Annotated in this window: 44 protein-coding genes, 1 rRNA gene and 1 other annotated feature (1 of these 46 running past the window's edge); of the genes, 2 read left to right on the top strand and 43 right to left on the bottom strand. The window is 31.9% G+C overall.

Annotation, left to right across the window (positions count from 1 at the left end; genetic code table 11):
• The 10 genes from FYJ71_RS00220 to FYJ71_RS00175 form a co-directional block, all read right to left on the bottom strand.
• Positions 1–754: the 5' portion of a hypothetical protein gene (locus FYJ71_RS00220; RefSeq protein WP_154536849.1), read on the bottom strand. It extends 80 nt beyond the left edge of the window; the window shows 754 of its 834 coding nt (coding positions 1–754); the start codon lies at positions 752–754; the stop codon falls past the left edge of the window.
• Positions 748–1,446, bottom strand: coding sequence for an ABC transporter ATP-binding protein (locus FYJ71_RS00215; protein WP_154536848.1), 699 nt, complete (start codon positions 1,444–1,446; stop codon positions 748–750). Before FYJ71_RS00215 ends, FYJ71_RS00220 begins: the two co-directional genes overlap by 7 nt.
• Before the next feature lie 4 nt (positions 1,447–1,450).
• The gene (locus tag FYJ71_RS00210) at positions 1,451–1,810 is read right to left on the bottom strand and encodes a GntR family transcriptional regulator (protein WP_154536847.1); all 360 of its coding nucleotides are present in this window, start codon (positions 1,808–1,810) and stop codon (positions 1,451–1,453) included.
• Between the two features lie 275 nt (positions 1,811–2,085).
• Entirely contained in the window at positions 2,086–3,417 is a 1,332-nt protein-coding gene (locus FYJ71_RS00205; protein WP_154536846.1) for an erythromycin esterase family protein, read from the bottom strand.
• A 119-nt stretch (positions 3,418–3,536) separates the two neighbouring features.
• Positions 3,537–5,540: an FtsX-like permease family protein gene (locus tag FYJ71_RS00200; protein ID WP_154536845.1), complete on the bottom strand. Its 2,004-nt coding sequence runs from the start codon at positions 5,538–5,540 to the stop codon at positions 3,537–3,539.
• A 1-nt stretch (position 5,541) separates the two neighbouring features.
• A complete protein-coding gene (locus FYJ71_RS00195) occupies positions 5,542–6,294 on the bottom strand; it encodes an ABC transporter ATP-binding protein (protein ID WP_154536844.1) in 753 nt (250 codons plus the stop codon).
• A gap of 162 nt (positions 6,295–6,456) precedes the next feature.
• Positions 6,457–7,419: a sensor histidine kinase gene (locus FYJ71_RS00190; protein WP_207707201.1), complete on the bottom strand. Its 963-nt coding sequence runs from the start codon at positions 7,417–7,419 to the stop codon at positions 6,457–6,459.
• Positions 7,379–8,068 carry a response regulator transcription factor gene (locus tag FYJ71_RS00185; protein WP_154536843.1) on the bottom strand — a complete coding sequence of 230 codons (690 nt, stop codon included), beginning with the start codon at positions 8,066–8,068 and terminating at the stop codon, positions 7,379–7,381. Before FYJ71_RS00185 ends, FYJ71_RS00190 begins: the two co-directional genes overlap by 41 nt.
• Before the next feature lie 80 nt (positions 8,069–8,148).
• A complete protein-coding gene (locus FYJ71_RS00180; protein WP_154536842.1) occupies positions 8,149–9,513 on the bottom strand; it encodes a PH domain-containing protein in 1,365 nt (454 codons plus the stop codon).
• Position 9,514: 1 nt separating this feature from the next.
• The gene (locus FYJ71_RS00175; RefSeq protein WP_154536841.1) at positions 9,515–9,865 is read right to left on the bottom strand and encodes a GntR family transcriptional regulator; all 351 of its coding nucleotides are present in this window, start codon (positions 9,863–9,865) and stop codon (positions 9,515–9,517) included.
• A gap of 671 nt (positions 9,866–10,536) precedes the next feature.
• Between FYJ71_RS00175 and FYJ71_RS10030 the strand changes: the two genes are divergently transcribed.
• On the top strand, positions 10,537–10,662 hold the full coding sequence (locus FYJ71_RS10030) for a hypothetical protein (protein ID WP_268878328.1): 126 nt from the start codon (positions 10,537–10,539) through the stop codon (positions 10,660–10,662).
• A gap of 8 nt (positions 10,663–10,670) precedes the next feature.
• Complete coding sequence (locus FYJ71_RS00170; protein WP_154536840.1) at positions 10,671–10,877, top strand: helix-turn-helix domain-containing protein; 207 nt, start codon at positions 10,671–10,673, stop codon at positions 10,875–10,877.
• Between the two features lie 77 nt (positions 10,878–10,954).
• Here the strand turns inward: FYJ71_RS00170 and FYJ71_RS00165 are convergent, their stop codons facing one another.
• The 33 genes from FYJ71_RS00165 to rrf all read right to left on the bottom strand — a co-directional run.
• The gene (locus tag FYJ71_RS00165) at positions 10,955–11,683 is read right to left on the bottom strand and encodes a YoaK family protein (protein WP_328597729.1); all 729 of its coding nucleotides are present in this window, start codon (positions 11,681–11,683) and stop codon (positions 10,955–10,957) included.
• Between the two features lie 289 nt (positions 11,684–11,972).
• Positions 11,973–13,178 (bottom strand): cation:proton antiporter, encoded by a 1,206-nt coding sequence (locus tag FYJ71_RS00160; RefSeq protein ID WP_154536839.1) that lies wholly within the window; start codon positions 13,176–13,178, stop codon positions 11,973–11,975.
• A 231-nt stretch (positions 13,179–13,409) separates the two neighbouring features.
• Positions 13,410–15,554 carry a hypothetical protein gene (locus tag FYJ71_RS00155; protein WP_154536838.1) on the bottom strand — a complete coding sequence of 715 codons (2,145 nt, stop codon included), beginning with the start codon at positions 15,552–15,554 and terminating at the stop codon, positions 13,410–13,412.
• A gap of 11 nt (positions 15,555–15,565) precedes the next feature.
• The gene (locus FYJ71_RS00150; RefSeq protein ID WP_195836862.1) at positions 15,566–17,530 is read right to left on the bottom strand and encodes a cell wall-binding repeat-containing protein; all 1,965 of its coding nucleotides are present in this window, start codon (positions 17,528–17,530) and stop codon (positions 15,566–15,568) included.
• A gap of 315 nt (positions 17,531–17,845) precedes the next feature.
• Positions 17,846–19,210 carry a cell wall-binding repeat-containing protein gene (locus FYJ71_RS00145; RefSeq protein WP_154536836.1) on the bottom strand — a complete coding sequence of 455 codons (1,365 nt, stop codon included), beginning with the start codon at positions 19,208–19,210 and terminating at the stop codon, positions 17,846–17,848.
• A gap of 252 nt (positions 19,211–19,462) precedes the next feature.
• Positions 19,463–20,269, bottom strand: coding sequence for a pyrroline-5-carboxylate reductase (gene proC, locus FYJ71_RS00140; RefSeq protein WP_334296319.1), 807 nt, complete (start codon positions 20,267–20,269; stop codon positions 19,463–19,465).
• Between the two features lie 248 nt (positions 20,270–20,517).
• Positions 20,518–22,887, bottom strand: coding sequence for a trans-4-hydroxy-L-proline dehydratase (hypD, locus tag FYJ71_RS00135; protein ID WP_154536834.1), 2,370 nt, complete (start codon positions 22,885–22,887; stop codon positions 20,518–20,520).
• 4 nt (positions 22,888–22,891) lie between these two features.
• The gene (locus FYJ71_RS00130; RefSeq protein WP_195836861.1) at positions 22,892–23,803 is read right to left on the bottom strand and encodes a trans-4-hydroxy-L-proline dehydratase activase; all 912 of its coding nucleotides are present in this window, start codon (positions 23,801–23,803) and stop codon (positions 22,892–22,894) included.
• A gap of 191 nt (positions 23,804–23,994) precedes the next feature.
• Entirely contained in the window at positions 23,995–25,023 is a 1,029-nt protein-coding gene (locus FYJ71_RS00125) for a class C sortase (RefSeq protein ID WP_321131056.1), read from the bottom strand.
• 72 nt (positions 25,024–25,095) lie between these two features.
• Positions 25,096–25,764 carry a SpaA isopeptide-forming pilin-related protein gene (locus tag FYJ71_RS00120; RefSeq protein ID WP_154536832.1) on the bottom strand — a complete coding sequence of 223 codons (669 nt, stop codon included), beginning with the start codon at positions 25,762–25,764 and terminating at the stop codon, positions 25,096–25,098.
• 282 nt (positions 25,765–26,046) lie between these two features.
• Entirely contained in the window at positions 26,047–27,540 is a 1,494-nt protein-coding gene (locus FYJ71_RS00115) for a SpaH/EbpB family LPXTG-anchored major pilin (protein ID WP_154536831.1), read from the bottom strand.
• Positions 27,541–27,640: 100 nt separating this feature from the next.
• The gene (locus FYJ71_RS00110) at positions 27,641–30,196 is read right to left on the bottom strand and encodes a SpaA isopeptide-forming pilin-related protein (RefSeq protein ID WP_154536830.1); all 2,556 of its coding nucleotides are present in this window, start codon (positions 30,194–30,196) and stop codon (positions 27,641–27,643) included.
• 271 nt (positions 30,197–30,467) lie between these two features.
• On the bottom strand, positions 30,468–32,888 hold the full coding sequence (locus FYJ71_RS00105) for a helix-turn-helix transcriptional regulator (protein WP_154536829.1): 2,421 nt from the start codon (positions 32,886–32,888) through the stop codon (positions 30,468–30,470).
• Positions 32,889–33,149: 261 nt separating this feature from the next.
• The gene (locus FYJ71_RS00100; RefSeq protein WP_195836860.1) at positions 33,150–34,043 is read right to left on the bottom strand and encodes a class C sortase; all 894 of its coding nucleotides are present in this window, start codon (positions 34,041–34,043) and stop codon (positions 33,150–33,152) included.
• Between the two features lie 39 nt (positions 34,044–34,082).
• Positions 34,083–34,961: a class C sortase gene (locus tag FYJ71_RS00095; protein WP_154536827.1), complete on the bottom strand. Its 879-nt coding sequence runs from the start codon at positions 34,959–34,961 to the stop codon at positions 34,083–34,085.
• Positions 34,962–35,000: 39 nt separating this feature from the next.
• Complete coding sequence (locus tag FYJ71_RS00090; RefSeq protein ID WP_235899028.1) at positions 35,001–35,924, bottom strand: class C sortase; 924 nt, start codon at positions 35,922–35,924, stop codon at positions 35,001–35,003.
• 84 nt (positions 35,925–36,008) lie between these two features.
• A complete protein-coding gene (locus FYJ71_RS00085; RefSeq protein WP_154536826.1) occupies positions 36,009–36,941 on the bottom strand; it encodes a Cna B-type domain-containing protein in 933 nt (310 codons plus the stop codon).
• A gap of 137 nt (positions 36,942–37,078) precedes the next feature.
• A complete protein-coding gene (locus FYJ71_RS00080; protein WP_154536825.1) occupies positions 37,079–38,557 on the bottom strand; it encodes a SpaH/EbpB family LPXTG-anchored major pilin in 1,479 nt (492 codons plus the stop codon).
• A gap of 262 nt (positions 38,558–38,819) precedes the next feature.
• On the bottom strand, positions 38,820–41,354 hold the full coding sequence (locus tag FYJ71_RS00075) for an Ig-like domain-containing protein (protein WP_195836859.1): 2,535 nt from the start codon (positions 41,352–41,354) through the stop codon (positions 38,820–38,822).
• A 337-nt stretch (positions 41,355–41,691) separates the two neighbouring features.
• A complete protein-coding gene (locus FYJ71_RS00070) occupies positions 41,692–44,103 on the bottom strand; it encodes a helix-turn-helix domain-containing protein (protein WP_154536823.1) in 2,412 nt (803 codons plus the stop codon).
• 695 nt (positions 44,104–44,798) lie between these two features.
• Entirely contained in the window at positions 44,799–45,569 is a 771-nt protein-coding gene (locus FYJ71_RS00065) for a TatD family hydrolase (protein WP_154536822.1), read from the bottom strand.
• On the bottom strand, positions 45,569–47,509 hold the full coding sequence (metG, locus tag FYJ71_RS00060; RefSeq protein ID WP_154536821.1) for a methionine--tRNA ligase: 1,941 nt from the start codon (positions 47,507–47,509) through the stop codon (positions 45,569–45,571). The genes FYJ71_RS00065 and metG overlap by 1 nt, the downstream gene beginning before the upstream one ends.
• A gap of 42 nt (positions 47,510–47,551) precedes the next feature.
• Positions 47,552–47,786, bottom strand: a binding site (T-box leader).
• A gap of 56 nt (positions 47,787–47,842) precedes the next feature.
• Complete coding sequence (locus tag FYJ71_RS00055; protein WP_195836889.1) at positions 47,843–48,271, bottom strand: Lrp/AsnC family transcriptional regulator; 429 nt, start codon at positions 48,269–48,271, stop codon at positions 47,843–47,845.
• Between the two features lie 55 nt (positions 48,272–48,326).
• Positions 48,327–49,763 carry a nicotinate phosphoribosyltransferase gene (locus tag FYJ71_RS00050; protein WP_154536819.1) on the bottom strand — a complete coding sequence of 479 codons (1,437 nt, stop codon included), beginning with the start codon at positions 49,761–49,763 and terminating at the stop codon, positions 48,327–48,329.
• Positions 49,764–50,225: 462 nt separating this feature from the next.
• Positions 50,226–50,921, bottom strand: a complete 696-nt coding sequence (locus tag FYJ71_RS00045; RefSeq protein ID WP_331467977.1) for an LrgB family protein — start codon at positions 50,919–50,921, stop codon at positions 50,226–50,228.
• A gap of 11 nt (positions 50,922–50,932) precedes the next feature.
• Positions 50,933–51,271, bottom strand: a complete 339-nt coding sequence (locus tag FYJ71_RS00040; RefSeq protein WP_154536818.1) for a CidA/LrgA family protein — start codon at positions 51,269–51,271, stop codon at positions 50,933–50,935.
• 172 nt (positions 51,272–51,443) lie between these two features.
• Complete coding sequence (rsmI, locus tag FYJ71_RS00035) at positions 51,444–52,283, bottom strand: 16S rRNA (cytidine(1402)-2'-O)-methyltransferase (protein WP_154536817.1); 840 nt, start codon at positions 52,281–52,283, stop codon at positions 51,444–51,446.
• Positions 52,284–52,295: 12 nt separating this feature from the next.
• A complete protein-coding gene (locus FYJ71_RS00030; protein WP_154536816.1) occupies positions 52,296–53,045 on the bottom strand; it encodes a tRNA1(Val) (adenine(37)-N6)-methyltransferase in 750 nt (249 codons plus the stop codon).
• Positions 53,046–53,053: 8 nt separating this feature from the next.
• Positions 53,054–53,941, bottom strand: coding sequence for a PSP1 domain-containing protein (locus tag FYJ71_RS00025; RefSeq protein WP_154536815.1), 888 nt, complete (start codon positions 53,939–53,941; stop codon positions 53,054–53,056).
• A complete protein-coding gene (locus FYJ71_RS00020; protein ID WP_154536814.1) occupies positions 53,941–54,879 on the bottom strand; it encodes a DNA polymerase III subunit in 939 nt (312 codons plus the stop codon). Before FYJ71_RS00020 ends, FYJ71_RS00025 begins: the two co-directional genes overlap by 1 nt.
• Before the next feature lie 164 nt (positions 54,880–55,043).
• Positions 55,044–55,733, bottom strand: coding sequence for a dTMP kinase (locus FYJ71_RS00015; protein WP_154536813.1), 690 nt, complete (start codon positions 55,731–55,733; stop codon positions 55,044–55,046).
• A gap of 170 nt (positions 55,734–55,903) precedes the next feature.
• Positions 55,904–57,445 carry an aminotransferase class I/II-fold pyridoxal phosphate-dependent enzyme gene (locus FYJ71_RS00010; protein ID WP_154536812.1) on the bottom strand — a complete coding sequence of 514 codons (1,542 nt, stop codon included), beginning with the start codon at positions 57,443–57,445 and terminating at the stop codon, positions 55,904–55,906.
• Positions 57,446–57,557: 112 nt separating this feature from the next.
• A 5S ribosomal RNA gene (rrf, locus tag FYJ71_RS00005) occupies positions 57,558–57,671 on the bottom strand; the annotation flags it as partial.

Here is a 57,671-nt window from a genome sequence, read left to right as displayed (position 1 = left end):
TCGATTCAACTGATAGTTTGTTTAAGAAAGTAGTCATTGTTTGTATGTTATTCTCAATAGTAGGATTTACATATTCTGCAGTTGAATTCATTCCCAAAATAATTTGATCGAATCTACTGCTGCTAAATATACCAGCAATAATGCTTATTATTACATATGACAATATTCCAACCAAATACTTATGACTTACAAACGCCTTTAAATGACCTATTGAAACACAAAGGAATATCAATAAAGGTGATGATATCATACCTATTATAAGCGAAATCATAAAGAAAACTATGGCTAATATTAAATCAGAAGTAATAAATGGATATGCCTGTTCCAAGCCATCCCAAAACGATTTAATTCCTTCTGGAGGAAGAGAAGAATACATTGCCACGCATACCATTCCAATCGAAACCACCATTACAATAAGAGAAAATATTCCAAATAAAAACATAACTACTGTCTTTGAGATTATTATCTCATGAGTTTTTACTGGTAATGTGTTTGTCAAATAGCCTTCATCACCAAATACACCTTGTGCAAATCGCTTTGCCGAAACGTATATTTCAATAATTGATAGTGCGATGATAACTCCTAAAGTAAGAGCAATCATTATTCCAACTACAACCTCATTCACCTCTACATAATTTAAATTTGCATATACCAATAATGAGTTGATAAAAAACACTAATATCATTGCAATAAATATTGGCACGAAATACCTAGAAGTGGCTTTAAATTCGTATTTTATTAATTTCCCTAGCATTTAAATACCTCCCTAAATAAAGCATCTACAGAAACACCCTTTTCATTTCTAATTGAATCTGTATCTTGATGTAAAACTATCTTTCCTTCGTTAATAAAAGCAACCTCATCACAAATACCTTCTATATCACTTATCAAATGAGTTACAATCATAAGCGTTGCTCCTTCAGGAAAACTATTCAAAATAGTTCTTATTATATAGCTTCTAGCTGCTGGGTCTACACCTGCAATAGGCTCATCCAAAATATAAAGCTTTGCATTTCTTGACATCACTAGAACTAACTGAACTTTTTCCTTTGAACCCTTTGATAGCGTCTTGATTTTACTATCCAGAGATATATCTAAGTCTTCAAACAATTTTTTCGCCTTTTCAACATCGAAATCATCGTAAAAATCTGAAAACATATCGATCATGTCTTTTACTTTCATCCAGTCATTTATATATGTTCTTTCAGGAAGATACGATACAACCTTTTTTGTTTCTACACTCGGCTCAAAACCTGCAATTTCAATTGTTCCATCGTCTGCCTTCAACAATCCATTTATCAATTTTATCAAAGTGGATTTACCACTTGCATTCGGTCCCAACAGACCTACAATTTTCCCTTCATCCAGCTCCAAATCAAGTCCTTTTAAGACTTCATTGGATCCATATGACTTGTATACATTTTTTACTTTTAGTAACTTTGTCATCGTCTTAAACCTCCAATAATTTTTTTATAGAATTGTATATTTCTTCCTTTGTGTATCCCTCTGAGTATAGTCTTTGTAAAATTTCTTTGATTTCACTATCTATGTGTTCATCACGCACAGATTTTATCAAGTTTTCGTCCTCTGTTACAAATTTTCCAACAGCTCTCTTTGAAACAATCAACCCAGTTCCTTCCAAATCCGCTAATGCTCGTTGTACTGTATTTGGATTAACTTGGTATGTATCTGCCAATGCCCTAACAGAATCCAACTTTTCTCCTGGTCTCAGATTACCAGACAATATTCTACTATTAATCCTATCTATCAACTGAATATAGATGGGAATATTATTGTCAAAAGCCTGCATAAAATCCCTCCTTTAAAAAATATTATATTTATGTTTGCACCTAAATCAACTTTAACCATATCATTGTATTAATTGATTAATACAATGATACAATAGATTTAAAAAAACGTCAATACTTTTTTTAAAAAAATTTTTATCGAACTCACGATGATTGCATATCTCAATATAAAAGTGATGATTTTCAATATCTTGAGTTGATCACAAAAACAAAATATCCACCAAGATAATATTTACCTTTGGCGGATATTCGGTGCTTTTAACAATATAAAATTTATTTAATTAATTATTTTTATTGGGGTTGCCTCATATACAAATATCATGGCACGATATTTTTTTGTGGGAGTTTGTTTTATCCTATTTGATATAGGGAGAAATTCCATCAGAAAAGAATATCCCTCACCCAAGCTTCCCATTCTCATATCCGAGTTTACCACCTCATAGAGTTCTCCAGAGTCTTTATTAATATCAGAAAAATCAAGATAGTATGTACCAGCAAATCGCTTTGCTTGTGCTGCGAGAGGATCTGCTGAACAGAACTTATAGTTACCTCGCTCTTCACTTATTCCAATATTATTTATGTTGCATTCTGTTTTGAAATAGTCAGTTCCTATTGCGAAATATTTGTCCTTATAAATATCGTACAAATGTTCTCCCATAGACTTATACATTTTTTCATTTAATCCGATGTGCCCGTTATGTCCAGAGATCATAATAGTGGAATTTCCTCTTTTTTCCTCATACTTCTGTATCCATTGTACATTCTCACTCATACACTTATCTCTCATATTATTCATAGACATATAATCTGTGCTATCTTTTCTATAGTATTCAATGCTATTTAGTATACATTCTATGGCTCTTAATATTACCTCAGAGTCTATTGGATATTTTTCAATGGCTTTATTCTGAGATGGCACATTGTTTTCAGCTTTTTTCGATAATCCGTTTAATTCCTCTTTTAATTCTTTCAAACACTCTTCAGCTTCAACAACCCTTTTATCAGTCATCTTAACCTTCGTGTTGTACAAAATTTTCAACTTATCATCTACTTTTTTATAGTTACCTATACCGTTATCCTTGCAATAATCTACAATATATTTTACATTTGCTTCTGGCTGTTGCATATCAAATCCATAAAACGATATTTTTTCATTATCATTGACTTTTGAATTATAATCTTTCATCCATTTTATTAGATTTTCCATATTCTCTGTATGATAAATTTTAAATGACAGGTTCTTTATTATATCTTTCGGATTTCCTACCCCATTATGTATGTAGTAATTGATCATCAAGCCTTCTCCAAAATCAGTCTCAAGCGCAAATGCTCGCACCTTATTTTTCTCAACTAACAGCTTCAACACATCCAGCTTCATATTTTGAAACTCCGCATTTCCATGTGTAGCCTCTCCCAATGCAACGACTTTTGTTCCATTTGGTATATCAATATCGTTAATATTCTTGGCATAATTCTCCATTTTTTCAATTTTCTTTTCAGCCATAACTTGTGGAGCATATATCCAAATTGCATCACCTATACCTACCACCAATATGCACAAAACAAGCACTATTGAAATTACTTTTACTATTTTTTTTATAAGCTTCATTTTACTACCTCTCCTCACATTTTACGACTTAAAGTTGTTGCTGGTTTGCTACTATTACTAGCATAATGATTTGCTAGTATATTGTTTTATTGGTACACTGTTTTACTAACTCACTATTTTTACTGACTTACTATCTTATAGTATACATTTGAGGTTATCTTATAGATAACGAAATACACCACTGCAAATACAAGTATTACTATCCCAATCTTCACTCCAAAATCATAGTAATTTCTAACACCAAACAAGCCTAATAACTGATAAACAATTTTCGAAGCAACTAATGAGTGAACAAATGAAACTATCAATGGTAAAAAGAACATCCATACAATCTGTGATGAAGAAGTTTCATGTATCAATTCATCTGGCAAGCCCACTTTTTTCATAATTTGATAGTTGTGTCTATCTTCAAAGCCCTCAGAGATTTGCTTATAGTATGTAATCAAAATTGTACCTATCAAGAAAATTGACGCAATGACAATACCCAAAAATAGAAAACCACCATCTAACTCATATATATTTTTCTTTAGCGCTCTTCTCGTGCTTAAATCTATATCATCTGAAGTTAGCTTTCTCAATCTACTTTCATAATCATTTTTTTTATTCGACACATTCCACCCAGAGCTTACAAATATAGTGGACGGTCTGAATTTTGACAAATCTTTGTTTTCTCTTTCTTGATAATATTGAGAAAACTTGATCAGATCATCTAGATTTGGCACTATAACCATATAAGCTTCAATTGCCAAATTCTTCGGAACAATGTCATCAATAATTTTTATCTTAAACCTTCTGCCTAAAAATTTTATGTTTGTGTCCTTAAGCATTGCCTTTGAGTTCGATGTAAGTAATATTTCGCCATCATTTAGCTTAGTATTTTTGCCATAAATACTGTTGTACGAATCCAATGTCATCGCAAGCAAATAGCATCTTATGATTGATTTTTCTGAGTTATTATCACCTTTTCCCATAATATTTGGAAAGACAACTTCATCATCGTGCTTTTCAACATACGTAAACATAGAATACTTAGAATAATATTTACTTATCTGCTCGTCACCTTTTAGAGATCTATTAGCAGCCTTTTCCAGCCTTACCCTTTCTTGTTCAATTTTCTTTACATCCGAGCCCAAGTATTCTTGACTAGTTATCTCATAATCCCTACTCATACTACTCTCAATTGTATTTTCCAATCCACCATATATTGCTGTAGTTGCTGATGTCGTGATAATGACTCCTGCACACAAAACCGATATGCTTGCCAAACCGACAGCATTTGCTTTCATTCTATAAAGCATTCCTGATATAGATATAAAATTCTTATCCTTGTAATATCTGTCCTTATTCTTCTTTAGCATCTTCAATACAATGATAGAGAAAGACATAAATAGAAAATAAGTACCAAATATTACCAAAATAGCTGCCACAAAAAACAAGCCCAAGCTTTTTAGCATCCCATCAGTTACAAATGCCATAATATAACCTGCTCCCAACAGGATAAAGCCTATAATAGCGATAATGATTTTTGACTTCGGCTCACCCTCACCTTTATACTGCTTAGAAATCAATTCCATCGGGGAAGTGCCTTTTATATTTATCACACTGACAACAAACACAGTCATGAATATAAACACAATAAATATGCCGGTAATACCACACGCAACAACAGAAAATGGATAATCCGATATTTTTGCACTCACATCACCTATCACCTTATTTAAAAGCAAGAAAATAAGCTTTCCGAATATATATCCACCTACAATGCTCAAAGCAGTTATTATAGCAAAGCTTATCGACTGCTCTAAAAATATAATTCGCCTAATATGTCTTTTTTCTAATCCCAATATTCCATACAGTGCAAACTCTTTGTTTCTCCTTTTTATTAGAAATCTATTTGCATATACCACAAATATATATGTAAACAATCCTACTATCACAACACCAATGTTTATGACAACTGGAAGAGATTGATGCCTAGTTTGAACAAATTCATTCTGCAAGAGAGAACTCATTATAAAAAATAAGGACAACATAGCACCACTCGAAAGTATAAATGGAATGAGAATAATCTTGTTCGCTCTTATGTTTTTTAATGCAAATTTTATTGCCACTTTTGTATTCATACTACACACCTCTCTTGCTCAAAACAGCTTGTGCGTTATTTATTTTTTCCATAAAAGACTGACTTGTTTCATCGCCTCTGTATATTTCATGATAAACTAGCCCATCTTTAATAAATAAAACTCTGCTTGCAAATGATGCTGCTCTTAATGAATGTGTAACCATCAATATCGTCTGCCCAGATTTATTTATCTTTGAGAATAAGTTTAATATCATTTCTGAAGATGAGGAATCCAGCGCACCTGTAGGCTCATCTGCCAAAATCAAGCTTGGATCAGTAATAATTGCCCTTGCTATTGCAACTCTTTGCTTCTGTCCACCAGAAACTTCATATGGGTATTTGTCCAGTATTTTTTCTATACCCAGTAAAGGTGCTATTTTTTCCAATCTTTTATTCATTTCCTTGTATCTAAAATCTGATAATACCAATGGTAGAAAAATATTATCTCTGTTATTAAAAGTATCCAACAAATTAAAATCCTGAAAAACAAAACCTAACTCATTTCTTCTAAAAGTCGCTATTTCTTTTTCTTTTAATGAACTAACCTTTCGCTTTCCTATAATAACATCTCCCTCAGACGCCTTATCAAGTGTAGCCAAAATATTCAAAAGAGTTGTTTTTCCGCTGCCAGATTCACCCATTATGGCTATAAACTCTCCCTTTTCCACCGAAAAATTCACGTCACTCAATACCTCTGTTTTTAATCCCTTTGTAGAATATACTTTTTTGATATTTTTAACATCCAAAATCATCATACTATAAATTCCCTCCTTGTATTATTTTTTATTTACTCTGATTTATATTCTACTTGATATCTAATATTTTAGCATTTATCTAAAATTACAAAAAGCACTACATATCTTACATTTTTGTAAGATATGTAGTGCCTCAGATTAGAACTATTAAAAGAATATGCTTTAAAATACGTTCTTACCCTTAATAAAAAAACTACTCCCTTTTCCGACAGTTGATTCAACTTCAATCGCAACCTCTAGCTTATCAGCAATTTGTTTCGCTAAAAACAGACCTATACCACTAGATTTTTGATTTGTTCTACCATTAAACCCAGAATATCCGCTATCGAATATCTTCGGTAAATCTTTGCTACTTATACCAATACCAGTGTCATATATTTCCAGAACAAAGCTTTCATCGCAATGCTGTAGCTTTAACCCAACTTTTCCATTTCTGGTATACTTGACAGCATTAGAAATTATCTGTTCAACTAATATGCCAAACCACTTTGCATCCGTAGTTATCATAAAATCAATAGGCTCGTATTCCAAACTGATTTTATTACTTATAAAAAGTATTGAATATTTTCTTAGTATCGGTTTTATTATACTGTCAATCGATACTCCGCAAATATCCATATCACGCTCAAACTCAGAAATTTTCAAGTAATTTAGTGCCATATTAGTATAATCGTCAATATAAAACAGCTGCTTCAATAACTCCCTATTATCGACTTTGTCACTGTCAAGTATTAGCTTAGTAGCAGTTATCGGAGTTTTTATTTGATGTATCCACATCATAAAGTACTCCCTCATCTCTCTTCTACTTACATTGTATTCATATTTCAAAGACCTATTTTCACTCCTCAAATCCTCAACGATCGCTTCTATACGCTTGGTTTTTTTGTACTTAAAAAATAGAACGAAAAGATAAATACAGTAGATGAAAGCAGAAATCTGCGCTGCTAGTATGTATATAGACATATCCAGTCTGTTTAGATAGAAAACTATCCAAAATACTAATAGTATCATGACAAATAACAGTATACTATCTATTTTTTCTCTAAAAAATCCATTGATATTTTTCATCATTACCACCATAAAATTATTTGTACCACTCGCTATTTTTTTCAAGATAGTAACCATACCCTTTTTTCGTCATCACCAATCCATCTAATCCAATGCTAGATAGCTTTTTTCTCAATCTCGTCACGTTTACAGCCAGAGTATTGTCATCTATAAAGCTATCACCTTGCCAACATCTATCCATTATTTTTTCTCTTGATACTACTCCGCCCTGCTCTTTAAAAAGTGATTCCAAGATCATCATCTCAGTTTTTGTAAGGTCCACATTCATTCCCGAAAAATCCACTTTTGTTTCAGACAAAATGAGTTGAATTTTCCCAAATGACAGGTAGTCGATATCGTTTATAAAGTTATAGCTTCTTCTTAACATCGCTTGAATTTTGGCAATAGTTACATCTAAATTTATTGGCTTTGTTATATAGTCATCTCCACCGAATTGCATAGCCATGACTATGTCCATATTTTCATTTTTAGATGATATAAATATTATTGGAACCTTCGATATCTTTCTTATTTCCTGACACCAATAATATCCATTAAAAAATGGTAAAACAATATCTAGCAAAACTAATTGTGGCTTTTCTGCCTGAAATTCGGCAACTACGTTATCCATATTTTCTAAGCAATATACTTCATATCCCCATTTTTCAAGCTCAGTTTTCAGTGACGATTTTATTATTTCATCGTCTTCAACAATCATTATCTTCATATAAACACCAACTCCGTTTCATCATATTAGAAAGCTATACTCCTCGCCTATGTCTTTATCAAATTAATATTTTAAATAATTTAATCATTTATTTTATATTTCCTCGTTAAATTCTTATATAAAGATTCAGTTTCTTTCAATGTCTTCTCGTTAAAATATATATTTTTTCCTTTTTTCTGCTTTATTTCAATTAACTTATTTGTATCATTATACAAATAAAACCTAACTTTTCCAACATTTCTTATATTGAAGGTTCCATAGCTTTGATAATCCAATGATACACCATTTGTTTTGATTATTCTGCCATCAGGTAATTCATTTAGTATCTTCATAGATTCAATATTTGAGAACTCAACCTCATCCTTATATAAACCAGCACTTATTACGATATTATTTGTGTTAATTGTATACTTATATTCAGTAGCTCCAAAGCTAAATAAAATAAATGGTATTGCCAATATAATAATATACGTCAATGACAATATTGCTCTTCCTTTTGGATTAGCCCTATTTATTATCAAATTTCCAGAAAAAACAGGATCAGACACAAATATCCTCTTGTCATTTGAATTATTATATCCCAGTATATCATAATATTCGTCATCATCGACAAAATAATCATCTTCATCCACAAACTGTTGTTCAAAATCATCCATTTTTTTGAACAAATAAACCATGTAAAGAATAAATATTATTGATGGAATAATTATACCCATAAATGGAATGTAGCTAAATTCATCCTTTGATGCAACAAATACTACAAATGTCAATAGCACCGAATACATACAAGAGAAATAAAATATTTTTTCTTGTATACTTACAACTCTTTTTTGGTTAAAGTATCTGTTCTTATCTGGATCAGAGCTAATTATTTTTATTGGCAATCTATCAATAACAAATGACATCGCTATCGTTGAAATCAATACCAAAAAGCATATGCTAACAATTATTCCATCCACCTTTCCATAAACCATGCCAGCTATAAAAGAGCCAAGTATCAGAACCAATAATGGTATCAACCACTGTTTTTTCCCAAATCTCATTTTATTAATATCATTGGATATTGTTACATCAATATATTTTCTAGTACTTGTCCTCAGTTTCTTTTCACTCTTTAGCTTTCTCATCTTTTTCATATAGCTATTTAGAAGAAATGCTGTAAAGATATAGTAGAAATAAATTAATAAGATAAATGAATTAAGTACCCATATATCTCCTAATAAAAAGAATATCAATGCAGCTATCGAAATACCATATGTAAATATACTGAAACTACGTCTACCCTTCTTTATCAAACGTTGAATTTCATCATCGTCGATATTCCCTGAAGGTATCGTAGTCAACATTATCTTGCCTGATTTGTATACAAAAAACTTTCTATATACAAAATACGATAACAACACACAGAATATATAAGTTAGATATAAAATTATTTTAATTGACATTTTAGATCCCCCTCTCAATCAAACCCAAAATACTCTCTTTGTCCAATCCCCTCGCTTTTGCTTCTGTTATTACAGTTTTTAAATCCTGAAAAATGTTTCCAATTATTTCCTCATCACATTTTACTGATACTATGGCTCCTATACGTCTGTCAATCTCTATAAATTTTTCCTGCTTAAGAATCGTATATGCCTTATTTACAGTCATTGGATTCACCTCAAAATCCTTTGCAAATTGTCTTATTGATGGCAATTCATCACCATTTTTCAATCTCCCAGAAGCGATTTCCCCAACTATTCCATTCCTTATCTGAGAATAGATAGGAACGTCCGACAGACTATCAATATAAAACATCCAACTCACCTCCATTTTTTGTAAAATACTACATGAATATTAATATATTTTATTGTACAAACCATTTGTATTATAAAAACTATCTGTATTAATAATTATAATACAGATATATCAATATTACAATATATATTTCAAAAATTTATGAAAACATTATCTCAGAAATATTTTTTAATGTTTATCATTAATTTTTTAATCTTAATTATAAAATTTTTATTGTTATTCTATTTATTTCTTAGTATAATATTAATATAATATTCTTTAAATAAAAAAAAACATAGGAGGACAATATGAACAATAATGATTTTTATGTAAACACTCAAAACAAGCGCAAAAAAAGTTTTGCAAGTAAAAATAGGATATTGATATTTATAACTTTATTTTTCACTCTGCCGCTATCTTTTTTTAGCATTCCTGATATCATTATCAGCGCTTACTCAAAGATTATTTATGGTAATTTCTATTTTAATGATGAAAGTTCAAAAAATATAATTATGAATTCATTCTGTTTAACTCTATTCATAATTTCAATCGTTTGTATCACAATATTGATAAGAAAAAAGCCTTTTTCGAAAATTATCTGTAATTCTATAAATCTTATAGGCATTATTTGGATAATTACGTCAATCATATTACCTAGAACTAATGATTTTAGTCCTATAGGATTTTATTTTATGAAAAAAGGAGACTTCGTATTTGCTGATGGTTTTGTACTAATTTCGGGTATTATCGTTTTTCTAATAGGAAAAATTTTGTACTCAGGCTTTGAGCTTCAAAGTGAATCAGAGGAAGTACTATAGGTGATGAAATGGCGATAATTTTAAGATTAGATAGAATTATGGCAGATAGAAAGATGTCATTGAATGAGCTGTCCGAAAAGGTTGGCATTTCAAACGTAAATCTGTCAAACCTAAAAACCGGAAAAGTTAAAGCAATTAGATTTTCAACACTAAATTCAATATGCAACGTTTTGGACTGCCAACCTGGTGATATTATTGAGCATATAAAGGATTAAATAAATTTCTTCATTTTTAAGATCTTGGGATGATAATGCAAGCAACGAATATATAAAAGCTACTATGGAATAGGATATCAATTAGTTTTGGTATTTCTAAACATTATTACAAATACCATCAGCATCAAAGTAGCATCTATCCATATAGATTTAATCCCTATAACATTTGACATCAAGGCTCCAAGTGCTGCTCCGACACAGAAAGTAAAGATCACAAAAAAATAATAGATACTCTTATTTCTATCCTTTAAATCGTGTACTCCTTTCTTTCGATTATTGTAGTACTTGGCAAGCCATTCGGTTGCACTTCTCATATTGCCAGTGCACATTGTCGTTGCAATAGGAATATTCATAAATTTTCTAAAACTCTCTACCTGCATTGCACAAGCTAAAGATATTGTTATATTTGCCCAATGATCCATACTTTTCGGCATCAATCCTACTAAAAATAGCATAATTATTTCAGCCAATATTATTATTTGTCTCCAATGAATATATATGTTTCCCCTATGCTTGTTTTTAATAATATCTGTAACGAAAATACCAATCATAAACGCAATAATTGGAAGCAAATATTTGAAAGCAGCATAAAAATTCAAATTTGCCAAGCTTTGGCTAAGCAACACAAGGTTGCCGGTCTGAGCGTTTGCAAATACATTTCCTCTAATATTATATGAATACGCATCTCTAAAACCTCCACCTAAAGCCAGCAATACTGCCACAATTGTCGACTCCGACATCTGCTCATGTAATATTAACTTTTTTATATCAAGATTTTTTATTATTTCATTAATCAAAACAATCACCTCAAAAATATTATATACCTCTCTTCATCTTTTATCAAATAAATCATGTCAAAAACTATATAATCCTTCAACAGTCTTTCAAAACTATAAAAATGGCTTTAACGCTATAAGAAAACTCTTTAAGCGATATGAAAAAGGCTTTAACACTATAAGAAAACTCTTTAAGCGATATGAAAAAGGCTTAACACTATAAAAAACACTTTAAACAATATATAAAAAAAGGCTTGCAACGCTGATTAAAATTGCAATACAGCGTGCCTGCCTTTCCTATATTTTATTAAATTATTCTCTATTCTATCGTCATCGGTTTCAAGCTCACATCTTTATCTTCTTTTATTTTCGGCATCGATATTTTCAAAAGAATTGGTGTAAGTATTGTGGTTATTACTACCATCAACACTATTGGAGAAAACATATTGTTATCAATAAAGCCTAGCTTATGCCCCTTTTGAGCGACAATCAACGCCACTTCTCCTCTTGACACCATTCCAATCCCAATATTTAACGAATCCTTTGTCGAATACTTACAAAGCTTTGCACCTATGCCAGCTCCTACAATCTTGGTAAAAATTGCCACAAAAAGAATTATTACCGAGAAAACAATCATTGAAGTTGAAAACGAATCAAGCTTTGTCTTTAAACCAACACTCGCAAAAAATATTGGTGAGAAAAATAGATAAGACAGAACGTTCATCTTTTTTACAATTTCATTTCTTATGCTGAACTTACTAAATATCATACCGATAAGATATGCTCCAGTAATATCAGCTATACCAACATATTTTTCCGAGATATACGCAACTATCAAAACAAGTGCAAATACGTACACTGTTATCTGTCTTCTATCTGTCTTTAAATCAAGCATTCTTGCTCCGGCGGTAATAATCAAGCCAAATACCAGCATAATCACAAAGTATAGCACTATCTTTATAAGAACGACACTAATACTTATACTAGAATCTCTAAAACTCGTTATAACAGTCAAAATAATTATACCTATTACATCATCAACAATTGCTGCACCAAGAATTGCATTGCCGACCTTTCCAGTTAAATGTCCAAGTTCTCTCAGAGCCTCTACTGTAATACTAACAGATGTAGCCGTTAATATTACACCAATAAATATCGCTTTAAGAACACTTTGACTATCACCAGGATTAATATTAAAATACCAAAAATAAGACAAAAATCCTCCTACTAGAGGAATCACTACACCAAATATAGCGATTACCAAATAGGATACACCCTTTTTCTTTAACTGGTTTAAATCCGTGTCAAGCCCCGCCATAAACATCAGAATGATTACACCCAGCTCAGCGACCTCATCTAAAAATGCCGTATCCTGAACAACACCAAAAACTGCTGGTCCTATAACCACTCCAGCTATCAAAGCACCTACTACCTGAGGTAGTTTTATTTTCTCGGTTAGACCACCAAATATTTTCGTCGACAGCAAAATAATTGCTATACTGACTAAATATTTATAATCCAACATAACTACACCTCCTCTGTCTTATATTAAATCAAGAAATAATATATTATATTTCCCACTATTAAATTATAACACAAAGAAATTTTTTTGTCTTTTTTGATTTTAAAACTAATTTTAAAACTCTGTAGTTTACAAATTATTAAAAATAAGTAACACTAATAGCAAAAGTTACTCTCATTAATTGTATGACAAATAACCTTGTCATCAAAATCAAATGATATAAGACTTGAGAGGTTAATCAGCTACTGTAAAATATACAATAGCATCACTAGCTCCATCGAAATGGAAAACAGCAGTATAGTCTCCAGACTCTTTAATCATACCTTGATTTATAGATAGCATTCCCAAAGATTTATAATATTTGTATCCATTTTTATCAACTGATAAAACATACTTATCATCCTTGATTATATCAACACTAACGATATCTGGCGTGTTAAAGGTAAGTATATCAAATTTAGCTTCCTCATTTACATTCATCTGCATATCAGAATAACCTTCCGATCTAAATCTGACATCTATTTTTTTATTGTTTGAAGGTATAGGCTCAGAATTTCCTTCGTTTGAATTTTGGAAAATTTTCATAGCATATATAGGCGCACCAAGCTTTCCATCAAAAAAATACTTTACAACATAATAACCATTTTGCGTAAGCTTAACATTAGAGTCATTGTAATAGTCTGAAAAAGATTTGTAAATCTTATTATTAACTTTATTGTTTTGAACATATGTAAGATATCTATCCCATACGACTCGCTTACGTGTATTACCATTCATAAGTGCAATTTCTTTTGAAGTTCCTTCCCATGCATCAAGCATCTTCTTCGCACTCTCAACGTCATATCCAAGTTTTTCAAGAATTGCTGCGTTCGCAACGGCATCAAACTTAAATGCAAGTTTAGAGCCTATATTTACACCTCCACCACTTGAGGATTCATCTCCTACTGAAGGAACAGAAGATCCACCACTAGTTGCTGCCGATACTGTATCTACTTTCTTTATGAAACCATTTCTTTTTAATCCATTAACACCAAATATGTTTTTCGTTATAAAATTTGGTACTTTATTTATTTTAACAATATTAGAAAGTCTCATTTTTCTACTATTTAACGCTACTATTTTGGGGCTTTCATATGTAGAATGTGGTTTCATATCATTTTTTAAACTAGATCTCCCATTATTCGAATTTAACCTAAACTTCAAATTGCTATCATGAAAACCATCATATTGTATCGTTATGTAGTTGATTCCTTTTTTAAGGTATTTTATTCCATCATTTTTAATTCTTAGTGTTTCTCCTACTATATGCCATGAATTTTCTGATTCGTTTTCTGCCACATCTTCATGCTTTACAACTTCACTGTAATTTTCATCTGGATTTACAACCCTTTTTCTTGTGAGTCTATAACCATTCAAATATATAGCCTGCACTCCAGTATCTTGCTGAAATAGATATGAAAATCCCTTTAAGTTAAATATTATGCTTTTTCCCGTAACATACTCACCAGAATCAGCAGTTAACAATATTTCCGGAGATTTGTCCTTATAAAAAATAGTATCGACTTCTGCGCCTATTCCATCATAATAATACTTGATGATATGCTTTCCATTGCTTTGTATTGGCCTCGATGCGTTATACAATATTTTTACCAAGCCCTTATTTCCATTTCTTATTTTTGTTATTTTTAAGTTTGCTTCTTGTTTATTATTGTAAATCTTTACTATCTTCTTTAGCTTATCAAATTTACTTTTCTGAATATCGTTTTTTAAATCATATTCGAAGACTGCATTTTTTTTGTAATCAAATACCTTTGATGATGGTATTTCAATAGGATTTGGGTTTTCTAATATTTCTTCTTCCAAGTACGAATCCTGTAAAATAGATTCCTGTTTTTTGTTGTAATCCACATCAAAGGTCGTTTTATCAGGATATACTAACTCATTACCATTTTTATCTTTTGCAACACTATGATAATCCCAAACCGCCATTGTGGCTTGACCAATTACTACATCTGGAGAAACAGCTTTTATATTAGATGCTTGATATGGAAATGATTTATATATTTCACTCACATCTCTTTCGACTATTTTTCCATTTTGAAGGATAATTTTCAACGAAGAATGCGCACCATCGTACTCTTTCTTGGCAATTCTTCCTAACGAATCCACAAAGGTATAGTCAACTCTTTTACCATCAAGAAACATAGAGCTGATTTTTGAATTATACCTCGAAGCATCTACAACAAGGTAAGACACTGTATCTGCAACTGTAATTATTTTTGCATCCAAAATATCCCTGTTGTATGCTGATACGTCTATCGAAAATGATGAAGCAACCAAAATTGCTATCATAACTAAAATAGATATAACCTTTTTCATTCTTTACCTCTCTATTCTACCTCGAAAATAGGTCCACCACCAAACGTTGCTTTCTTTGTTACTTTAAATGTTACTGGCTTCCAACCATCTATCTTTACTGTTACAGTGTTTCCAATATCTTTTAAGTCATTTTTAGAATACATATATAGTTCTTCTATATTTGGACCGTTATTTCCAATCTTATAGCCATTTAAATATAAATTTGCATTTTTTTCCGGTTTTAATTCTGTACCTTTAGCAGTACTTATATTAACATTTTTTTCATAAGAGCCTTCATTTAGCAGCTTTTTATTATAGTATTTTTTTAGATCACCAAACCATTCCTTTGCTACTGGATCTGATGAATTAATTATTATCTTATTATTCATACCATCATTTCTAAATACATTATTGTTTGGTGCTGCTTTCTCAATTTCGCCAACTTCGATAATAGTTCCTATAAGTGCCCTACCACAGCTTGCATTAATGTATATCTGGCTATCAGCTGGGGCAGTATCTTTCACTTTGAAATTAATTTCATTTTTGTTTTTTGATTTTATTTCAATAAGCTTGCTACTTTCCTCATCTACTAACCATTCCAAATCTTTTCCAAGATTTTCAAGATTTACACCAGTTACCTTTGCGTTAAGCTTGATTTCTGTTCCCGGCTTTACACTGTGCTCTGGTTCTCCAGTTATTTCTATATTTTCCACAACTGGATTTAGTATTTCTATCATTGAATATACGCTTCTATCTTTTTCAGATATAGCCTTAACAACGATTGGAGACTTCTCCTCATCTTCACTTATTGTCAATACACCATCAGAAATACTAGTTTTCGCATCATAAGCTCCTACCAACTCCCAGCTTACTTTCTTGTCGGAGTCTTTCAAATTAATTCCAACAACATCAGCCACTAATTTTACCTTATCAGACATTTTTCCTGTCACAACATACTTATCATTATTTTTATTTATAACAAATTCTTCAGATTTGATATTTACACTCTTTACTTTAGATTGTGGTGATGATGGTGATGTGCTATTAGAATTAGTAAAATTATTTATAGGGCTTACTTTATTCTCATATGCTCTTATAGTGTTTATCACATTTTCAGATATACTAGATTCTCCACCTATTACAATAACTTTTTTGGCTTTCTCGATTATTTTCTCACTTTCTTTACTCAATTTATTTCCTTCAATCAAGATTATAGGTGCATTCACCTTCTTTGCCAAAGGTGCTGCAGCAAGGGCATCAGCAAAGTTTTTCCCAGATGTCAATATTACTACATCACTATTGCCAAATTCTTCTGCTATTTTCAGTGAAGTTTCATATCTATCTTTACCAGCTATTCTCTTGCCAAACTCATTAGCAACGCTAGCCTTTCCGCCAAAAGTATAGACCCCCTTTAAACCACTTGGCAAAGCAGATTGCTTCTTTCCATCAACCAGTAACAGTGGCATTTGTTTTTTAGCAAGAAGAGCTCCAGCAGATAGTGCATCTGGAAAGTCAGTTCCAGTTGCAACTCCAATATCACTCTTGCCTGTTGAGGATACCACACTTTGAGATGTTTCGTATCTATCTTTACCTGAGATTCTGTTTACTTTAAACGCTTTTGATAAATTAGTGTAAGTATTATTGGAAATCGATTGTTCTCCGCCTATAAGAGTTATATCCTTTACTCCTTGCTTTTTAAAAGTATTTTCCACATCTGGCAGCTTATTTTCATTTATCAAAACTATCCCTTCGCCGTTTATCGCCGCAATAGGTGCTATAGATAATGCATCTGCAAATTGATTTCCATTTACCAAGTTCACCTTTTTTGAGCCAACTCTCTCTAATATCTTTAATGATGTTTCTAGCCTATCTTTTCCGCCGATTCTCTCAACATCAATTTTTGTCTTTGACACATCAGCAGCAAAAACAGGGCTAATAGCTGTCATAGAAATAATTGCAGCCATAGCCATACCAAAGTTTTTCTTTTTATTAACCATTATCAAATACCCCCTTTTCACCAAATTTTTCAAAATAACTTCAATAATGATATTAATACTCATTCGTTGATATTATATCATTATTGATATGTATTTTCAACTATAATTGTAGAATCATATAATATCTTTTTTCACTCATTTATTTAAAAAGAGTTTTATTAAAATACCAACTGTTCTTATTACGAAATATTTGAATTGATTTATTGTAAAAAAATTACTTCCCTATTAAGAATAAAATAATTCCTATTAGGGAAGTAAGTCAAAGTCCTCTACCTCCAAAGAGATGTGGACAAAACCTATCATTGGTATCAACCATTATTGTTTTGGATTTTCTATTATTATTTCTGTTGTAGCTGTCTTATTCTCCACGCCATCACCACTTAGTTTTGTTGTAGCTGATACAGTTACCTTTTTAGCCTTTGTGTCACTAAATACAGTTAAGTGACCTTTATCATTAATAGATATGCCATCCTGAGGATCTAAAATCTTCCATTCTAAATCTTCTTTTTCCTTTTCAGTAAGATTCTTACCTTCTATTTCTAGATTTATTACTTGTGTTGTACCTCTTTGAGCTGGATTTGTATATGGAGATATTTTTATTTTATCTACTACCGGCTTTCTAGTGGCTTGAATATTTGATGGCTTTATTTTATCATTATTAGCCTCATTTACAAGCTTTTCAAGATTTTTTTGAGTATTTTTGTCACTATCTTCATTTTTTCTGTTTTTCTCGTTCTTTTCGTTCTTTTCGTCTGTTTTTACATCTTTGCTTTCTGATTTGCTTCCAAAAATACTATTTTCCAAAGATTTTGATATTGACTTCTCTCCACCAACTATTACAACCTTCTTTACTGAATTTATTATTTTTTTCGCACCATCGCTCAGACTATTTCCATCAGTTAACAAAATAGGTGCATTCAATTTTTTTGAAAGTGGAGATACTGCAAGTGCATCTGCAAAATTCGTACCTGATGCCAAAATAACAGTGTCATACTTATCATATTCACTAGCTATTTTTTCTGAAGTTTCATACCTATCCATTCCTGCTATTCTCTTACCAAAATCAGTCGCCACGCTTGATTTTCCACCAAAAGTATATATTCCCTTGAAATTATCTGGTAGCGATGTACTCTTATTTCCATCTATCAACAACATAGCCATTCCTTTTTTACCCAGCAATGGACCAGAAACCAGAGCATCTGGAAAATTCTTGCCAGTAGCAATACCTACGTTGAAATACTTCATACCTCTTGCAATAATCTCTGAGGTTTCGTATCTATCCTTACCGTACAGCCTATTGGATACGAAATCCTTGCTCAAATTTTTAAACATTTCATCTGAAACTGAATTACTTCCACCAATAACAGATGTTGTCATTATCCCCATATCTTTTAGTTCTTTATTGAGATCTGTATTATCCATCGCAAGAACGATTCCGATACCAGCTTCAGCAGCTAATGGCGAAATTGACAACGCATCTGGAAAATCTTTACCACTAGCAATATACACTGCTTTAGAATTCATCTTTTTAGCTATCATCAGCGAAGTTTCAACCCTATCTTTTCCGCCAATTCTCTCGATTTCTATTTTTTTACTCGTCTCTGCACCAAATGAAGTTGATACAATACCAGACAATATCACAGCGGACATTGCCGATGTTATAAGCTTACCATATTTCATAATTCTTCCTCCCTATTCTCTAAATCCTCTCTTTAGTTGATTCCATCAGATCCATCCTCACAGATCAAGATGAACTCAAATCCTCAATGCAAAAAATATCATTTAGATAAGTTTATCATATACTGTTCTAAAATTCAATCATAATTAATAAATATGGCATTAAAACTAAATTTTCTTTTAATTTTTTTAATATTTTCTTAATAAATAAAACAAAAACACTTGCAAGCTTCCATCAAAGACAAATTACTATCTCTATTTATTCGACATCCTCACAGACTTATCTATGCACGATAAAACACCCTTGATAACTGAATTTCTCATTCCAAATTCCTCCAACGTAGCGACAGCCTCTATTGTTGTGCCACCTGGCGAACAAACCATATCCTTTAATTCACCTGGATGCTTGCCTGTATCCATTACCATTTTGGCAGCTCCCAAAACTGTTTGTGCAGCGAACTTATACGCCTGTGCTCTAGGCATTCCAGAAAGAACTGCTGCATCAGCCATTGCCTCTATAAACATAAAAACATATGCTGGTCCAGATCCACTTACCCCTACAACTGCGTCCATCAATGATTCAGTTACTACCTCTGCCTCTCCAAATGAATTAAAAATACTTAATACTTGATTCAAGCTTTCGTCGTCCACATTTGTATTTTTACACAATGCAGACATTGCTTCTCCAACAAGAGCAGGTGTATTAGGCATAACTCTAATTATTTTTTTGTCATCACCTATTATCGATTCCATAACGTCAATTGAAACTGCCGCAGCAATTGATACAACAATTTTTTCAACAGTTACTACATCTTTGACACTCTCCATAACCTTTCCAATAATATTTGGTTTAACAGCAAAAATCACCACATCCCCAAATCTAACTGCCTCTTTTGAATCAGTTGTAGTATTTACACCAAACTCTGATTTCACTGCATCCAAACTAGGCTTATAAAGATCAGATATCATAATATCACTTGGAGAAACAACTCCAGACTTTATTACTCCACCTAACATTGCTTTTCCCATATTTCCTGCACCTATAAAACTCAACTTCATAATAATTCTCCTCTCATATTAATATTTATAACTTAATTTTATCACATAGACAGTTTTTATTAATATCTATTATTTGCTTTATCACATAAACAGTTTTATTAATACCTATGATTTAGCTTTATCACATAAACAGTTTTATTAATATCTATGATTTAATTTTATCACATAGACAATTTTTATCAATATTGTCTATTAAATAAATAGAGTCGGAATCTAAATATTAAATTCCGACTCATAAGATCATTCAACCATTAAAATGTTTGCTCAGTTCTATTTATTATTTCATCCTGAAGCGCTCTACTCAAGTTATTGAAGTGATCACTATATCCTGCAACTCTAACTATCAAGTCTTTGTAATCATCTGGATTTTTCTGTGCTTCCAGTAATACATTTCTGTCAAACACATTAAATTGAATATGATGTCCATCCATATTGAAATAAGATCTTATTAGACTTGCCATATTATCCAAGCCTTCTTCTCCAACTACAACTGATGGAGCAAATCTTTGATTCAACAATGTTCCTCCAGTCTTTAAATGATCCATCTTGGCACAAGATTTGATAACAGCAGTTGGTCCATTTGTATCTCCACCCTTTTCTGGTGAAATACCCTCAGAAACTGGTACATGAGCCAATCTTCCGTTTGGAGATGCATTCATTACTTCACCAAAGTATACGTGACAAGTTGTTGGAAGCATATTTATTCTATACTTACCACCAGTAGCTGTTGGTCTATCTGTAATCGCATCATAGTATAATTTAAACACTGATTTCATGATATCATCAGCATAATCGTCATCATTTCCGTACTTAGGTGTTTTGTTCTTCACCATATTCAATATATTCTCATAGCCTTCAAAGTTGGCATCCATTGCATCTAATAATGTTCCCATATCAAATTTTTTCTTGTCAAATACATTGTACTTGATTGCAGATAAACTATCAGTAATAGTACCAGTACCAACTCCTTGAATGTATCTAGTGTTGTATCTAGCACCACCTCTTTGATAATCCATCGCCTTTTCAATACAATCATCAACTATTACTGAAATAAGCGGAGCAGGAGCGTGCTTTGCATAAATATTTTCAATTATAGAGTTCCCCTTCATCTTTATATCGATAAAGTGGTTTAACTGTTTTGAGAATGCCTCGAATAACTCATCATAACTCATAAAGCTTCTAGGATCTCCAGTTTCAAGACCAATCTTCTTTCCAGTTTGAGGATCTATACCATTGTATAGAGTTATTTCAAGTATCTTTGGAATATTCATATAACCAGTCAAAACATACGCTTCCTTTCCAAAGCATCCTGTTTCAACACAACCACTACTTCCTCCACATCTTGCATCTGCAAGTGTTTTACCAGCTTCTAATAATTCCTGAACTATTGCGTCAGTATTGTAAAATGCTGGCTGCCCCCATCCCTTTCTAGAGATTTCACATGCTCTCTTTAGGAATTTTTGAGGAGTCTTTCTACTTATTTGAACATTTGAACTAGGTTGAAGCAACTTCATTTCATCCATAGTGTCCAAAATTATATAGCTTACCTCATTAACCCCATTTTGACCATCTGGAGTTATACCACCAGTGTTGATATTTGCGAAATCAGTATATGTTGCACTTTCCTTAAGCGTTATACCAACCTTTGGAGGCGCTGGCTGATTGTTGAATTTTACCCAGAAACACTCCATCAACTCCTGAGCCTTTTCTCTATCTAACACACCTTCTTCAACATCTTTTTCATAGAAAGGATTCAAGTGCTGATCCAGTCTACCAGGACTGTAGGCATCCCAGATATTTAACTCTGTAGTTACACCAACATGAACAAACCAATACATCTGTAGAGCCTGATGGAAAGTTTGAGGTTTGTGTGCAGGTACTACATCACAGTTTTCAGCTATCAACAATAAGTCTGCCTTTCTCTGAGGATCGTCAGTTTGTGCTGCCATTTCTCTGGCTTTTTCAGCATATCTCTTTCCGTATATTATCATTGCATCACAAGCTATTGCCATTGCATCCAAATCAGTCTTTTTATTGTATGCATCTACATCATTGACAAAATCAAGTCTTGCTATTCTATCTTCTATTTTCTTTTTGAAATCCAAAAATCCTAAGTTATAGAAGCTATTACCACCAACAGTATGTCCTGGTGCTCTCTGCTCCATAAATTCGGTAAACATACCAGCTTCATAGCAATCCAACCATTCTTGGTCAACTGAGCTGATTATTCTATTTCTTATTTGTCTACCTTTCCAGAAAGGTATAATCAATTCCTCTTGAATTTTCATATCTTCTTCTGAAACCTTGAAGTTTACTAGCTCTCTATCGTTCATTACCCTCATATCTTCCAAAGAGTGGCAGCATTGATCTGGATAAGTAGGAGCTCCCTGAGGTCCATCTCCCTTTTCACCAACTATCAATTCATTTTCGTTTATGCATAGAGATCTGTTTTCCATATAATACTTAAATGCTTTCGCTCTTAGTATTGGAGTTTCAACACTTCCTTCAAATTTTTTGTAGGCTTCAGTCATCAAAACTGCTCTTTCAATACTGATATACGGCTGTGCCTCTGTACTTTGCTTTCTTAGCTTTCTAGTTCTTTCAAAACTTCCTCTTTCCATATTACTAACCTCCAATCTTAACCTTAAAGTTCCCTTTTTCAAATAACCCTTTTATTTCCTCAAGCTTTTCTTCACTCGGCTTTGAAAATTCACTTCCACAATATTCCATACCAAGCTTGTTATATTTATTCATCATAATATCGTGATATGGTAAAAGATTAACATATTTTACTCTAACATCGTTTAATATGTTTATAATTTTCAACACTTCCTCGTTATTTTCAGACACATTTACGCCCTCAATTAACGGAATCCTTATGTTGATATTCGCACCAACAGAACTCAAATATCTCAAATTATCCAAAATCATCTCGTTTGATTTTCCAGTAAATTGCCTATGCTTTACATCATCTGCCAGCTTTATATCATATAAGAAAAGATCCACTTTATCATAAATTCTTTCGTAGTTTGACCTTGGTGCATATCCACAGGTATCAATCGCCACGCTAATCCCCTTGCTATTACATCTCTTGATTAACTTTTCAATATAGTCGATATCTTGGCACATTACTTCGCCACCTGATAGCGTCACACCACCACCCGATTCGTCATAAAACATTGAATCTTTTTCTATCTCTTTTGCCAACTCTTCTACAGTATACGATTTTCCAACAAGCTCTCTGGCATTGCCTAGACACCAATCTATGCACTCACCACATAACTCACATTTCTCTGCCGTTCTGCCAATAGAATCGTTTTCAAAATACACAGCATTACTTTTGCATTTTTCAATACACGTACCACAGGTTGAACATTTTTCCCTATCGTACATAAAATCCATACAGTAGTTCTGACTTTCCGGATTGTGGCACCATAGACATTCCAATGGACATCCCTTGAAAAAAACTGTAGTCCTTATACCTGGTCCATCATGAATACTGCATTTTTGAATATTTATAATTAATGGTTCTTTCAAATTACCACCCACCTTCATTTAAACAAAGTATTAAACAACTTTATGTTACTATATTAACATAATTAATTATGTTTGTCTATATTTAAAAATATAGGTATAATTTTTTACAGTGCTAATACAAAGACTGCCACATTCCATAAATTATAAATAATTTATAATGGATGTGACAGCCTTACAAAATTATCAACCGTCTATATTTTGATCTCTTTTTTCTTCCTTTTTTTCCTTTTATATCCAAATAAACATATGGTAAGTATAAATAAGAAAACCACCACAACTATAGCCATTTTCAAAAGTCCATCCATACCATTTTTCTCAAGCTCTTTTTTCTTTTCAGCCTCACTATACGGTATTCTATGCCCTCTTACTAAAAGTCTATGAGTATTAATCATATATGGAGTACAAGTCAGAAGAGTTACATAGTCCTTTCCCTCTGTAATCACCAGCTCAGAAAAGTTTGAAGGCTCAACCACTCTAATATTATCTACTTTATATGCAAGTGTTTGTTTAATATTGGTAATAAAAAACTTATCTCCCTTTTTTATCTTATTTAGATCAGTGAAAAGTCTGTTGTTTGGAATACCCGAGTGCGCTGTGAGAACAGAATGAGTTCCTTTTCCACCAATTGGAAGAGAAGTACCCTCCATATGCCCCACACCTTTTTGCAAAACCGACTCCGATGTGCCTGCATAAATCGGTAAATCTTCGTTTATTTTTGGTATTGATATATGCCCTATTTTTTCATGAACCTCCAACATTCTGGCATACTCCATCCTGCCCTTCTCTAAATTTTCTTTTTTGTATGGATCTGAAAAATTATTTGAATGTAGAGAATCATTATATCCACTTGCAAGGGCAATTCTCCTTTTTACTTCCTCCGGTTCAATATTTTTTACATCTGAATCGAAATTATGAATATTTTGACTCGAAACATATCTGTAATACATCTGGCTGACAAACGGATAGGTCACCACCAACACCCCAATGAGAATAATGATATTAACTATTCTATTAATAAGACTCTTCTTCTTTGCATTTACCTTCATACTACCACTCTTTTGGGCATTATTTTCATTGTTTTTTTTACATTTCTCTTCATTAGTAATGTATTTTTTATTATTAGTATGTTTTTTATTACTAGCTTTTCTATCACTAACTTTTTCGCTACTAGTTTTTTCATTATTATTTTTTTCATACGTGTTTATATTTTCGTTTTCCATTTACATATTTTCTTCCTTTATCAGTATTAAGTAAATTCACTTCATCAGTATTAAGTAAATTCACTTCAGATGTTATTTTTTGTAAACCCTATATCCAAACGCCATAAGAATTATACCAGATCCCAAAATAGTATAAATCACGCCATCCCCTGTCTTTATTATATACTTACTATCATTATTCTGATTTTCTCTCTCATTCTTTTCCTCGGAAACTCTATTATTTTCTTCTTTATCGTTTCTACGATTATCTTTTTTTTCTGGTCTTTCTGGAAAATATGATTTTGAATTTACATTGAGCCTCGTATTAGAAACGGCTGTTATTATCAAAGGAACACCTGCCTTATCAACAATCCATTTCCCATTATCCTTTTTTATCTCAGTAACATAATATGTTCCTGGCTCCAAATTCTTTACAATGGTTTTGCCATTTGTATCCGTTGGGATACTAATTCTTAGGGCTCCATATTTATCATATTTCTTGATTAAATCATCCAAGGATTTTGCCGACATTTCACTTACTAATTCTTTTTTCTTGTCATCTGATAATTTCGTTTCATGTCCTATTTTTAATAATCCGTAAATAATTCCATCAAGCTTTTTTTCGTCCTTTCCATTGATTCTATTAATCGTTTTTGTAATAGTTACTGAAGTCAAATCAGAAGCACTTGTATTATTTATTGTAAATGCTGTAAATATTGAAGCTACGATCAACAAACAAAAAACATATTTTATTTTCTTCATATTTAATCCCCTCACAATTCAAATTTTAAGCTGTAGTAACTTACAAGCTCTATTCACTTAAACTCTATTTCAATTCTTCAATAAAATACTGAAAAATTTTCAGTATTTTATTGAAGGGATGACAGAGTCATCCACTTCTTATATATAAAAGTTATGAAAAGCTATATATTGTGCAATAGAATTTCTATACTAAAATCTCCACATTATAAATCATCTATAATGTAAGACTCTCTGTATATAGTATGTATATAGTCTGTACATAGTTTTTATATTATAAAATTACTATGCGTTGTAATTTCTTTTCTTTATATACAATCCTACTCCTACTATTGCAATACCGGCAATAACAACTATTGCAGAACCTATTCCACCAGTCTGTGGTATAGTTACCTTGTTATTGTTGATAACATCTGGATTTATTGGTTTTGGATCTATTTCGCCTGGTGTCTGATTATAACTAGTTTTATTTACTGTAAATTTCTTTGGAGTGGCATCCAATGCGTATCCTTCTGGTGCTTTCTTTTCTATTATTTCATAATCAGAAGCTGCGGTATCATTTTTATCACCTTTATTACCATACGGTAATCCCTTGATATCTATTATTCCGTCGTTTCCAGATTTGAATATAGTTGCTTGATCTTCTGCATCGACAAATGAAACTTCACCTTGTCCACTAATTTTTACGTATTTATTTTCTCCAAATTTTTTGACGATAAACTCTGCATCCTTAAGAACTTTATTATTTTCATTTACAGACTTCTTAACAAATCTCTTACCACCAGTATGTAGTTCTGGTTTTTCTGGCTCTTTCTCTTTCTTGTTATCTGGACTATGTCCATAAATTAATTTTACCTCATTTGGATTTTCTGCCCCTAACACAGCTTCTTTATTTACAGTTGCATCAAAAGTGATTATTATCTTATCTCCAGATTTAAGTGTTTTTATAAATTCTGATTTAATAACTACTTTTATTGTATCTGATTTTGCACCTTCAACAATTTTAGTGTAATTATTGGCATCAACTGTCACTTTTTGAGAGTTCTCTTTCAAAACCCTCTCTACTTTCAAATTATCTTTAAAAGTCAATCCTTTTGATAGTTTATCCACAAATTCTAATACTTTATATTCTTCAATTCCATCTGGCATCTCAGATTCAATTATAAATGGCTTTGTTTCTCCTATACCAACAGTGTCATGCATATTTCCTGATTCAGTTACAGATTTCTTGATTGTAGGCTCATCTATAGTATTTTTAGGATATACGTGTAGCGCATCTTTTCCCTTTGTAAAAATACCACCTTCAGCTTTATAAACTGGAAGAGTCACAGTCACAGGAACTGACACAGCAGGCAACTTTCCCTTGTACTTATCAGCCAATTTCGTTTTAGCTTTGTTTTCTTCTATCGTATATGTACCTTTTGGAAGAGTCAATCTAACAGATCCATCAGCTTCAGTAATACCATGCGCTATTACTCTACCATCCTTTTTAGCTTCGTAGTATACACCTTGTACTGGCTCAACTTCAACATCTGCTCCAAAATATTTTCTAAATTCTTCGTCGGTAAATTTTTTACCTGTGTACTTCGTCTGCCCATCATTACCTGCACTACCTCCAGGTCTGACTTTTATCTCCTTTGTTTTAAACAATACCTTGTGTACAACCACCTCATACGTTTCTTCTTGACTCGGTGCAGCAAAAACTCTACCAAATGGCAAAACAATTGATAGCACCATGGCTAAAGCCATAATGAAACTTAATAACTTGAATTTTTTCATAATGTCCTCCCCTTTTTCTTTTTTTAAGTTATTTATATATTTATTTAATCCAAAAATTAATAAATATCATATGTTAATAAGCTCGTACCTTTTCGATTTTTTAATAGTAAGCTCTCATTTTGATATAGATTCCCATCAATGAGATTAGCATACCTATGACTATAACGGTCACAGCTCCCATACCACCCGTATTTGGATAAACTACTTTTTTTGCCTTGTTTACAAGAGTGAAAACAAATGCATTTTCGTATTCATTGGCTACCCATTCCTTATTGCTCTTTGAACTATCCTCTGTAAAACTAATCGGAATATCATACTCCTCGATATAGTAGGTATATGCTCTACCACTTTCGTTATATATTTCCAACTCTGAAATTTCAGCTTTCCAATCATTGTCATATTTTAAATGTATGCTTTCATATTTATTAAATCCATAATCCACATCGTTTCCAATTTTTCTTTTGAGTCTTACTTTTACGGACAGATTTTTTAATTTCTCCTTATCAATTACATTTCCGTCTGAATCAATCCATTTTTTATGTATTTCCACTCTCGTCTTTGGAATAACGGGTATTTCAATATTTGTTATGGTGTTATCATTTTTGTTAAACAAATTATTGATAACAGTTATTTCCTTTATTTTACTCTCAGTATCTACTCTAATCTTTATTATTCTACCATCAATCTTCTGATATCCATCAGGAGCCCTTTTCTCATGCAAATAGTATACTCCTGTAGTCAGCTTATAAAAACTAAGCTTCCCTCGACTGTCCGACTTTACTTCATTTCCAATACTATTACCATCCGAATCTTTTAAATCAACAATTCTGCCATCTTCATATCTTAACTCGAATACTGCATTAGGCAATCCATGCTTTTTCACATCAGTTTTGGTAAAATGGAAATCTGCTGGATAATCTATAGACTTCCCTGTAAAATCCGTTCTATGTGATTCTGCTGTTACAATTATATCGTTGGCAACCACTGTTCCATTAAAATTAGCAGTTAGGTCAACTGTTGCACCAGGTGCCATAATTATTCCTATAGCCGCTCTAGAATTATTTATCTTTCCTCTAAAAATTTTGTCTGGCTTACTTGAATCATAGAAATTCCAAATTGTATTTCCATCCTCCCACTCTGTAACCTCTGCTATATTTGCTTGGGTTCCATTGCTATAATAATAAGTCGACCCTGGCATGACGAACGACTGATGCCCTCTCATATCCACATTGATAATCAAGGATCCGTTTTTACCTTTTTCAAATCCGTGAATATCGACATTATATCCATTCGTCTTAAATCCATTATGATTCCAATTATATACACTGACATCATCAGGATTCTGCACAGTTATTTTTTGCTGATTCTGGTCATGATAATCTGGCACCGAGTATATGTCCTTATATCCACTAAGCTGCCTGCTGATATCTTCAGAATCACGCCTGACCTTAGACAGATCGATGAATTTCGTGTTGGTATCCTTCCATAGCTCATTTCCACTATAATAGCCTGGTGAGTCCACCTTTTTATTTTCAAAAGTCCATGCTTCTATAACGCTTGGATTATTTGGATTTGTTTTAACTCCTACATTTACTCCATCTCCAACAACCAGTCTTGAACCATGAGGCACACTCGTCGATTTAAAGCCTTCACTATTGATATTCAAATGTCTAAAATAACTCACCTCTGGTAAATTATTTGTTCCAAAATTAGAAATATATTTCAAGGTATCCGTCAATATGTTTCCGTTTGTATGTGCCCTCGTTTCGACACTATTAAATCCAACCAAATGAAATCCACCGATTATCCCCAATGGATTTTGCTTATAATAATGTGTTTTTTCGTATACAGTGTCCGGTGTAACATATTTGAGATTAGGTAAATTACCTCTGACTGCTCGTGGTGTCAATCCTCTTAGCATAGATTCATCCAGTGGATTTAACTCTAGTTCAGAATACTTCTTTTCAATCTTAAAACTTTCGTCTCCTTGAATATAATACTCGTACATATTTCCATCTGCATCAAATTCATCCATACCTCTAAAAATATGATTCCAACTCTTCGCTTCATCATCATTGTATTTAATAATAACTGGTTTAGATTTACTGTTAAACTCGATATCATCTTCTCCATTAACTTTTCTATGGAGTATTATCTCCAAATCCGAAAAATGTCTTGTATCTTCATTTGGCAATATATCGTCATCGTCTTCCCAAATCTTTGTCACCGATACAAACACAGTCTGACTATTATCTTTTGATTTGGTGATATCCATATCATCTGCCTTTTTCACATCCGACTTATCACTTGCTTCAGATTCTTTTTTCGATGCTGTTTCTCCTTTTGAATCAACCCCTAGCTGTTTTTTTAATCCATCAATTATATCATCACCTTTTTTAGGAGATTCATTTGAATCTTCTGTAGGAAAATCTGGTATGTTTATGTTTTGTGGATTTAACATATTTTTTAATATTTGATTTTTCAGCTCTTCTGTAAATTCTTGAGATATAGTCTTTGAAATTTCTTGATTATTATTTGAATAATCCTGATTACTATATAAAGTATTTGACGACGCATCTATCCTATATACAGAAAACACGTTTATTAACATTGTAAGAAGTAAGATTAAAGTTAGTTTCTTCCTCACATTTTGCATAATAAACCTCCTCGCTATTTATCGCTTTGATTCTATTTACAACATGGTTTATTGCAACCCAACTGTATAATATAATTACCTTAATTCGAATTATAACAAAATAATTATTGTATAGTCATTGCTGTAAGTTATATATTTTTTCCCTATTTTTATTATTTTGAACAGAAGCAATAAAAAAATTCCTGTTAATAATACAGGAATTTTTTTATAAATGATAAATTTGCCTTTCAAATATCGATAACCACAAAGGTTTGAGAAATTATCAAAAATATCAAATATTTATTTTTTTTATTTCCAAATACATTATTTCAAACAAGTCCAAAGTAAATGTCTTGTCAAATACTCCAAAAAGGCTTACATTTTCAACATGCATTTCTGGTATTACCTTTTTCTTTAAATAATCCTTCTCCTCGACAGTCAAAAATTTTTGAGCTCCCAATTTTTTAAAATCATTGTAAAAGCTCCCCTTGCTAGATTTTATTGTCTTTGTAATGACTTTATATCTACCAACCATTCCCAATATTCTCACTCTGAAATTTTTTACTGGAAATTCTCGTTCATCATTACCTGACATAATATACTTTATGCAACTAGCCATATCTTGATACAGCATGCAAGCGAAGTCATCCTTATTTTTTGTAACTATTAGACCTGGCTCATTATAGACACATAAACCACTAAAGGATTCTAAATACGATCTAACGTAGTAGTTTAAAGATTTTATCCCCCAAATATTATTCATCATATACTTTAAAGTAAAGTCGCCAATACTTTTAATGAACTCTTTTCTAGACTCAAAAAATTCATTAAAAGTATATGATGAACAAACTACTACCTTATTTATTTGAAAAAATAGGTAAGTACTAATCAAGCTCAGTGCCTGTATTGACTCCCAATATTGCTCAGGTATACTTTTCCAATCATAATATAGCATCATCCTAGATACATATAATTCAGCATCAAAAAAATATTTTTGCTTTAATAGTTCGATATATTTGAACATTCTATCCATCTGCTCAATTATTCTAAGTAAAATACATTCTGATGCATCCTTTGTAACATAAAGAGTTTCATCAACTACATCGTACGAAAAAAATTTAGGATAATCTCCATACATTATTATTTCTTCCATGTCGTCCAAAAGATCACGATTTTCAACTATCGAAACTTCACCCAAATTTACGCCTATATTTTCTATTCCAATTTTATTAATCACTAAATCTCGTATTAATCTATAGATTTTTTTGTTTAACATATGCCTATTGCTGTCGTATTTTCTATTCCATAATGATGGCATTTTTATCTCTATCATCCAATTTTTTAAATTTCTCATAGGTACATTACTAGCAAGAAAATCGAAAAAATCTATAACCTCCTCAATACATTTTAAATTAAATGAATTTTCCAGTATTAAATCGATAGTTTTTTCTGGAAATTCCAATACCAGCATCGGATTCAAGCTAATTCTGTGAAATTCTTGTATGTAATAATTGGCATCGTAAAAATTCAGTTTTTCTTTATTTGCAATGTTTTTTATCCAGTATATTTCTCCATTTTCAAAACATAGATTAATTCTCATATATTCGTGCTTTAAATGTGACGAGTTATCCCTGTAAAAATCAAACCATTCTCCTTCATAAATATCTACATCCGCTACCTTGCTAAATCCAGAATGAAGTTCTATAGCTTTTGATTCATCCTTTGAGTCCACATTGAAGACCTTTTCTCTAACAAAATCTATGTCCTTTTTTGAGAAGAACCTTTCTTCGCTATATTTTGTAAAAATAGCCTTCAATAAATCCAAGCTTAAAATATTATTCAACGACATATACTTATACTCATTGATGTTATTGGAGATAAATTTTCTAGCCGATAACGGAGTTATACCTATATACTTTTTATAGCTCTCACTCAATGTCTTTGAACTAGAAAATCCAGAAAGCTCTGCCACATCAGATATTGAATACTCCTTATTCGATAGCAAACGTATTGATTTTTCGAGCCTTGTATAGTGATGAAAATCTACAAACCCACATCCTGAAACTTTTTTGAATAGGTTCGAAAAATTTGATGGCTTCATTCCAAATTCGTCTGCCAAATCGTTTAATAAATATCTCCCTGAGTTTTTATATATTCTCTCCATTAGCTCATAGAGTTTTTCCTCTTGCCAAAATTTAAAAGCTTGTCCCAAATATTCTCTACTCTGAACAAAGCTTCCATTCATCACATTTAGAACTTCATTGAGCACCGTCAACAACATATTTGATGACACGACATTATCTTTAACATACAAATAAAAAAGATTCTCTATCAACTCAACTAGCTTTTTGTAATGTTCCTCACTAGTGTCTCCAAAAATACAATAGTCCATAATCTCCAAATTATCTTTGTCACCTACAATGAAACTTCTGTCAATATTCAATTCAATTATCAAGTTTTTTTCTTGCGGCTTTATAATATAGACCTTGCTGGGATTAATTACTCCAATTTGATTTTTCTCCAAAACGATAATTCTTCCCTGAGTTTCTAACTCAATTTTTCCTTCTAGCACCATAATTACTTTTAATTTTTTTATTGGATTAACATTAAAGCTAATTATATTATAACTAGAAATATTAAAATCGAATGGTATATATTCTGTTAATTCCACTTTGGAATTGACCTTTAATACCAAGTTATTTGAGCTATTCATAAGATTTATTCCTCCTCTAAAATCCCTCACACCTTTTTATATTTTTTAATAAAATATTATATTATAATTATCTTCATCTTTAAAAATATATTATAGCTTAATTTTTTACATGTCAAGAAGAAAAATGATACTTATTATTAATAATGGCGAATATCATATCAAGGTATGTTTTTCATTTTACCTCTATAAAATATCCGCCACTACTTACTGGAGATTTTAGATTTCAGAACAACAACCCTGTCGTCATTTCAATCTAAAGGATTATTTACTTTTAATAACTCTGTATAATTTTAACAATATAATTATTATCAAAATTATGTTGAACGCACTGATTACATATGGAAATATCTTTCTTATTTTTATTGCTGGTTCCACATTTTTGTCACTTATATATTCAACAATGCTATCATTGGCGATTGTATTATTGACACTATTTGTTTGAACATTGTCAGCTACTCTTCTCGCATTCACCAATAGACGCATATCGTATCTAGGAGCCTGAGTACATGTTAACAGCGTCAATGTATCCTCTGACTCAATTGGCTTTAGCTTATCACCTTGCTCAGGATATATTTTTTCCATGCCATAGACCTTATATTCTATTTTTTTTCCTAGAAAATTGACGATAATCGAATCACCACTTTGAAGCTTATGTATATTCAAAAACATGACCTTGTTGTAATATCCACTATGACCCGCTATTACAGTTCTTTTTCCTTTTCCACCAACGGGCAAATCACTCTCAGATAATACAGCCACACCTTTTGCTATTTTTTCATAATTTGCGTCCAAATACAAATCGAATGACTGTCCTAGCTTGGGAATCGAAACAAAACCAACCTTTTTATTTAAATTGATACCCAAATCCCTCAAATCGTTTTTTTCAATATTTACACTGTCTTCACCTGCAAATACATCTCTTATATTCTCATTTGATGAATTTGTCTGTGTATTTGATGTTTTAGTTCGATTCCTACGATCATATAATTTTTTAATCTTATCATTGATATGCCTGTCCCTACTTATTTCTTCCTCGAACTCTCTATTTCTTTCATATTGTGTAAAATCATCTATCGACATACTCAGAAAAGGATATGTCACCAGCGAAATTCCAAATAAAAAAATTAGCAATCCTATTATTTTTCTTGTTTTCAATGACTTCCTCCTAGCACTCAAATAAATGGGGCTTGACCATTAACTCTGTTTTTCGTTTTTACAGATATGTTTTTTCCCCTTTTTCTTTTTATAAATTATAATCGATATAATCATTAAAATCAACAACACAGAAACGTATTTAATCATTTTCTTGAATATATTTTCCTTTTCATTTTTTTCTGCCACTGTCATACTCATATTAATAGGTATCCTTTCACCCTTGACCAGCAGTCTATGCGAATTTATCATATATGGAGTACACGTCATCAGTGTGGCATAATCTTTATCCTTTTCAACACGTACCGGATCGAAATCAGTTGGCTCTACTGTTTTGATGCTCACAACCTTATACGCCAACTTTTCTTTGATATTTGTAATGAAAAAAACATCTCCTTTTTGCATTTCATTTAAATTTGTAAACAGCTTTGCAGATGGCAATCCTCTATGAGCCGTAATGACAGTATGTGTATTTTTGCCACCAGTCGGTAGGCTTGTACCCTCGAGATGACCAGCACATTCCTGCAAAACCGATTCACTCGTTCCAGCCTTAATGATTATATTTTGCCCTATCTTCGGAATATCAATATATCCAATTTTCTCATGAATTTCCAGCATCCTAGCGTACTCTGCTCTACCTGCCTTCACCTTCTCATTAAATGGATCGAAAAACATACCAGGCTTTAATGATTGATTATATGCCATTGCCAAATCCATCTTTTTATTGATTTCATAGCTACCGATTGTATTTACAGCTTCCTTGAAATCTTGTACATCTTGTTTCGATAAGTAGTTATAGTACTGCTGACTAATAAATGGATATACCATAATCAATATACCTACTGAAACTATTATAACCCATAATCGATTTACTATTTTACCCCAAAAAGTACTCTTATTTCTCTTCTTACTCCTACTCATATTTTTTCGTTAGAAATATCTTCACTAACGCCTCCTCAATTAAATATCATTTTTGTTAGTTTTTTCTTCTTTTTTAGCTTTTTTCTTCTTTTTTGAAAATAATACAAAAAATACTACCAATATCAAAGCGATACTTATTATACCAATTTTCTTCATTCCATCAAACTCAGAATTATTTTCTTCTTCTAATCTTTTTCCCTTGTCATAAGGAATTCTATGCCCTCTTACTATTAATCTATGTGAGTTTACCATATATGGTGTACACGTCAATAGAGTTGCATAGTCCCTTCCTGGCACAATTTGCAAATCATCAAATTTCGATGGTTCGATAACCTTTATTTGATCGACTTCATATGCCAGAGTTTCACCTATGTTCGTTACATAGAAATGATCACCCTTCTCTAATTTATTTAAATCAGTAAATAGTCTGTTTTTTGGAATACCAGAATGCGCTGTCAAAACAGAGTGTGTGCTTTTACCTCCAATCGGCAGAGAAGTCCCCTCCATATGACCAACACCTTTTTGTAGTACCGATTCACTTGTACCTGCATATATTGCCAATTCCTCGTTCATTTTTGGTATCGAAATATGACCTATTTTCTCATGTACCTCCAGCATTTTTGCATATGCTTTCCTACCTTCTTCAAGCTTTTTCTTCACATATGGATCGTCTATCACCACATTCCTCAAAGACTCATTATATGCCTTCGCCAAATCCATTCTCTGCTTTACTTCGTGTGTTTGTATAGTTTTCGTCTGTTCATCAAAGTCCTTGATATCACTTTTTGACAAAAAACTATAGTACATTTGACTTATAAACGGATATAGAATTACTAGAACTCCTACCAATATTACTACATTAATAATATTATTTATCGTTCTATTTTTCTTAGATTTTTTTTTACTTGCTCTACTTTCTTTATTCATATTTTCTTTATTTGTTTCTTCCTGTTGTTTTTCCATATAACACCTACCATATTATAATTCTTTTTATTTTATCTCTTTAAAATAAAAACACCTCGGCTGAGGTGATTTTATTTCTATTTTTTATTTTTTATCTGGCTTTTTTCTATATACTTTGTATCCTAGTGCCATCAACACGATACCTACACCAATAATAAGATATACCTTCCAATCTCCAGTTTTTATTATTGATCCTATTTTTCCACCAGTATCAGAAGATGACCTATTCTGTTGCTTTGGTTCTCCACCAGAGCTCTTTTCTGTGTTTGTGATAACAAATTCATTAGGACTATTTTCTTTTATTTCTGATGTATATCCACTAGGAACCTCTTCTTTAACTGAATAAATGATCTCTTTACCATTTACACTTTTTTCCTTTAGTGATTTGAATGTATACGTCCATCCATTACTTTCACTAAGTTCAACTTCATCTACTTTTTGACCATTTGCATACAAGTAAACTTGTATCATCTTTAATTTGTTTCCAACCCATACTTTTTTTACCGATAATTCTTTGCCTTTAGGTGGAACTGTTGATTTTGTATAGACCTTTACCAATTTACTCGTTTTCTCAACATTGACAATAAGAGGCGATGTTTGATTGCTTTTTTTCCATAAATTTCCTACTTTTGTAATTTCGGCAACATAGTATGAACCAACACTCAAATTAGAGACCACTGTTTCCCCCTTATTATCAGTGGCACTACTAATTACCATTTTACCCTTTGATTCATATTCTTTTTGAATCTGCTCCAACGACATTGATTCTAGCTTTTTTGCCAAGCTTTCCTTTTTTTCATTACCAATTTCTTCATCACCAATTTTTATTAGTCCAAATACACTTCCAGATACTGGTATGGCACTTTTTCCATTTTCCTTATTGAGTAATTTTACAATGCTAATAGATCCCGTATCCTGAGAAGATTTTGCTTCTTTTGCATACACACTATTTATTGTAAAGGAAAAAATTATCATAAAAATTAGCAATATCAGTGAGCTGTTCTTAATTGACCTCATATATATTATATTCTCCCTTCCTCTGAATTTGCCTCAATCAATCACTGAAAGTATTTTCAGTGATTGATTGAGGGGGCAATTATCGTTGTGACAATCCCCCAAATATTTAATGTATGAGTTGTTTTTTTATTTATTGATTATACCCTAGAGTTTCTTTTTTTCATGTAGATACCAAGAGCAGTGATTAGTATACCACCTACTATAACTACCACTGAACCTATACCACCTGTCTGTGGAATAGTTACTTTGTGGTTGTTTATCACTTGTGGATCTGCAATGCCAAGACTTATATTTGTTGGATCCTTATAATAACTAGTAGCATTAACCTTAAATTCTATAGCTTCTGTATTTAATGAATAACCAGTAGGAGCCTTTATTTCTTCTAAGTAATATGTTGACTCACCCTGTGTGTTATTATTTCCTTTTGCTCCATATGGCAATCCCTTTACTTCAAACAATCCACCACTTTTAGAGACAAATTTTGTTGCAGTATCTTTACTATCAACCCATTCTATTTTTAAAGTAGTTGGATCCTGCTTTAAATATTTTGCAGTTTTTTCTTTTGAATTTTTGATTACAAACTCAGCATTATCCAGCGGTTTATTCAAATCATTATCTTTTTTTATAAATTTCTTACCACCAGTATGCAACTCTGGATTTTCTGGTTTCTTTTCTTTTATTGAATCTGGATTCGTACTATACTCCAACTTAATTTCATTTGGATTAGCTGCACCCATTACTGCATCCTCATTAACTGTTGCATTGTATGTAATCTTTATCTTATCGCCTTTTCTAAGTGTTTTAATATACGATTCTTTGAAATTTACAGTTATTTTTGCATTTTTCGTTCCAAGCCCAGGTTCTGTAACTTCGTAATTATTATCCTTTGTTACTTCAACATCATTTTTAAAAACTTTTAATTCACCTTGATATGACAATCCCTTTGAAAATTGGTCAGTGTATCTTAACACTTTATAATCCTCAATCTTGTCAGGCATAACTGATTCGATTATAAATGGTTTTGTCTGACCAATGCCTACAGTATCGTGCATATTCTTTGATTCTGTTACTGACTTTTCGATTGTTGGTTCGTCAACTGTATTTTTAGGATAGACATGAAGAGCATTTTCCCCTGTCGTGAATTTTCCACCAGCAGCCTTATAGACTGGTAAAACAATAGTAATCGGAATTGTTGAACCAGGCATCTTACCATTTAACTCGCCTGATAAAACAGTCTTAGACTTATTCTCTCTAACTATGTATGTTCCAGCTGCTAAGCCATTAAAAGCGACCTCACCATTATCTCCAGTGGCACCCTCTTTTACTACCTTGTTTGTACTTTTATCAACTACTTCAAAATATACACCTTTAACAGTTTTTGCTCCATTGCCAAAATAACCCTCTAAATTCGAAATTTTAGCACCATCATAATTTGTCTTACCATCTATACCCGGTGTACCACCTTCCTTAGGAAATCCTTCAAGGCTTTTCAAAAGTACTTTGTGTACCACAATGTCATATGTTTCTGATGGTGCTGCTGCATTCACTGGCAATACTGACAGAAGAACAATAGCCATAGCCATCAGTATTCCAAACACTTTACTAAGTTTTTTCATTTTTTCCTCCCCATTATTTAAATTAATTTTTTTATTTATTAATATCATTCAACTCAGCTCAAAAATAAGTTTTTTAAATTATCAAAAATACAACCCACTGAAATTACAACAAACTCATATCAAAATTACATAAAACACTATTAATGAGCGAGCTTTGATACAAATAAGCAAGTTATTTAATTATTTCATCTATGTTTTTTCTACATAATTCACAATACAATGTAATCACAATATCGTGCAGTAAATCTCTATACCCTCAATGCTAGTTGCTAGAATCAGCGAATCTCTTAAATAGCCTTCCAATGCAAACCATCAAGAAACCAGTAACTACGATAGCAATGCTACCAATTCCACCAGTCGCAGGATATTCAGGATTAACCTTGTTTTTTAGCTTTAATCCTACAGTTGAGAAGTTTGTTCCCTCTTTGATTACCAAGGTTCTCTCATTTTCTTCAGATACTTCAGTAAATCCTTTTGGAACAATTTCTCTAACCTCATATGTATAAAAGTTTCCAGCTGGATCCTTTATATCCAGATTTTTATATACATATTGCCAATGACCACTCGGATTTCTATTTATTGTCATGGTATCATTCCCATTCACTTTCACAACTTCTTCTGGTGAACTTGTAGATCTTCTATATAACTTAACCACTATTGGTGGCAAATCTTCATGACTTATAGGCTGACCAGAAGCACTTTGCCACAGTTTTTCTACTGGAAGATCAAACAATTTCTTTTTCTCTTTGTTGTAAACTCTCAAGGTTTCATTTATCAATCCAGTGTCATTACTTTTACCAGTATAGCTCTGCTTGTCATATTTATAAAACTCAAAATCTCCTGTCAAAGCACTCCTATCCTCTTCAATATAGTATGTATAATAATCCCCATTGTCATTTTGCAATTCTAGTTTATCGAATACATATTTCCAAGACAAATTCGGGTCAGCATTGTACTTAAGTGATCTTACAACTGAAAAAGTATTATCCTCTACATTATTTATCTTTCTTTTAAGTGTTATACTGATTGGAGGATATCCCTTTGTCTTCTCGTTTGGTATTTGACTGCCATTGTAGTCTAGCCAAATTTTTTCCACTGGTATATTTATTCTCTTTCGCTCATTTTTTATTGAAAGCAGATTTACCTGATCCCCTTTTACCTCATAGGTATATATTTGATTGTTTTTTATATATCCTTGAGGTGGTGTCACCTCTTCAATGGTATAGCTTCCTGGCTCCAATACCTCTGAAATTGCCTCGCCTTTTGAATTTGTTTCCAATGTAAATACTTTGCCTGTATTTTTGTTTCTAATACTAAACTTTGCTCCTGCAAGCAATTTTGTAACATTGTCTTTATCGACCTTACGAATCTTCAGTCTACCAATAGTTCCAGCAGACCCTTCTCCACCTGAAAATGCTACTTCAAATTTTCCACTTACTTCGTCATATCGATTATTTGCATATAATCTTGCCTTATTTCTCAATTTGAATCCTGGTATATAATTAGATCTATATCTAAGCATAAACTGACTTCTATCAATATTACGTATCAGTCTTCCTTCATCATCCTTCAAATTAAGCGGTCTTATAAGTTGATTCCATACCTCTTCTAAATCAATATCGAATGATTGATTGTCATTATATAACTCAACATAACTACTTATATTTATCTCTGTATAAATTCTAACAGGATTTCCATATTCATCATACTTTACTAGCAGTAAGCGAAAAGATCCTGGAACATATGAAATGAGACTTGGATCTCCATTTTCAACCTGAATAGTATCGCTTAAATAAGCATTTGTTAATAGGGCTTTTTTATGGTTAATTCTCATTACCCATTCAACCTCACTATTTTCAGGGTTATTGGCTATTCTCTCAGACCATTTTGATAATATCTCATTCCCAAGTTTCTTTAAACCATCAGTTATTATTGTTTTTGTCTTACCATTAATGGTAATTGATATTTCATTTCCAAATTCCTTTTTTAAGTATTTTGTCGAAACTGCACAAGCAAGATACATACTTCCTTTTAAATCCTTCTTTCCAATCGGACTTTCCACATATTCAGTAAAGGTAACCCTTATTTTTCCACCACCAGAGCCCAATGGTGAAACAACTGCCTTTGCTACCAGTTCTTTGCCATCTGGTGTCATCAAGTCAAAACGAGTGGCTGCACTTTCCGATGGAAAATTCAACGTATCAGGCAAATCAACCTCAAAAAAATCTCCTCTTTTAAGATTTTTCAAATCTCCAGGAATTTCCCATTTCATCTTTAAAAAGTAACTCTCCCACCATATTATTTCCTTAAGCGGTGGAGAACTTTCGTTTTTCGCTTTAACAATATCAAAATCGGTAATTGTTACATTTACTTTTGTTTCATTTGCTCGTGCCATTCTTGCACTTCGTAGTGCCATACCTATATTATTACCATACTCATTAATCCCATTTTCACTTTCGCCAGTGATTTCAGGACTTGTAGCTTTGTCATCCGATAATTCCCCGCTTGATTTCAAATCCTCATTATCAGAGCTCTTCTCCTTATCATCCTCAGCATCAACTTTTTTTTCACTGTCTGCATTATTACCAATACTTTTCTCAAGTATATTCTGCAATTTATTATCTCCAAGAAAATCAAGTAGACCATAGTCGCCTTTTCTATTTAATCCATTTCCCTCAACAATGGCTTTTTCACTTGCCATACTGTACGAAATAGTACTTGAATATACATTTGCAAATATACTAAATATCAATAATACAAGAAAAAATAATTTTGATTTCTTCTTCATATTTAGCATAAAACCTCCCCTATTCATAATTTTTACAGCACTTATTTATCAAGTATAACAATTAAGAAAAAATAAAGCATTCCTTTTTTTATTTCATTAATTACGGATTTTAAAAAAAAGAACTATTTTATTAAATAATGATAGTTTTTCAAATTATTTTGTAACCTTTTTTATTTTATTGATAATGATTTCTATAAAAATAAACCATTTTAAAAATAACATTTTTTAATACTTCTAAGATATTTACATATATCGTATAAATAAAAAACCGTAGGAAAAGTGACCTCTCTCCTACGGCAACTCAAAAATTGGCATCTTATTTTCACGACAATCAATGAAAATTCATCTACACAAAGTTTCCAATTTTTGTTATTTTTATAAATTTAATTTCAAATAAACCTAGCTTGATTTCAGTATCATATGTATCATGTATATCTACAAATTCAACATACAGGTTTGGCGTTATTTTTGAAGAAATATATTCTTTCTCTTCTCTAGACAATTGGTTTGGTGCTCCCATGTTCTTCCATTCTCTATAAAATGTTCCATTCTCTGAGTGAGTAGATTTTGTGCTTATCTTATATCTTCCATGCAGACCAGATATTCGTATTTTGTATTTTTCGTGTGAGCTATTATAATTCATGACAACTTTATCTGATACCTTTTTAATATTTCTATGAATGTCTTGATACAGCAAACATAAATATTCATCATCATCCTTTACAAAAAACACACCTGGTTCGGAGTATATACATTCACCATTTATTTCAGAAAGAATTTTTTCAACATAAAAACAGGCATTATAAATTCCAAACTCGTTACTCAATTCATATTTTCCAATATATTCTTTTTTCTTCTTTTCAAACCTTTCTCTGCTAGAAAACATATTATTGTAATACTTAACTGACGATATTCCTAATTTGTTTTCCTGCATTTCAATATATGAATCTACTGCACATAAAGCAAACATCGATTCCCAATAATATCTAGATAGCTTTTCCCATTCATAATATAGGTACATATCAGATATGTAGACCTTATACCTGTTCCTTTCCTTCAACGAATTCACAAAATTAATAATCTTATCAATATGTTCTTTTCTTCTTATTAGAACACACTTATTGTTGGATTTATCAGAATAAATATATGGATCTACCACACTAAAAGACAGTGAATCAATATCGAAATCATCATCCACAATACTCTTTACCCTTTCATATTGTTTATTTGATTTTATCAAATTCAAATTACCCATATGTATTCCTATTTTCTTATTTTGAAGCTTATTCCTTATCAGTTTCCTTATTTTATTGTAAAGATTTTTATTGTAATAATACTCCTCGTCATCCTTATAATCCATCCAAACCCAAGGCATTTTTAATTCAAATTTCCAGTATTTTAATTTTGACACAGATATGACTTCAGAGATACTGTTCAAAAATCGCTCCAATGTTTTATAAGAAGCCTCTCTCATATTGATTAAATCACTTTTATCGCTTATATGCATAAACTCTAAAACTATTACTGGTTTCAAATTAAGATTTTCCAGCTTGTGAATATAATGCATAAACTTTGTGAAATCAATCCTTTCCTTACTGAATTCATCATATACAAAATATACATTCCGATTGAACAAAAGAGATATAGTAACATAATCATATCTCAGCGATCGCTGAATAGTTTCAATTGTCTCCATCCACCTATCACCAAATATATTTAAATTTACCACTCTCTTATTGCAAGCCTCCACAGAAAAACCACTCCGGTTGACATCAATATCATAATGTATACCTTCATCACTATCATTGCTCACAGTTCTGTTTGCATCCTCACGTTCTTCAAAAATTTCATATACTACATCCGATTCCAAGATTGAAGGCATATTTGTATATTTGTAGTCCAGTTGCCTCGAGCATCTCATCTTTTTTCTAAACTGAGATGGAGTTTCGTCCATATATTTTTTATAGTTCTCATAAAATGATTTTGAACTCATAAATCCACACTCAGTCGCAATCTCCAATATACTCTTATCGGAATCAATTAGCCATTCCATTGATTTTTCAATACGGGCAAAAATATGGCACTCTACAAACTTAACACCAAGTACTTTTTTATATATTTTTGATACATACGATGAATAATTGTTAAAATCACTGGATAACTGCATAAGACTGTATCCATTCTGTGGTTCTTCAAACATCATCTTTGTATATTCAACCAGTTTTTTAGAAAACCAAATATCAATTTTTTCTTTCTCATCATTTGAATCCTTTGATGAAAAATTTTCAAATAGCTTTTTAAGCATGTTTCTTACTAGCTTAACATACACACCTTCAGAAACATTCTCTTCGAAAATGTACAAACATAATAACTCATTCATAGTCGATATAATCTCTTGGTACTCGATATTGTCCTCATGAACACTATCAAAGTCAAATGAAGCAATAGTTTTTACCGAACATGCATTAAGTGCAAACTCCAGATTTATATCAAAGTATAGAATCAAATTTTCTTGATTGCAGTTTGACAACACTCGATATACCTTACAAGGATTAATAATATATAATTGCCCCTTGTTCAAACTTATCTTCTCATCCATATAAATAATACTTATATTTCCATCTAGCACCAATACAACTCTATAGCAATTCTCATTTAATATAAAGCTATTCGCTCTATAACTTGCAAATGAAAATGAATAATACTCAGATTCTATATCACTATTTTTAGGTGATATCTTATCATAAAATCCGACCATAAATATCCTCCTTTTATCCCCATTTATAATAATTATCGAATTCCCCTTCTCTACGATTTTTGAAAATTTTACTTGTCCCCCATATTAATAGATACGATTTATAAGATTTAAATTGAATTTAACTAAAAATGATTAAATTATTCATTCGAAAATTTTTTTATTTTTTTCTTTTTTTAATCATTGCTTAATTATATTAATTTTAGTAAAATTATGACTTATTATAAAACATCCCAAACATATTTGCAACTTGTACCAATTTACAAAAAAAGAATATTTTAAATGCATTTTTACTTAAAAAATAATATTTTGCAAAAAAAAATAGCATATTATTATGCTTATTTGTTAGTTTTATCTATTATTTTAAAAATATTTTATATTTCATTTTAATGATATTATTTTCATTTCCTAATAAAAATATTCATTTTTTCATTTAATTTTTTAAATAACGTTATATTATATATAATATTTCGTATAAAAATTGTATTAATTTATAATTAAAGTTATATAAATAAAATGTATCTATCGCTTATTTTATATAAAAGAAAAATATTGTCGGAAACCTTAAATCGATTTATTTCTATCATCGACGATAAATATTAGACAACTGATATTTATACAACAAAAAATGCCATAGGTAATTTCACTTATCTATAGCATTTTTTATATTTATTTTATGTTTTTTTATTTAATTTTAATTATTTAATTTTAAAAAATTTCATAGCATTGTCTTTTGTGACTCTGCAGACTTCCTCATATGAAATTCCTTTTTCAAGTGCTATCTTTTCAGCAACATACTTCACCATAGATGGATCATTTCTTTTCCCTCTAAATGGTACTGGTGCCATATATGGAGAATCTGTTTCTATAAACAGCCATTCAAGTGGTATTTCCTTTGCAACTTCAACAGTTTTCTTATTATTTTTAAAAGTGACAGTTCCTGGAATTGATATGTAACAACCTAACTTTACATACTCCTGTGCCAACTCTAATGCACCACTGTAGCAGTGAAGGACACAACCAGTATCTTTTGCCTTGTACTTCTTTATTATTTCAAAAGTATCACCATGTGCATCTCTATCATGAACAATAAATGGAAGTCCAAGCTCATTTGCCAATTCAATCTGCCTAATAAACCATTTTTTCTGATCTTCTCTTGGTGACAAATCATAATAATAGTCCAATCCTATTTCACCGATGGCAACTACTTTTTCATTCTCTTTTGCCCACGTTCTCAAGGTTTCTATATCAGACTCGGTCATTCCAGATACATCATGAGGATGAACTCCAACAGCACTATAAATAAAGTCGTATTTATTTGCCAATTCTATTGCCGATTTTGATGTTTCCATGTCTGCACCTGGATTTACAACCAAATCAACTCCAGATTTTCTTATATATTCGATTGCCTCTTCTCTGTCTTCGTCAAATCTGTCATCATTTAAATGAGCATGTGAATCAAAAAGCATTATCTCACCTCTGCTCCATCTTTGGCACCTGTAGCTTGTGGAATAATCAAATCATCTCCATCGTCACCTGCTGCCAAAATCATACCTTGTGATTCAACACCTCTTAGTTTTACAGGCTTCAAGTTGCATACTACTATAACTTCTTTTCCGACCATATCCTCTGGCTTATACCATTGGGCAATTCCAGACACAATCTGTCTCATCTCTGAACCAATTTTTATTTGAGATACCAGTAGTCTATCGGCTTTTGGATGAGGTTCACATTTTACAACCTTTCCTACTCTTAGCTCTACCTTGTCAAAATCATCTATTGTTATTTCAGCCTTATGCTCTAAAGGTTTTTCCTGATCCACTATTTTTTCAGCAAACAAATTTTCCAGTTCTTTTATTTCAGATTCCACATCAAGTCTTGGGAATAATACTTTTCCTTTATGCACCTTTGTTCCATCCGGAATCAAACCGAATGTATCACAGCTTTTCCAGCTATATAGCTCATCTTTCCCTTTTATCCCTAACTGATCAAATATTTCCATTGCAGTAGTTGGAAGAAGCGAACTAAATAAAGTCGCCGCCAATCTGATAGATTCACATAAGTTATAAAGAACTTTGTTTAGCACATCTTTATTGGCATCATCCTTCGCCAAAGCCCAAGGCATAGTTTCATCAATGTATTTATTTGTTCGCCTTACAAATTTCCAAATGCTTTCTAGTGCTTCATGATACATCAATTCATTCATCTGCTTTTCAAAGTCAACTCTGACTTCCTTGTATAAATCGATCAAACTATCGTCAAACTCTGTCTTTGCATCATTTTTTACAAGTATTCCATCATTATATTTTTCAACCATTGAAACAGTTCTACTCACAAGATTTCCAAGATCGTTTGCCAAATCGAAGTTGATCCTATTTACAAAGTTTCTATGTGTATAGCTACCATCTTGACCAAATGAAAATTCTCTCAACAAGAAATACTTAAGCGCATCTACTCCATATCTTTCTATCATTGGACCTGGATAAACAATATTGCCTTTTGACTTACTCATTTTATCATCAGCAAATAATATCCAACCATGACCAAACACCATCTTTGGAACTGGTATATCAAGTGCCATTAGTAAAGCAGGCCAAATTATCGTATGGAATCTCACAATTTCTTTTGCAACTAATTGAACATTAGCTGGCCAGTATTTCTGATAAAGTGTTTCATCATCACTCATATATCCCAAAGCAGTTATATAGTTACAAAGAGCGTCCACCCAGACATAGATTACGTGTTTTTCATCAAAAGGAACCTTTACGCCCCAATCAAATGAAGTTCTAGTTACAGATAGATCTTCTAAACCTGGATCTAAGAAGTTCTTAATCATTTCATTTTTTCGGCTTTCAGGTGCAACGAAGTGTCCAGATTCGAATAAATCTCTTATTCTATCTTCATACTTCGATAGCTTAAAGAAATACGATTCTTCTTTGACTATTTTTGTTTCTCTACCACAATCAGGACATCTGTTCCCCTCTAACATTTGAGATTCTGTCCAAAAGCTTTCACATGGAACACAATAGTTACCCTCATAAGATCCCTTGTAGATATCGCCTTGTTCATATAATTTTGTAAATATCTTTTGAATTGCGTCCGTATGTCTCTTTTCCGTCGTTCTTATGAAATCATCATTTGATATTTCTAGTTTCTCCCAAAGTTTTTTGATCTCAGCAATCTGTTCGTCAAGAAAATCAATTTCCTTCATACCTGCTTCTTGTGCCTTTTTTTGAATCTTTTCCCCATGCTCGTCAGTTCCTGTAAGGAATCTAACATCATAACCACAAAATCTCTTAAATCTCGCAATTGCATCAGCAGCCACAGTCGTATAAGTGTGACCTATATGCAACCTTCCACTCGGATAATATATAGGCGTTGTAATATAAAATGTTTCTTTTTTTGTCATAATTTTCCTCCTAAATAAAAAATCTCGCTCCTATGAATTTACCATAGGGGCGAGCATTAGTCACGGTACCACCCTAATTATTGAATTACTATAATATAAAATTAAATTAATACAATCTCTCTTAGATTTAACGCATCGTCAACGCATGCCCTTATTTCTACAGAAACTCAGACATGAGGCTCCAAGTCCATCTTCAATATTCTTACTGTATCGGTTCTCACCAACCACCAACTCTCTTAAACATCAGAACATCTACTCTTCTCTTCACAGCCAAATATTTAATTTTGCATTTATTAATTGTATTTTATATCATTCACAATAAAAAGTCAATTATTATAATATTGATTTGGCTTGAACCGGTGTTGAAAGTATCACTGAAGTTTTTGTTCTACCAAAATCCTTCAATCCGTCAATTACATTCTCTAACTCATCCATATTTTCAACTATTACTTTTATTAGAGAACTATCATCACCTGTGATGTGGTGACACTCAACTATTCTATGATCGCCCTTTACCTTTTCGATAAATGCATCATAAGCAGTTCCAGGAAGAGAAACATTTATAAATGCCTTAATAGCTCTTCCCATTGAATCAGGATTTATTATCGCTTTGTAGCCTGAGATAATTCCTGCTTCCTCTAGTCTTTTAACTCTTTCTGATACCGCTGGAGATGTTAATCCCACCGCAATACCAAGATCTTTCATCGAAATTCTACCACTATCCTGTAAAATTTCAATAATTTTTGCATCTGTTGAATCCATTCTTTCTTCATAAGATTTTTTTGTCATTTTACCCACCTACTTTACATAAAATATATTAAAATTTCTTTTTAGAAGCCACCATATTGTTTTTCAACTCCCAAAGCTTCTGAGATAAATCCACCTTGTAAATATGTGGATTTTTTATTCTCTTATATTGATCCCAAATACTTTGAAGTTCTTCTTTTGCGTATTCCTTTATTTCATGTACTGTTTTTTTCTCTCTAACGCATTTCCCGTCCTTAATCAGCGGAACTAGCATTTCTCTTATTGTATATTTTTCAAAAACCTTCCTCTTCCAAGTATACACTGGATCAAATATCTCCAAAGGAAGATTTTCATCAATTGTTTCGTCGTTTAACATAATAAGATCGGCTTCAGCCTTTCCATAAGAGTTATATATTCTCACAACCTTCTTATATCCGGGATTGTTGATTTTTTCGGGGTTTTCAGAAATTTTAATCTTTGGCATCAGCTCACCTTCTCTTGATGCAGTGGCAGCCAGCTTATAAACTCCTCCCAATGACGGATAGTCATATGAAGTGATAAGCTTTGTTCCAACTCCCCAAGAGTCTATGCAAGCACCCTCTTGTTTCAATGAAGTTATCATGTACTCATCAAGGTCATTTGAAGCAGTTATCTTGGCATTCGGATAACCCGCATCATCTAAAATCTTTCTTACCTCTCTGGATAAGTAAGTCAAGTCTCCTGAATCAAGTCTTACCCCTACAGGCTCATAGCCTTTTTCTCTAAGTTCATCAAATACCGTAATGGCATTTTTCACTCCACTTTCCAAGACATTATATGTATCAATAAGCAATAGGCAATTATCTGGATAAATCTCCGCATATGCCCTAAATGCATCTAATTCTGTATCAAATTTTTGCACCCAGCTATGTGCATGTGTCCCTGCCACAGGTATATCAAACATTTTTCCAGCCAAGACATTAGAAGTTGCAGCACATCCACCGACAACCGCAGCCTTTGCACCATATAGCCCAGCCTCTGGACCCTGAGCACGTCTTAATCCAAATTCCAAAACCGCATCCCCTTTTGCCGCATTACAGACCCTTGAGGACTTTGTAGCTATTAATGACATAAAGTTTATCATCGATAAAATCGCTGTTTCTACCAATTGTGCCTGATATAGAGGTGCTTTTACTGTTAGCACTGGTTCATTTGGAAACATAATGCTACCGTCTTCAACAGAATAAATATCACCTGTGAATTTAAAATTTTTTAGGAAGTTTAAAAAATCATCATCAAATATATTCAAAGATCTCAAATATTCAAGATCGGCATCGGAAAATTTAAGATTTTGAATATACTCTACAACTTCATCCATTCCAGAAATAATAGTATACCCACCATCGCAAACATTTTTTCTAAAGAATACATCAAAAACTGACATATCATTGTGGTTTCCACTTTTGTAATATCCATTTATCATAGTTAATTGATATAAATCAGTTAACATGGTTAAGTTTCTTGACATTTTTCTCTCCTTGTCTCCTAAAAATATCCCAAAATACTATACCTTATAATATTAAGTGATTTTAACTAAGTCTATTCTATCATAAATTTAATAAAAATACCATTTTATTTATTATTTCTGGAAAATAATCGATGAAAATAATATAAAAAATATCTTATTATTAATGAAAATGTATTCCTTATTTAAAGTTGTTTTCTTAAGAATAATATTTTTTTTGGTAAAAAGCAAATTTTGGTTTAAAAAAATTTTTTTTAATAAAAACAAAAAAATGAAGTATTTATCAACAATACTTCATTTTTCTTTTTGTCAATTCATAAAATTCGGACAATTCTTATTAATATAAAAAATATCAAAAAATTTCTTTATTAATATTTTTATATTTTGGGCAATGTTTTATTAATTAACAAGTAGTACGAACTCCCACCAAATTTATTAAATTAAATCATTTTAATAATATTAAAACTATATCAGATTTGCAAATATAGAAACAGCAAAAACCGTTAAAATTCCTGAAACAGCCAATGATAAACCACTTATCGCACCTTCTAGCTCTCCTATTTCCATAGCTTTAGACGTTCCCAATGCATGAGAAGATGCACCATATGCAACTCCCTTGGCAATCGGATGCTTGATGTTGAATTTCTCTAAAATAAACTCTCCCATTATATTTCCAATTAAGCCAGTTATTATAATTATTGCTACAGTTATTGAGACAACGCCATCCAGTTGCTTTGAAATATCCATTCCTATGGCAGCAGTTATTGACTTTGGCAACAGAGTTACATATTCTTGATGTCCAAGTTTAAAAACTAGTGATAATACAAATACTGTTGCAGCACTAGAAATTATCCCAGAAATTATTCCAGACATAATCGCCAACCAGTTGTTTTTCAAATGTTGAATCTCCTCATATAATGGAATTGCCAAGCAAACCGTCGCTGGTGTTAATAAGAAACCAATGTATTTGGCTCCCTTATTATAAGTGTCGAAATCTATATCAAAAAATACCAAGATTCCAATTACTGCCATTCCAGAAATCAAAATAGGATTTGCCAGAGGATGCTTCAATTTTCTCTTCAATAAATCACCTATATAAAACGTAATAACAGTCAAAATTATACCAAAAAATACCGAACCGACTATAGCGTCTTTCATCATATCATCTCCATCTATTTAATTAGTTTTTCTGTAAATTTCCCAGAAACAACCATCACAATAATCGTTGAAACGAAGGTAATGACTGCCACTGGAATTAGAATAGGATACAGTCTATCCCATGCTGTTACCAAACCAACTCCTGCTGGAACAAACATTATCGGCATGTATTTTATCAATACCTTACCTACATAATCTACACTTTCAAGCTTTATAACCTTTGTCATCAATAGCAAAAGCATCAACAGCAAACCATAAATACTTGACGGCACTGGAAAAGGCAAAAATCTATGCATCATTTCGCCAATAAAACTGATAAGTGCAATAATTAGCACCTGCTTAAATAATTTCAAATATATCACCACTCAAAATAAATTTGGCGCACCATAATAAATGCGCCATATACATTATATCAAACTATAGATATTATTCAACCATCTTCAAGGAATAATCATATTATTTTCGAAATAATTTTATCCCTATCTATAAGTCTGAACCTTGCCTTTAAACTTCATTTCTGTTTTTTTACAGGTCTAGAGCTTGTTTATAAACTTCATTTTTATTTTTTCCTCTATCTTTTGCTACCTTTTTTATAGCATCCTTTTTTGAATACCCGTTCTCTATTAATTTACAGACATAACTTCTATCATCAAGCTCTTCATATTCATTATCAGTCTCGCTGTTTTCACTTAGCTTGTTTCCATCTAATATTATTATGTACTCCCCTCGTGGTTCATTCTTTTCATAATATTCGATAGCTTCCTCTACAGTGACCCTCATATATTCTTCATATTTCTTCGTCAATTCCCTGCATATTGCAATTTTTCTATTTCCTAGACAGACATTTATCAGTTTTAGAGTGTCTTTGATTCTATGGGGTGATTCGTAAATTATCATCGTTCTCTTTTCATTTTTTAACTCTGATAGTCTTTCTTTTTTTCGTTTTTTATCTCTTTCCAAGAAACCCTCAAATACAAATTTATCAGTATCCATTCCAGACCCAATCAATGCGATAACAAAGGCACTGGCACCAGGTAGAATTTCTATATCGACATCATTGTCTATACATTCTCTTATAAGTTCTTGACCTGGATCGGATATACCCGGCATACCAGCATCACTTACAAGAGCAATATCAATGCCTTCCTTTAATTTTTCAATTAAGATCTGCCCCTTTGAATTTTTGTTATGCTCATGATAACTGGTAAGAGGTTTGCTTATCTCGAAATGATTTAATAATTTTATCGTATGTCTGGTATCTTCAGCTGCAATTAGGTCTACCTCTCCAAGAATACGCAAAACTCTAAAGGTTATATCTTCCAAATTCCCAATTGGCGTAGGACAAACAAAAAGCTTTCCACTCAAGATTTACACCTCCTATTCAGCCACACTAACGTTTGAGTATATATCTAAAATTTCTTTGGTATACTTGTTATCTTCGCCGTATACATACAATGGTTCCAGAATTTTTGATTCTGGCTTTGCATTTTTTACATACTCCATCAAAACTAATTTTGGTGCCTTATTGGCTTTCGAATGTACAAATCGAATAAACTTTGGCTCCAAATTATACTGTCTTCCATAGCATATCATATCGACCAACCTAAGAGGTCTATTTATCATAAAGAATCTGCCATTTGGTTTTAAGAGATATGCAGCACCTCTGATTACGTCTTCCAAATTACACAAAACTTCATGTCTCGAAATTGCTTTTTTATCATTTTCGTTTATCAGTCCATTTGAATGCATATATGGTGGATTCGATACTACCACATCATATCTGTTTTTCTCAAATGAATCTTGAACGCATTTTATATCGCATTTTACTATTTCGATTTTTTCTTCTAAATCATTAAGTGATACTGATCTCCTTGCCATATCGACCACTTCATCCTGTATTTCCACTCCTGTAATTCTTTTCGCATTACTCTTTCCCGAAAGCAATATGGGTATAATCCCTGTACCAGTTCCCAGATCTATTACCTCAGCATTTTTTTTAATCTTACAGAAATTTGCAAGTAATACAGCATCTATCCCAAAACAAAACCCATTTATATTTTGAATTATCTTTAGACCTTTAAATTGAAGATCATCAATTCTCTCATCTTCAAAAATATCGACATTCATATATACCTCTATTTATCCTGCTCTAGTTTTTTTAACTCTTCTAATGTTTCAGAATCTAAACCATCAGCTATACTGTTATCTTTTTTGAACGACTTAATAACTACATAATCACCCTGAGATAAGACTCCAACACTTTTATCGTCATACTCCACTTTTATATTTTCAAGAAGATAATTCGATTCAATTACCTTCGCATTTCTATCACTAAATAAATCTTTTACTATCCAACCAGCAGCAGGCATCTTTTTTATTGCCTCATTGTATCCCTTTGCTTCATATTTTAAGCAACAGAATAGTCTTCCGCAAACACCCGAAATTTTTGCTGGATTAAGTGAAAGGCCCTGATCCTTTGCCATCTTTATCGAAACAGGCATAAACTCACCAATCCATGTTGCACAGCATAGAGATCTGCCACAAGGACCTATTGCATTAATTATCTTTGCTTCATCTCTAACTCCAATTTGTCTCAATTCAATTCGTGTCTTAAAAATCGCAGCCAAATCCTTGACTAACTCTCTAAAATCTATTCTGCCTTCTGCTGTGAAATAAAATATCAACTTATTTCTATCAAAAGTATATTCACAATCTATTAAAAACATATCCAAATTATGCTCTTTTATTTTTGTTTCACATATTTCAAATGCATCCTTTGTTTTTATTTTATTGTCAGCATAGACATCCTTGTCTTCTGAGGTTGCCAATCTTATAATTGGCTTTAAAGGATTGACAATATCTTCCTCAGGAACAAATTTTGGCTCTATTACTACCATTCCAAACTCAAGTCCTCTTGAGGTTTCAACTATTACATCATCACCTATATTTAATTCTAGTTCTGTGGGATCGAAGTAATAAATTTTACCCACAGGCTTGAATCTAATTCCTACTATTTGTACCATTAATTCACCACCTTATAAAAGCTCTCAGCCATTGAATTCATTGTTGTATTAAAATTACAATTGGCATTTATTTTCTTCTCTGTATCCATGACTACATCCATTAATTTCCCAAGCTTAGACAAACTAACCCTCGATGAAAGCCTACTAACAAATTCTTTATCATCTTTGTTTATTATCAAGTCAACATTCCTAGTTTCTCCAAAGACTATCATATCTCTCATATATAATTTAATAAATTCTATAAAAAAGCCAATTTGGGAACTATAGTTTTTGAGATATTCGCTTGTCCTAGAAAGCTCGAAAATATCTCTCTTATCAATAGCATTGCTCAAAATAGTTTTTACAATATTTCTGATTTCGACTATTTCTTCATTTTGAGAAGTCTCCAATGCTCTTTTTATGCTTCCTCTTGAAAGAATTGAAGAGACCTTTGATATTTCTTCTTCTATTTTTCTAGAAATCAAATACTCATGTACTTCAGAAATACTCAGAGGAGAAAATTTAATATCCAAACACCTCGATCTTATAGTTTCCAATAGAACTTGCTCATTTTTAGTTACAAGAATTATTATACCATAACTTGATGGTTCTTCTAAAGTTTTTAATAAAGCATTCTGAGCTTGCAAGGTCATTTTTTCGGCATCGTTTATTAAATATATCCTATAGTCACTCACTGGATTTAAATTTATGCTGGAATTGATAGCTCTAATTTTATCTATTTTTATACTATTTTCCGATTTTTCTGGCTGAATAAGTTCAAAATCCGGACTATTATCAACACTAACGCCGAGCAACCTACTGGCAAACTCTTTGGCAATTATACTTTTTCCAGTGCCCTCTGGTCCAGAGAATATATAAGCATTAGACACATTATTCGATTTTATTATATGTTCTAGCATATTTTTTTCCCTTTTATGACCAATTATATTTTCAAACATTTTCTACCCCTTTTTGTCATTATTCTATTACAGATTTATCATTTCTAAATTACCGACTTATATTGCATATCTATACTACACATTTACCATTTCTAAATTGCCGATTTATAGTGTATATCTATACTACATATTTGCTATTTCTATATTTCAAATTTGTCACAGCTCTATTTTAGATGATTTGATATTTTCTCAATAATACTATGATGTATCTCCTCTACACTTTTCATTTCTCCCAATTCATCCACGCAGTCTACGATATTCCACGAATACTTTTCAGCAACGTATTTTGAATTCATATATGTTCTCTCCAAGTAACCCTTATCCCTTTCATGAATATCTTTTTCCGACTCATTTGTGAACTTATTTTTTCTTGTTTCAATCAGCTTTTCAGTTATATCGACCGGAACATCCAGAAAAAAAATCTCATCTGGAGTCGGTAGCTTGTATAACCCAAACTCAAAATCGTACAACCATTTCAAAAATTTATCTTTTTCTTCATTATCGTTCATTTTTGAAGCCTGATGAACCATATTTGACGTAGTATATCTGTCGGCAATAACAATACCTCCACTTCGATAAAAATCTTCCCATTCAGTTTTGTAAGACGCATACCTGTCAAGCGCATAGAAAGTAGATGCTACATATGGATCGACATCATCAGCTCTTCTACCAAAATCACCTCTTAAATACATTTTTACTACAGATGATGCCTCAGATTTATAATTTGGGAACTCTACCTTGATAACTTTATATCCCTTATTTTTTAAATAATCATACAATAATTGGGATTGAGTAGCCTTTCCTGATCCATCAGATCCACTTTCTATGACGAACAATTTACCATTCTTATTCATTAATAACTCCTTTATTATAAAAATATGTTCCTTGCTATTTCATTTTATTACTCTTTTTTGCTCTTTTCATTTTATAGTTTCCATTATTAATACTTTATTCTAAAAATCTCACTTATCTCACTTTTCATATTTATATTATTTTATATTATTTATCTCACGTTAATCTCACTTCAATCGCAATCAACTATCTGTATTTTTGAAAAGTCACTACTCAACATTCCATTTATTTCCATATTTATTTCTCTAGCTTTTACAATAAAATCGATAATTTCTTCACTGATTATCTCGCCTGGAGCGATGATACACACTCCTGGTGGATATGGTATAATAAACTCTCCACATACTTTTCCTACTGATTTTTCAATATCAATAGATACCTTAGTGGCATCAAATGCATCTCTAGGAGAAAGTCGCCTATCTGGAATTACTGAAGGAAAGTCTAGATCGATTTTTTTGCTCTTCTTTAGCGATTTTATACCGTCATCACTCACAGACTTGTCCTCCACTCCGCCATAATTGACTTTTTCATCATATCCAAAGAAACCATCATACTCATAATTATCATCTGAATTTAGAGTAAACATATTTTTCTCAACTATATCATTCATAGCATCATACAACAAATCAAAATCCTTCTTTACATTACAAATGCTGCATAACATCAAAATTCCAGAGTAATTTGACATTTCAACTTGAATGTTATACTTGTATCGCAACAATTTCGCAAAATCGTGACCATTTATGCCCTTGTCTATCGTATTTATAAATATCTTAGTTGGATCAGATGTCTCGAAGATTTTATAGTTTTTCACTTTTCTTTTAAATATGTATATATTATTTAAAAGATCCTCCATTAGTTTCTTTCCAAACTTTTCTGTCTGTTCAACACAAATTTCAATACTCGACATAAGCAAGTATGATGGGCTTGAAGATTCAAATATATTAAGTGATGAGGACAATTTGCCCATTTCACTCCTATTTATCCTATCTCTATTAACAAGCAATACTGATGCCTGAGTAAAACAAGGCAAAGTCTTGTGTAAGCTTTGTATGACGAAATCCGCACCAAAATAAACACTTGATTTCGGGAAAATATCATGAAGATTAAAATGTGCCCCATGAGCCTCATCCACTATCACTCTCATTCCATATTCATGAGCTTTGGCAATAATATTCTCTACATCAAAAACCATCCCATAATATGTAGGTCTCGTAATAATCACGACACTCGCATCTTTGTTATTTTCGATTGCTTCTATATACTCACGTTCTTCAACGCCAATAAAAACTCCTTCTTTGGATATATTTTCTCCCACAAAAATTGGTTTTAAATCCGAAACCAGACACGAATTATAAACGGATTGATGGCAACCTCTATTTAATATTATTTTATCACCTTTTTTGACGCTGCAAAATATTGAAGATTCAATTCCACAGGTACTACCATTAACCAAGTATATCAAATCATAATTATCTGACTCTGGAAACAATACTTTTCTAGAATTTATCTGAGATTGCTTAATTATACTTTTGGGGTTATGTAGGTTGTCCGTACCATAAATTTCTGTTGTGTCGAACTCATAAATATCTGAGAAAAATTCTTGATATTCTATTTTTCTGGGCAATCTTCCATATTTATGACCTGGCATATGAAAAGATACGATATTTTCTTGTCTAATTTTCTTTACTGCATCATAAATAGTTTTATTCATATTTCCACCTCGTCATTAATAAATTATAATTATATTCCACATTTATTACTTGAAATCAATACACTCTTAACTTTTTTTATAAAAAAAACCCTAGCATAAGCTAGAGCTAATCACGTGGCTATGTCCTATTCTCCCAGGCAGCTTCCCACCAAGTACCTTCAGCGCTAAAGAGCTTAACTTCTGTGTTCGGAATGGGAACAGGTGTATCCTCCTCGCTATAATAACC

It is taken from the genome of Peptostreptococcus porci (genome assembly GCF_009695815.1).
GTDB classification, from domain to species: Bacteria; Bacillota; Clostridia; order Peptostreptococcales; family Peptostreptococcaceae; genus Peptostreptococcus; species Peptostreptococcus porci.
Note: the sequence above shows the minus strand (reverse complement) of the source record. Positions and strands in the feature narration are given on the sequence as shown.

Coding starts and splice junctions, on each gene's coding strand:
- FYJ71_RS00155 (WP_154536838.1), bottom strand. CDS start 15,554: ATGAAAAAGGTTATATCTATTTTAGTTATGATAGCAATTTTGGTTGCT.
- FYJ71_RS00145 (WP_154536836.1), bottom strand. CDS start 19,210: ATGAAATATGGTAAGCTTATAACATCGGCAATGTCCGCTGTGATATTG.
- FYJ71_RS00215 (WP_154536848.1), bottom strand. CDS start 1,446: ATGACAAAGTTACTAAAAGTAAAAAATGTATACAAGTCATATGGATCC.
- FYJ71_RS00085 (WP_154536826.1), bottom strand. CDS start 36,941: ATGAGGTCAATTAAGAACAGCTCACTGATATTGCTAATTTTTATGATA.
- FYJ71_RS00015 (WP_154536813.1), bottom strand. CDS start 55,733: ATGAATAAGAATGGTAAATTGTTCGTCATAGAAAGTGGATCTGATGGA.
- FYJ71_RS00160 (WP_154536839.1), bottom strand. CDS start 13,178: ATGTTGGATTATAAATATTTAGTCAGTATAGCAATTATTTTGCTGTCG.
- FYJ71_RS00080 (WP_154536825.1), bottom strand. CDS start 38,557: ATGAAAAAACTTAGTAAAGTGTTTGGAATACTGATGGCTATGGCTATT.
- FYJ71_RS00070 (WP_154536823.1), bottom strand. CDS start 44,103: ATGGTCGGATTTTATGATAAGATATCACCTAAAAATAGTGATATAGAA.
- FYJ71_RS00200 (WP_154536845.1), bottom strand. CDS start 5,540: ATGAATACAAAAGTGGCAATAAAATTTGCATTAAAAAACATAAGAGCG.
- FYJ71_RS00115 (WP_154536831.1), bottom strand. CDS start 27,540: ATGAAAAAATTCAAGTTATTAAGTTTCATTATGGCTTTAGCCATGGTG.
- FYJ71_RS00105 (WP_154536829.1), bottom strand. CDS start 32,888: ATGAATAGCTCAAATAACTTGGTATTAAAGGTCAATTCCAAAGTGGAA.
- FYJ71_RS00180 (WP_154536842.1), bottom strand. CDS start 9,513: ATGTCAATTAAAATAATTTTATATCTAACTTATATATTCTGTGTGTTG.
- FYJ71_RS00095 (WP_154536827.1), bottom strand. CDS start 34,961: ATGAGTAGGAGTAAGAAGAGAAATAAGAGTACTTTTTGGGGTAAAATA.
- FYJ71_RS00065 (WP_154536822.1), bottom strand. CDS start 45,569: ATGCTTTTTGATTCACATGCTCATTTAAATGATGACAGATTTGACGAA.
- FYJ71_RS00055 (WP_195836889.1), bottom strand. CDS start 48,271: ATGGATTCAACAGATGCAAAAATTATTGAAATTTTACAGGATAGTGGT.
- FYJ71_RS00010 (WP_154536812.1), bottom strand. CDS start 57,445: ATGAATAAAACTATTTATGATGCAGTAAAGAAAATTAGACAAGAAAAT.
- FYJ71_RS00150 (WP_195836862.1), bottom strand. CDS start 17,530: ATGGTTAATAAAAAGAAAAACTTTGGTATGGCTATGGCTGCAATTATT.
- FYJ71_RS00045 (WP_331467977.1), bottom strand. CDS start 50,921: ATGATGAAAGACGCTATAGTCGGTTCGGTATTTTTTGGTATAATTTTG.
- FYJ71_RS00020 (WP_154536814.1), bottom strand. CDS start 54,879: ATGTTTGAAAATATAATTGGTCATAAAAGGGAAAAAAATATGCTAGAA.
- FYJ71_RS00205 (WP_154536846.1), bottom strand. CDS start 3,417: ATGAAGCTTATAAAAAAAATAGTAAAAGTAATTTCAATAGTGCTTGTT.
- FYJ71_RS00195 (WP_154536844.1), bottom strand. CDS start 6,294: ATGATGATTTTGGATGTTAAAAATATCAAAAAAGTATATTCTACAAAG.
- FYJ71_RS10030 (WP_268878328.1), top strand. CDS start 10,537: ATGAAAAAAGGAGACTTCGTATTTGCTGATGGTTTTGTACTAATTTCG.
- FYJ71_RS00190 (WP_207707201.1), bottom strand. CDS start 7,419: ATGGTTACTATCTTGAAAAAAATAGCGAGTGGTACAAATAATTTTATG.
- hypD (WP_154536834.1), bottom strand. CDS start 22,887: ATGGAAAGAGGAAGTTTTGAAAGAACTAGAAAGCTAAGAAAGCAAAGT.
- FYJ71_RS00050 (WP_154536819.1), bottom strand. CDS start 49,763: ATGTCAAGAAACTTAACCATGTTAACTGATTTATATCAATTAACTATG.
- FYJ71_RS00120 (WP_154536832.1), bottom strand. CDS start 25,764: ATGAAGAAAATAAAATATGTTTTTTGTTTGTTGATCGTAGCTTCAATA.
- FYJ71_RS00075 (WP_195836859.1), bottom strand. CDS start 41,354: ATGCTAAATATGAAGAAGAAATCAAAATTATTTTTTCTTGTATTATTG.
- FYJ71_RS00125 (WP_321131056.1), bottom strand. CDS start 25,023: ATGGAAAACGAAAATATAAACACGTATGAAAAAAATAATAATGAAAAA.
- FYJ71_RS00090 (WP_235899028.1), bottom strand. CDS start 35,924: ATGGAAAAACAACAGGAAGAAACAAATAAAGAAAATATGAATAAAGAA.
- FYJ71_RS00170 (WP_154536840.1), top strand. CDS start 10,671: ATGGCGATAATTTTAAGATTAGATAGAATTATGGCAGATAGAAAGATG.
- FYJ71_RS00030 (WP_154536816.1), bottom strand. CDS start 53,045: ATGAATGTCGATATTTTTGAAGATGAGAGAATTGATGATCTTCAATTT.
- FYJ71_RS00175 (WP_154536841.1), bottom strand. CDS start 9,865: ATGTTTTATATTGATAGTCTGTCGGACGTTCCTATCTATTCTCAGATA.
- FYJ71_RS00110 (WP_154536830.1), bottom strand. CDS start 30,196: ATGCAAAATGTGAGGAAGAAACTAACTTTAATCTTACTTCTTACAATG.
- metG (WP_154536821.1), bottom strand. CDS start 47,509: ATGACAAAAAAAGAAACATTTTATATTACAACGCCTATATATTATCCG.
- FYJ71_RS00025 (WP_154536815.1), bottom strand. CDS start 53,941: ATGGTACAAATAGTAGGAATTAGATTCAAGCCTGTGGGTAAAATTTAT.
- FYJ71_RS00210 (WP_154536847.1), bottom strand. CDS start 1,810: ATGCAGGCTTTTGACAATAATATTCCCATCTATATTCAGTTGATAGAT.
- FYJ71_RS00185 (WP_154536843.1), bottom strand. CDS start 8,068: ATGAAGATAATGATTGTTGAAGACGATGAAATAATAAAATCGTCACTG.